This is a genomic window from Shewanella colwelliana ATCC 39565 (assembly GCF_000518705.1).
GTDB classification, from domain to species: Bacteria; Pseudomonadota; Gammaproteobacteria; order Enterobacterales; family Shewanellaceae; genus Shewanella; species Shewanella colwelliana.
On the sequence record NZ_JAEC01000006.1, the window covers coordinates 57672 to 115342 of the forward strand.

The following is a 57671-nucleotide window of genomic DNA, read 5'->3' on the forward strand; positions in this document are numbered from 1 at the left end:
GTAAAATGGCACTTTGCAGTCACTTTAGTGTTAGTAGGCTTTGCTGATGGAGCGGCAACAGCAAGCAGACAGCGAACTCATGCAGGTTTATGGCAAGATTATTGCTATAGTTTTAATGTTACTTATTTTGGCGATTTTAGGGTTTAAGTTTTTTGCTAGCGTAGAAAAAGTTTCCGCCAATGGGCTTAAAGTTGAGCATTCTCGGTTACTCAATGTGTTGGCTATGGTGCGTTCACAGTGGCTGACACAAGGTCGTCCGCCGCAACTGAGGTTGGATTGGTCTACGTCGTTACTCAGTGATAATGATCATCAGGGGGTCATTACAATGAGCCAAGAGGGTTGGCCAATTGTTGTTGGCGCTGATATTGTGGGCTGTAAAGAACTTTGGTGGCAGTTGTTAGGTTCAAGAGTCGAAGCCGCACAAATTACCACAGAAATAAGCCGTGAGCGAAACGTTTGTAGCTACATTGCTAAAAATGGTGATCGATTAAGTTATCAGCTCACATCGGGCCGTGTAATTTTTTTGACGAAAGAGTAAATTTAGTAATATCAAAGGTTTCTAAAAATATCGAAACTGATAGAATTGTGACAATTGTTGAAGGGAGTTAGGTATGCAGAGCAAGTATTTAAATGGGAAGCAACAGGGCTTCTCCCTGATTGAACTCGTGATTGTCATTGTGATTTTGGGGATTTTGGCCGCCACCGCGATTCCGCGATTTTTGAATGTGACCGATGATGCCGAGGACGCCAGCGTTGATGGTGTATCTGGTGGTTTAGCTACTGCGGTTAGCTTTGTGCGCTCTCAGTGGGAAGTGGATGGTCGTAATAACACGAGTGTTGTCCTCGACGGCACCGCAATTTCTCTAGACACCCGCTTTGGTTTTCCTACAGGCCTAAGCGTAATTAGTGCCACAGAGATGACTGATGCATCTTGCCAAGAGGTGTTCCAGAATATTTTGCAAAGCGCGCCGCGTAATGTGTTGTTCAACCAAGACGCGCGTAATCAACGTTTTACTGCTCGAGTATTGGATGGTTCCGGCGGCACCGCCACCACGATTAATGGTGTTGTGGTGAATAACTTAGATTTGTGTGTGTATCACCAAGTTTCGTCATTAGCGTTAAATCAAGGAACGGGTATCCCTGATCCAGCGCCAGATTTAAGAACAACGGGTGCAAAAGGGATCACTTACAATCCAGGTACAGGCCAAGTATTGAGTTTTACTAATTAAATACCATCGCTTTTTAACTAAAAAGCGTGATTGAATTTTCTATTGAGGATGTTAACGATGAATAAGCAAAAAGGTTTTACGCTTATTGAGCTAGTGGTAGTGATCATTATTTTAGGTATTTTGGCGGTCACCGCAGCACCTAAGTTTATTAATTTACAGTCAGATGCGCGCTTGTCTGCACTTTCAGGAATGAAAGCTTCTGTTCAGGGGGCGAACTCTTTAATTTATTCCAAGGCTGCAATAGCGGGTAAAGAGAAAGGTGGTACAGGTGGGACTGAAACGTTAGACATTGGCCTAGGTACTGGGAATGAAATAAATATCGTATACGGTTATATGAAAGCGACTGAAGACGACTTCGAGAAAGGGCTTGATGTGAAGTTTGCTGCAGGGGCCGATGGTAAACCTACTGATTCTACCGATACAGAAGAGTGGATTATTCAAGAAGGCACATCAAAGGTGACTATTTGGCAAAAAGGTGCGCCAGCAGCTTGTAAACTTGAGTATACCCAGGCGACAGGAACCTCTTCAGGGCCGACTTTCGCTGCAATGCCATTATCAACAGCTTGTTAGAAATAAGAGATTTTTAGTATGAATAAGCAAAAAGGTTTTACCCTGATCGAGTTAGTGGTTGTGATTATTATTTTAGGTATTTTGGCTGTTACCGCTGCACCTAAGTTTATTAACTTGCAGTCAGATGCGCGTGCTTCCACAATCTCAGGATTGGAAGCGGCCATAAAGGGTGCAGATAGTTTAGTGCATTCAAAATCACTCATCGCAGGTAATGAGAAACTTGCGGCAGCCGCTACTGGCGGGCCAAGCGTCACAGTTGCTACTGGAAAAACCGTTAGTTTGAATTATGGGCACGCAACGGCGGTGTGGGCTGACAATTTAGCTAATATTTTGGACATCAGTGCAGCAACGACAGGAACAACTGCAGAGTGGCTGTATAAGGAAGATAGTACGACGAAAAGTATCTATTTTTATCCACAAGGGCAAAAAGATCCTACTGCTGCTACGGACGCAGGTACTTGCTATGTTCAGTATGTAAATGCGCTTACCGCATATGGTCCTATTAGCGTCAATAAAAAGGTTGATGGTTGCTAATATCTGCTAACTTGAAAAGGCCTGCAATGCAGGCCTTTTTTGTCAGTACAGTTCACACTTTATATGTGATTACTGCTGGTAAGCGTTTATGTTGTTGTTTTAACTGTATTTTTCTTGGCTCCGTCAGATGGCTATAAATCGGGTAATTGTTATTTGTCCAAGCTAACTGCTTTAGAAAACGATGATAGACTGCTTGTTAATAAGTTGGCGGACATAATTAAGGTTATAAGGGGGCTTATTTGCAGTGGCACAATCTAACATTTGCAGAGTTAACCACAGCGCAGCTATATGAGCTACTGCGTGTCAGGGTTGATGTGTTTGTCGTGGAGCAAAATTGCCCCTATCCTGAGCTAGATGGCAAAGACACATTGGCAGAGACACGGCACCTGTTCGCCACAGATACCCAAGCTAACATCGTGGCCTATGCAAGGATATTGGCTCCCGGTGTGAGTTACAGTGAGTCGAGTATAGGCAGGGTGCTTGTGGCTGAAAGCGCCCGGGGTAGTGGCGTTGCCCAGCAGTTAGTGCAGCAAGCCGTGGAAACGGCTAAACATTACTGGCCTAGGGTGAACATTCAGATAGGCGCGCAAGCGCATCTTTTGAACTTTTACCAGCGTCAAGGATTTGAGCCAGTATCTGAGACCTACTTAGAAGATGGTATTCCCCATCGCGATATGCTTTTGAAACATAGTTAAAAAGTTTATAAAAAAAGAGCACATTGAGTGCTCTTTTATGTTTGGGAAAGTAGACTGTGCAATAATCTTAAGCGTGCTAGATTATTGATCCCGTAAGCGGATCCTTGGATTATGGTTAACGTTACCATGGCTATCTATGGTTGATAGCTGGTTTTGCTGGGCAATAATCGCTAACGGACCCGAAGGCAAATGGCGAACAAACAACAGCCGATAGCCAAACCGGTGCAGGTTGTAGAGGGCCATTTTTTGCTCTGCGCTCATAGAGTTCCAATGCTCATCATGATGCAGGCTAGTCCCTCGCCTGTCTTGCAGTTGTTGTGCTACTTGCATGTTATTATCTTTGCGTATGTAGGCCTATGCAGCCAGTTTTCTATTATCACAAGCCAAATTGACTTATGAGAGCATTAACTTAATTAGTTAAGCTGCACTATTGTATCGGCAATTATCTGAACAATAATTGCACGAGATCAAATTCTATCGGCGAATCGTTAACGGCTATTAAGATTTATGAAAGCGCTCACATTTTGATAAGTATTAGGAAACTTTACATTGATTAATTATATCGAACCTGTTTTCCGTCCTCCCTCAGAGTGGAAGTCTCTCATCCTTCAAGTGACCAATGGTTGCAGCTGGAACCGCTGCAGTTTTTGCGATATGTATACCGCGCCACAAAAGCAATTTCGTGCACAAAAATTGGATAATGTTGCCGCTGATATCCTCAAGGTTAAGCAAAGTGGCGTGCCAATTTATCGAGTATTTCTTGCCGACGGTGACGCCATGAGCTTGCCGTTTAAACGGCTTGAAGCTATCTGCTTGCTGATACGGGAGCACTTGCCTCAGGTGACGCGCATTAGCAGCTATTGCCTACCCCGTAACTTAACCAATAAGACACCCGAGCAGCTGTCTCGACTACGTGAGCTGGGCCTATCTTTACTCTATGTTGGCTGCGAGAGTGGCGACGATGAAGTGCTAAGCTGCATCGATAAGGGCGAGACTTATGCTTCCTCTTTGGCGGCATTAGAGAAAATCCGTGCCGCAGGCATGAAATCTTCAGTCATGATACTTAATGGCTTAGGGGGCGAGCGCTTCTCTGAACAACACGCCGTCAACTCGGCAAAGCTCATGAATGCAGCGCAGCCCGACTATCTGTCTACCTTAGTGGTGACACTGCCGCTAGGGACCGAGCGAATGGACACAGCGTTTGGCGGTAAATTCATATTGCCAAATCAAGGTGGGCTGCTTAATGAGATGCAGATGCTACTTAGTCATCTTGAGCTGAATAAAACCATATTTCGCTCTGACCATGCTTCAAACTATTTAGTGTTAAAGGGGGTACTGGGCAAGGATAAACCCAGCTTGTTGGCTCAGGTTGAGCAAGCCATTGCAGGACTAGTTCCGCTGCGTCAAGAGTGGCAGCGAGGATTGTGAGCCAAGATTTGCTCTTGGCTCCTGGAAAGTCTCATTACGGCTACTTTTCGATATGAATCTCACGTACAGGGCAGGGGATGGTGATTCCGGCCTGCTGCAGCGCATTCATTAAATCGAGATTGATCTGATATTTGTTTTGATAAAAGGTTGGCGTAGGTACCCAATATCGTAAACCAATCTCTAGCCCAATACTGTTGAAGCCATTAATGCCCACCTGAGGAGGACGTTGCTGGTTGACCTGTTGGTTGCCACTGAGCACTTGGTTGACGATGGCTAACACCTGATTGACGTCACTGCTATAGCTAACATTGAAATGGGTACTAACCAATTTGTGCTCAAATGAGTTGTGGAGGATCTCGCCGACAATGTGTTTGTTCGGTATGCTTATTACCTCTCCCTCCTCGTTGGTGAGCAGCGTCAGGCCAAGATGAATGCTTTTAACAACACCACTGACCCCTTTAATTTCTATGGTATTACCGACAACAAATGGGCGAGTGACAATAATGGTCACACCGGCGGCATAATTAGCTAGCATGCCTTGTAAAGCGAGGCCAGCACCTAGCGAGGCTGCACCAATGGCGGCAACCATAGGGGTAATACTTATACCAAGTTTTCCTAATGCGATGATCCCAACCATCACCACAATCAATATTCTGACAAGATTAGAGACGAAGTTGCTTAAGGTGATATCGATATCGTGTTTTTCAAATTGCTTGGCGACCAAGTTGGACACTTTGTTGGCGACCCAAAGCCCCAACAGGAAAATGAGTGCTGCGCCCACTAACTGAAAACTATACTTCACGAGAAATTCAGTGAGTAAGTTATAGACGTTCTGTAGTTGCGCTAGCTCCTGCTCTAAGCCATTTTCGTTCATCACACTGTCCCTACTTAGTCTGGGTGGAAACCACTGTTCGTTGGCGTTATGTTACTTAATTTTCAATACCTTGATAACAAGAATCTGCATGATTTTGTTTATGAGCATTATAGCGTGAGGTGGCTCAAGCTATTGTCATCCGTTTGCAGGTGGGCTTACTGACTTAAGTTATAGTTTACTTCTACTCATTTCGTTCAACAGGCTTATTAAGGAGCTTTATGAAAGCGCTAGTATTTGTATTGAGTTTATTGGTTTTTTCCAGCGCGCAGGCGACCACAATTACTGTGGGAGATAGTCTTCAAGTGGTTGATTTTAAAGATCAGCATGAGCAGTCGATAGGTGTGTCAGCAGATACCAAGGTGCTGTTGTTTAGTCGAGGAATGAAGGGGGGAGATATAATTAAAGAAGCACTTGAGACCCTACCTCAAACGGAGCAGCCTGCACATTTGGTCTATATTGCCGACATCAGCGGTATGCCATCATTGATTGCAAAATTTGTCGCTGTACCCCAAATGAAAGATCTGCCTTTTAGCATTGGCCTCGACCGTGAAGGTGAGCAGACTCAGTTATGGCCTGGTGATAAAGAGACTGCAACAGTGATCAAACTAGAGCAGCTAAAGGTGATGTCTGTGACTCAAGCAGCAACAGCGAGCGAGTTAGTGGACGTTATCAAGTAATTTCTATTTGGTGGCTGAGCTCTGCGGTTTAGTCACCATATCCGCACTAATTTGCTGATTTGTCATCTGATTAACTTTCAATGTTTAGCCCTAAACTCACCTAGCATAAAAATTTAACTTTTTAGCATAAAAACTCATTGCAAAATCGTTAGAAACGTTGTCTACTGCGCGTGATTTTTTATCACGCTTAACTTAGGAGACAAGGGCCCGATGAGCCAATTTCAAGCGATTGATGTAGCAGAATATTACGATTCAAATACCTTTGAACGTATCAAATCGTTTGCGCAAGATAGACCCACCCCGTTTGTCGTCATTGATACCCAGATCATTGCCAAGCAATATGATGAGATGGTTACCCAATTTCCCTACGCGAGTGTCTATTATGCGGTTAAAGCTAACCCCGCAGAGGAGGTGTTGTCCTTGTTACGTGATAAAGGGGCTAATTTCGATATAGCCTCTATCTATGAACTCGATATGGTCACTGATATCGGCGTGACGAGTGATAGAGTCAGTTACGGCAATACCATAAAAAAACGCATAGATGTGCGGGCATTTTATCAACGTGGCGTACGAATGTTCGCCTCGGATTCTGAAGCCGATATACGTATGCTGGCGGAAGAAGCGCCCGGTGCAAAAGTTTATGTCAGAATTTTAACTGAAGCGACCGATACTGCCGACTGGCCATTATCTCGTAAGTTTGGCTGCCACAACGAGATGGCATATGAGTTGTTAGTACTGGCTAAGTCGTTAGGTTTAAAACCGCATGGCATTTCATTTCATGTGGGTTCACAGCAGCGAGATATCAGTGCTTGGGATAGTGCCATAGGCAAGGTCAAGGGCATTTTTGAGCGTCTTAAAAACGAGCATAACATTCAGCTTAAGATGATCAATTTAGGTGGAGGCTTTCCGGCAAACTATATTGATAAGACCAATGCCCTCGCCACGTATGCGCAACAGATCAGCGGTTTTTTAACGGCACACTTTAATGATGTACTACCGGAAATTATTCTGGAGCCTGGACGCTCACTGTTATCCAATGCAGGAATTTTAGTGTCAGAGGTGGTGCTGATTAGCAAGAAGTCTTATACGGCTACTGAACGCTGGGTGTTCACCGATGTCGGTAAGTTCTCAGGCTTAATTGAAACCATGGACGAGGCGATTAAGTTTCCCATTTATACCGAGCGCCAAGGAGCGTTAGATAAGTGCGTAATAGCGGGGCCAACATGTGACAGCGCCGATATCATGTATGAGCATTATCGCTATGGGTTACCCGTTGACTTAGCTATTGGTGACCGTATGTATTGGTTGACAGCAGGAGCTTACACGACCACTTATTCAGCGGTATGTTTTAATGGTTTTCCGCCGCTGAAAGACTATTACCTTTAGGGCGCTATTAAGTAAGGGACTGCTTTGGAAATGAAAAGGCGTACTTAGGTACGCCTTTTTTGCTGCTACTTTAGATGGGTCTGAAGGATCTGGTGTAACTCCTCCTTGATGTGCAGTTTTTGCTGTTTAAGCACTTTCACTTCAGGCATAAAATCACTGGCAGCGTGTTGTTCTAACTCCTTGATCTCGTCATCTAATTCATTATGTTTATTAAACATTTTCAAGAAATGAGCATCTTTAGTTTTGAGTTCGCTGATGAGGTCTCTATGTTCTGGAAACATGACGGCAATCCTTTTTTATAATGGTAAATATTGAGGGTATTCAGTGACCAAATTTTTGTTTTTTTGTTTGGTACAAATCCAGCCTAGCGCGATTTATGTGGTTGATTTGTGATCTATTTCATCTTGTGGCAGATTTTTGATACCTATCAATGTAGTGGTATTTACCTCCTTGTTATTTCTATGTTTTTTGTCGCAATTTTATCGCTGATAATTGTAGATTATTTGATCTTGATCACTCTGAGGGATAAATCATGCTGCATAGGTGGCAGACTAGGCACTAGTTGCTATATTTCTTGTTCATACAGATGAAATGATTTAGTAAATTCATTACAACAAAATATCTAACTAGTGGCGAGAAAAGTGTGATCAGGTTAACCTTAATGGCTTCCATACTAGGTTAAAGTTCAATTTATAAGAATTTTATTATCAAAATTGAAAGGGGTTTTCACAATGTCAGATGTATTTCATTTAGGCCTGACGAAAGAGATGTTAGATGGTGCAACGTTGGCGATCGTGCCAGGTGACCCAGAGCGAGTTAAACGTATTGCCGAATTAATGGACAATCCTACGTTTCTAGCGAGTCACCGTGAGTACACAAGCTACCTTGCTTACATTGATGGCAAGCCATTAGTGGTTTGTTCTACGGGGATCGGTGGCCCATCAACATCTATTGCAGTAGAAGAGTTAGCGCAACTAGGCGTTGATACTTTCTTGCGTGTTGGTACAACTGGTGCGATTCAGCCACAGGTGAACGTGGGTGATGTGATTGTAACGCAAGCATCAGTGCGTCTTGATGGTGCAAGTTTACATTTTGCGCCAATGGAGTTTCCTGCAGTCGCTAACTTTGAGTGCACAACCGCAATGGTTGAAGCGAGTCGCGAAGCAGGTTTAGAGCCTCACATTGGTATTACTGCATCATCAGATACCTTCTATCCAGGACAAGAACGTTACGATACCGTATCAGGTCGTGTGACTCGTCGTTATGCCGGTTCAATGAAAGAGTGGCAAGAGATGGGCGTACTTAACTATGAGATGGAATCTTCTACGCTATTTACCATGTGTGCGACACAAGGTTGGCGTGCTGCATGTGTTGCTGGTGTCATTGTTAACCGCACACAGCAAGAGATCCCTGACGAAGTGACCATGAAGAAAACTGAAACCAGTGCAGTATCAATTGTTGTCGCTGCTGCGAAGAAGATGATGGCATAACGCTCACTCAATGATACAAAAGCTTCCCTGCAAAGAGCTTTGGTATATAGAGAAAACAAAAAAAGGCGCTTTAAGCGCCTTTTTTCTAAGCGAAATTCAGACCTTAGAAATGATACTTAGCAATGACTGAGTAGGTATTTTGATTTATGCCGTCAACACCATACTTATTTTGCCAATAATCATATTCGACACCCACAAAGAGTTGGTTTTTCTTGTGCTCACCGAAAATGCTTGCACCGAAATCGTATTTAAGTTGTGGGTTGAAGTGAAAGTTCTCCTCATATCCTTGGTTGTCAGCAGAGAACACCCAATCGAAAAAGCCATCAAAAACAATAGTAGAGTTGCCCACGGGGAAGTCCATTCTAAAGACGGGGGTTAGCTGCCAGCCATCACTGTTATTGCCGCTACTGAGCGCATCGCGACGATAGGCATTAACGTTAAAGTAGCTGAAATAGGGAAGTGCAAAATCTACTCCTATACCGTAGAGAAAACTCGTTACAGGGCCTTCGCCCTCCTCAAGAGTAAACGCCAGTGATACGTCGGTTATCGCGCCCATTTCAAGCGACTTACCGGATATCTTCCCTAGGCTGAATCGTGGTGATATTTCACCATAGGTGGTGTTATCTTCGCTAACATTGGAACCGTTAAAGTTGATAAAATCTTGAAACGCAAACCAGTCACCATATTTCCACGCACCCGCAGTTTCAAGGGTAATCGTGGTTTGTCTGTGTGACGGAGCTAGGTCGTAATCTGTCCCGTGAAGCGCTGTGGCGCTAACATCCCACCATTGAATCATCTCTTCAGCCATCGCGGGCTGGGTGGCTAGTAGGGCCAATGCTAGCCATTTGCAGTTTTTCATCGTCTACCTCTATTTTATTGGCTTATTTCTAAAACAGTGATGGTACATGTGAGTACATTATTTAACTGTTAGTTATGCCAAGTGATTATTTATGATGAAGTATAATGGGTTTGTTGATTGTGCCCAAATTATAAACAGTGAGTAGGTTCAAAATGATGCCAATCGCTTTACATCGATATAGAATGCGTTATTGACATAATATGTCGCTTTGTCAAAAAAGAGCTGATATAGTCGTTTAATGGACACTCACATTTCAGGGGGAAATATGGAGTTTTCAAATCCTATCATTATCTGGGCTGGTATCGGGATTGTGCTGATGCTGGCAGAGATTATCTTACCTGGCGGTATAGTCGTTTTGCTTGGCGCGGCCTGTCTTGTGGTGGCCAGTGCCTTAGCTGTTGGATTAGTCGAAGGGGTTGTGCAAGCCTTAACGCTTTGGTTTATTGCATCTATGGTGCTGTTGCTGGCGTTTAGACAACTTACCCAAAAACTTGTTGGTGGAGACTCTCATGTCGACAATACCGACGAAGACTTCGACCTGTATAACAAGACAGCATTAGTGAAAACGGTAATTGGACCAGCGCAGCAACAAGGCCGCGTAGAGTTTCAGGGAACCGAATGGCCCGCGCTAGGCGATGGCAGTGAAATTCCTGTTGGTAGCCAAGTTCGAGTGATCTGCCGTGACAATATCGCCCTCGTGGTTGAACCTTTGACAGAATAAGCCTAAAGCGCTGTTCTCTTACATCAAGGAAGGAATCTATGTTTGTATTTACCTTAGTTGTACTATTTGTCTTTTTTATTCTCTATAAGTTACTGCTGATTGTGCCCATGCGTGAAGTTAATGTGATTGAGCGTTTGGGGAAATTCAGGGTTGTGTTGCAACCCGGCTTTCATTTTCTTATTCCATTTTTTGATCGTGTTGCCTATCGACATGATACGCGTGAACAGGTGCTAGATGTGCCACCGCAAAGCTGTATCTCTAAAGATAATACTCAGCTTGAAGTCGATGGTTTAGTCTATTTAAAGGTGATGGATGGCAAGCTAGCAAGTTATGGCATTGAGGATTATCGTCGTGCTGCGGTTAACCTTGCGCAAACCACAATGCGGTCAGAGATCGGTAAGTTAAGTTTGAGCCAAACCTTCTCTGAGCGCGATAGTCTCAATGAGTCGATTGTACGTGAAATTGATAAAGCGTCTGATCCGTGGGGCATAAAGGTGCTGCGTTACGAGATTAAAAATATAACGCCCTCTTATAAGGTTATCCATACGCTAGAAAAACAGATGGAAGCGGAGCGCAGTAAGCGTGCCGAGATCACCTTAGCGAATGCAGAAAAAGCGGCGATGATTAATCTGTCTGAAGGTGAACGTCAAGAAGCGATTAATATCTCTGAGGGACAAAAGCAGAAGCGTATTAATGAAGCCAAAGGTACTGCGCAGGAGATTGCTATTGTCGCCAAAGCAAAAGCTGAGGCAATGACTTTAGTGTCGCAGGCCTTAGCACTCGACGGCGGTAATGAAGCGATGAATATGCAGCTTAAGGAACAGTTTATCGTTCAGGTGGGCAAGATATTAAGTGAGGCTGAGATTTCAGTTGTACCAGCAGAGCTGGCTAAACTGGAAGGCTTCTTCGAAGGAATGGAACAGGTGACTCATAATGTGGGTCAGGTAAAAGGAGGTCGCTCATGATTGCAGGTATCAATACAGACATTATCGTCTTAGGCATTTGGGGGCTCATCTTTGCCATTTTCCTCATTAAACTGTTTCAATCTATAAGGTTGGTACCAACAAAATCGGCATGTGTGGTTGAGCGATTGGGTAAGTATCACGCGACATTAGATGCGGGTTTTCACGCCTTAGTTCCTTTTGTCGATAAAGTGGCTTATATCCATGACCTTAAAGAGGAGACTATCGACGTACCGCCTCAAGAGTGCTTCTCTAGTGATGAGGTGAATGTTGAGGTCGATGGTGTTATCTATATCTCAGTCATCGATCCGGTCAAGGCCAGTTATGGGGTAACTGATTATCGTTATGCGGCAATCCAATTGGCGCAAACGACGACTCGCTCTGTGATTGGTACCCTAGATTTAGATCGCACCTTTGAAGAGCGTGATGTGATTAGTGCTAAAGTGGTCGAAGTGCTTGATCAAGCTGGAGCTATGTGGGGCATTCGCGTTCACCGCTATGAAATCAAAAACATCACTCCGCCGGAAACGGTTAAGAATGCCATGGAGATGCAGGTCAACGCCGAACGCGAACGCCGTGCCCTGTTGGCAAAAAGTGAAGGCGATAAACAGAGTAAGATTAATCGCTCAGAAGGGGTTAAAACAGAAACTATTAACCACTCAGAAGGTGAGATGCAGCGCCGAATTAATGAGGCTGAAGGTCAGGCGGAAGAGATCTTAACCATTGCTAAGGCTACGGCAGAGTCGATTGAGCGTATGGCCGCAGTGATCGCTGCGCCGGGTGGTAAAAACGTAGTGCGCATGCAACTGGGTGCACAATACCTAAAGCAATTTGATGGCTTAAGTGAAAACGCTAGTAAGATTGTGCTACCAGGCAATATGATGGATTTTGAACATTGGATGAACAGCATTGGCCTAGAAGAGAGCAAATAGCCTGCTGTCGATAATGCCTGACTATCTCACTAGGCAATGACACTGCTTAGTGAGATTTTTATATCCTTAATGCCAAATATATTGAGGGTAATGATTCTAACCTTGTTGATTTTGGGTGATGATAGTTCACTAAGCTATTGGCTGATTAAAAGGATTTATTATGATTAAGCGTATGTTAGTGATTGTTGCGGTGCTTCTGTTATCCGCTTGTGGTGCCATGATGAGTAATAACGGCGCGAATAAAACCGTCTCAAGTAGCTTAGTCGATTTTCTTTATCCAAATCCAGAAAGCCGAAGTGAGCACAAGCCTGAAGTGCCGACTTTGAGATTACCCGTGAATGTTGGCATCGCTTTCATTCCCTCAAATAGCTTATCTCGCGATGGCATTAGCCATAATTCGCAAATGGCATTGCTTGAAAAGGTAAAAGCTTCTTTCATCAAATACGATTACATCGACAGAATTGAATTGATCCCCAGTACTTATCTAAAGGGGGGGCAAGGATTTGATACCTTAGCCCAAGTCGCTCGGCTGCATGACGTCGACGTTATGGCTCTTATCTCTTATGACCAAGTATCACAGACGTTAGATAATAATGCGGCACTGTTATATTGGACGATTGTAGGCATGTATGTGATTCCCGGAAATGAAAACTCCGTACAGACTTTTGTTGATACCGCCGTCTTTGATGTGAAAAGCAAAAAAATGCTGTTCAGAGCCCCGGGTCTTAGTAAGCTAGAAGAGCGCTCTACGGCGATAGGGATCGATGCTACCCTTGATGAAAATGGCTACCTTGGCTTTGACCTTGCTGTTGATGACATGGTCACTAACCTTGATGATGAACTTGGCCGCTTTAAGGTGAGAGTGAAAGAGGAAAAAGTGGCAAAGATAGAACATAAAGAGGGTTACAGTGGGGGGGCGCTTGGTGGCTGGTTACTCACACTCTTGTTGGCGGTAGGTTTAGGTAAACGAAAGCTAAAGGAACCTCAACTAACTAGTCTAAGCTAATGCGACTTCGTATCAGGCAGGCTATCGGTTTCAGCCGTTAGGTTTATGTGTCCATGACTCTGCGATTCTATCGGCAGATAATCTGCTATCGGTATGATCTCAACCTTGGCTCCTGTTATACTGCTTGCCTGATTTTTTGGAGGCAAGAATGGACCTATCTTCTTTACTTGACGGCTTAAACGATAAACAGCGCGAAGCCGTTAGCGCACCACAATCTAGCATGTTGGTGTTAGCGGGCGCGGGCAGTGGTAAAACCCGAGTGCTAACCCACAGAATTGCATGGTTGATGCAAGAGGAGCAGCAGAGTCCCTATTCTATTTTGGCGGTGACCTTTACCAATAAGGCCGCAGCCGAGATGCGTGAACGGGTCGAGAAAGTCAGTGGCAGCAATATGGGGCGGATGTGGATTGGTACTTTCCACGGTCTAGCTCATCGTTTGCTACGCACCCACTACCAAGACGCTAACTTGCCCCAAAGTTTCCAAATTCTCGATTCTGATGATCAGTTGCGTTTAATTAAGCGTATTTTGAAAAGCCTGAATCTTGATGAGAAACAGTATCCTCCGCGTCAAGCTCAGGGTTATATCAACGGTAAAAAAGATCAAGGGTTACGTCCAAAGCATATCGATACCACGGGTTTCCCCATCGAGCAAAATCTGCTGAAGATTTATCAAGTTTATCAAGAGTCTTGTGACCGTGCAGGCTTGGTGGATTTTGCTGAGATTCTGCTACGAGCCCATGAGTTATGGCTCAATAAGCCCCATATTTTAGAGCACTACCAAGACAGATTTAAAAACATCTTGGTCGACGAGTTTCAAGACACCAACGCAATTCAATATGCGTGGATCCGCGTGCTCGCAGGCAACAGTGCTAATGTGATGATCGTCGGTGATGATGATCAGTCTATCTATGGTTGGCGTGGTGCTCAGGTTGAAAACCTACACAAGTTTCTTGACGATTTCCCCCATGCACAGACTATTCGCCTAGAGCAAAACTACCGCTCCAGCGCAAACATACTTAATGCATCCAATGAGCTGATTGCCAACAACCCTGATCGTTTAGGTAAAAAGCTGTGGACGGAAGATAAGGCGGGCGAGCAGATCGGGCTCTATTGTGCATTTAACGAGATGGATGAAGCGCGCTTTATCGTCGGTCGGATTATGGATTGGCAAGATATGGGTGGCAATTTAGGTGATTGCGCCATTTTGTATCGCTCCAATGCCCAGTCGCGTGTGTTGGAAGAGGCATTACTGCACAAAGGTATGGCATATCGTATCTATGGCGGTCTGCGCTTCTTCGAGCGCCAAGAGATTAAAGATGCCATGGGGTATCTACGTCTTATCAGTAATAAAAATGATGATGCCGCTTTTGAACGGATCATCAATACACCAGCCCGTGGTATTGGTGGCCGTACCTTAGATATTCTTCGCTCTACCGCTCGCCAGCAAGAGCTTACCTTATGGCAAACCTGTTTACGTTTGCTGGATGAGAAAGTGCTCAGTGGTCGTGCTGCTAATGCGGTACGCAGTTTTATGGATCTGATTGTTACCTTACAACAAGATACAGAAGAACATTCTCTGCACCGCATGACGGATCATGTGATACAAACCTCTGGCCTAAAAACCATGTATGAAGCGGAAAAAGGTGAAAAGGCCCGAGCGCGAGTAGAGAACTTAGAGGAGTTAGTCACGGCTGCACGTACGTTTGTGATGCCTGAAGATCTCGAGGATATGGGCGAGTTGAATGCGTTTTTATCCCATGCCGCATTAGAGGCCGGTGAGGGGTAAGCCGATGCTTTTACCGATGCGGTGCAGCTCATGACATTGCATTCAGCCAAAGGGCTTGAGTTCCCAATGGTGTTTATGGCGGGTGTCGAAGAGGGGATTTTCCCGAGTCAAATGGCGATGGATGAGGGCGATAGGCTCGATGAGGAGCGCCGTCTCTGTTATGTGGGTATGACCCGTGCCATGAAGCAGCTGTATATCACCTATGCTGAGTCTCGACGCATCTATGGCCGTGAAAACTTTGCTCGGCCGTCGCGCTTTATTAAAGAGATCCCTAGTGAGTATGTGCAAGAGATCCGCTTAAAGGCGCAAGTAACAGCCCCCACGAATCGCTTTAGTAATCGCATTAACAGTGCGATCAGCGATAGCCGAAATCGACCTGTGAGAGCAGTAGCCGGACATGAATCAGGTTTTAGTATTGGGCAAAGGGTTATGCATTTTAAGTTCGGTGAAGGTAAGGTGATCGATCTAGAAGGTAATGGTGAGCAGGCTGTCATTGAAGTGAACTTTGACGATGTCGGCCGTAAACGTCTGAAAATCGCTTTTGCTCGCCTAGAAAAGGTATAGTTCCCAATCGCATAAATGGTTTGAAAGTGGCAGTGTGTCAGTCATAATGCCATTGAATAATTTTATGCTGAGATGAAAAAAGGCCAGAGTAGTATTAGGAGAGCCTAACAAGATGAACTTAAAGGATAAGGCTGATGCATATTTGCGTCTAGCACGTATGGACAGGCCCATAGGGACCTTGCTGCTACTGTGGCCATGCCTGATGGCACTACTACTAGCTGCTGGTGGCATGCCTGATATTAAGGTACTTTTTATCTTTATCATTGGTGTGGTGGTCATGCGTGCTTGTGGGTGCATCATCAATGATTACGCCGACCGAGATCTTGACTCACACGTAGAGCGAACCAAATCTCGTCCGCTTGCAAGTGGTGAGGTATCGGTTAAAGAAGCGCTGATACTGTTTGCAGTGTTGGGGTTATTTGCTTTTGGATTAGTGCTGCTGCTTAACCCTTTGGTGGTTAAACTCTCAGTGGTAGGTATCATTCTAACCATCATCTACCCATTTACTAAACGCTTCACCAATATGCCGCAGATGTTCCTTGGGGTAGTGTGGAGCTGGTCGATCCCTATGGCCTATGCCGCACAAACGGGTGAAGTCCCCGCAGAAGCTTGGTGGTTGTTTGCCGCCAATTGGTGCTGGACAGTCGCCTACGACACCATGTATGCCATGGTCGATAGAGATGATGATCTCAAGGTTGGCATTAAATCTACAGCCATCTTATTTGGACGATTCGATAGGCAGATTATTGCCCTATTTCAGCTTGTGGCATTAGGGTGTTTTATTATGGCGGGCTTAAGTGCTGAGCGCGGACTACTCTATGGCTTAGGTATCATCACTTTCGTTGGTTTTAGCTTGTATCAACAAAAGTTGATCCATGGGCGCGAACGAGCTCCTTGCTTCAAGGCATTCTTAAATAACAACTGGGCTGGGCTTAGTCTGTTTGTGGCGCTAGGCGCCGATTATCTTATCTAGTACGGTTGCCCTTATCGCCATCATCGTTTGTGTCTGGGTGGCGATGCTGGTGCCATCTTTATACTGATTGGTATTACCATCATCGCCTCTTTTTATAATGATGCATTCAAGTTGTGCTTGCATGTAGCCGATAACCTGTAGAAGAAGCGATTGGGGTGATTGGACATAGGAAGGCTTGCAATGAACATCGATGGTATTAATAAACAAAATATCGCGACGCGTAGCGGTCTAAGCGGTCTAAGTGAGCTAAAGGTCACCGCCAAACAAACTAATGGACTCGCGACTCCTGTGGTTACAACCCAAAGTCAGCAGCAAGAGGGAACTGAGTTAGCGGCTAGCGTGTCGATTTCAGCAGCTGGTCGCAAAGCACTGGCCAGTGAGTTGGGCAGTACACTGCATGACAAATCGGCTCTAGAAAAAGCTAAAGCACAGGCTGAAGCGGAAAAGACACCGAAAAAACCGATAGATGAACTGCTAGAAACATTAAAAGAGCAGGTTGAAAAACTCAAACAAGCGTTAAAGGCACTGGAAGGCGACAAGAGTGAAGCGGCTCAGAAAAAACGCGAGCAGATACAGACACAAATCACCGTCCTAATGGGGCAAATTAGTACCTTGACGATAGAGAAGCTCAAACAAGATGAGCAGGCTGCAAGGGCTAACCGCTAGATGATCCTTGTTGTTTAACCGCTTATCATTCTTATTTCATTGAATTCCATCACCTATGCCCCAATGTTAATACTAAGTTAATCACACAGGGAGCCTTGTATGAGGCGAAGTGTCAAGTACCGAGTCCTATTTCTAGTTAGTGCCATATTGGCCTATACCATTGGCTTTCAGATATTACCTGAACAATTGAGCGGCGATCGCAGCTATCTGATTGTTACTGGTGTATCAGTGGTCTACTTTTTGTTGCTACCGCTCTTGTATTGGTATGCGATTATCAAGGTGGGTGAGCAAAAGCTGTGGAAGCTGCTTATTATTTTCAGTCTCAGTAGTTTAATGGCTCGGCTTGGCTTCCCCGCTGAGATAGCTAATTACTTTGAGTTTATCGCTTGGCTACGCTTTCCTATTATTGCCGTGCTACTGGCCATTGAGTTGTATTTGATTGTGAGTATTACTCGAGGGTTGTGGCAGGCAAGGAAGGCCAAAGGCGATCCGCGGCTGACGGTGATCAATCAATATGGCGTCGATCATGAGCAAACCTCGCCTGCAGCTGATAAGCCGCCACTCCAAGATGATAAGAAACTTACCTTGGGGTATATGTTAGCGACTGAACCAGCTAGCTGGTATTACGCTATCAGTTATTTTTCTCGGCATCATGCTAGCGCTATTGCGCATATCTCCTCATTTTCCGCGAGTCGCTGGCATCTACTTTTACTGCTTAGCGCCTTAATGACTGCTGCGACGGGAAGTTACCTCGCGTTAGTCAATTGGAGTGAGTTAACTGCTCTCTTTGTGGCAGGGTTTATCGCCTATGGTGTGGTGCTACTTTGTGCGAGTCATCGGATTGCCCGGCATTATAGTTGTTATCTCATAGATGAAAAATTGGTGCTAAATCGAGGTATTTGGGGGATGCTCGTCGTTAAGCTAACGAGTATAACTGTGGTCGATTTACTTGATGATAATGCGACACGCGATAAGCAAGCACTTAGCCTCGGGCGAGGGCAGAGCAATACACGATTGATGTTTAACGCGCCACAACTCTATCATGGATCAATGGGGCAGTTGACTGAGTGGGTGAGCCAGGTTGACGTGGTGCTGGATAATCCGGCCCAATTTAAGACAATCATTGAGGCTGCGCTAGCCGAGGAAGAGACTGGACTGCAACAGGCGAGTTAGTTATTAGCCGATGATTTACAACAAAAAAGCCAGTGACAATATCACTGGCTTCTCTTTTTACTCAACAAGCAGACTAGTTGTTGTCGTTCTCTTTTAGCCACTGAGCTGCGCGTTTAGCAAAGTAAGTTAAGATACCGTCGGCACCAGCACGCTTAAAGCAAAGTAGTGACTCCATCACAATGGCTTTCTCAGCCAACCAACCGTTTTCAATGGCAGCCATATGCATAGCGTATTCACCACTTACTTGATAAGCGAAGGTTGGCACGGCTAACTCACGTTTAACGCGAGTGACGATATCCAGATACGGCATACCTGGCTTAACCATGACCATATCCGCGCCTTCTTGGATGTCGAGAGCGACTTCATGTAAGGCTTCATCACTGTTTGCTGGATCCATTTGATAGCTATGCTTGTTGCCACCTTTTAGGTTACCCGCAGAGCCAACGGCGTCGCGGAACGGACCGTAGTAGTTTGATGAGTATTTAGCGGAGTAGGCCATGATTTGTGTGTTGACGTGGCCAGCTTCTTCCAATGCTTGACGGATAGCACCAATACGGCCATCCATCATATCTGATGGGGCAACAATATCAGCGCCGGCTTCAGCATGCGAAAGCGCTTGCTTCACTAAGATTTCGGTGGTGATGTCATTGAGAATGTAACCATCTTCATCGATGATGCCATCCTGTCCATGGGTAGTGAATGGGTCGAGTGCAACATCAGTCATCACTCCTAGCCCAGGAAATGCTTCTTTTAGTGCACGTACTGCACGTTGCGCCAGCGCATCGGCATTGTAGGCTTCTTCCGCCATTAATGACTTTTTCTCTGCTGGTGTGACAGGAAATAGTGCAATTAGTGGGATGCCTAATTTGACTAACTCTTCAGCTTCTTTGAGCAATAGATCGATAGAGTAGCGCTCAACACCAGGCATTGAGGCAACTTGTTCGGTGCGATTATTCCCTTCGAGTACGAACATTGGGTAGATTAAGTCATTGACCGATAGCTGGTTTTCAGCCATTAAACGGCGACTAAAATCATGTTTACGCATGCGGCGCATTCTGCGCTGTGGAAAAGCACTGGTAATGATGTTCACATTCGACTCCTAATTTAGGGTTACTGGCTTTAGAAAAAAATGCCGAGTTGCATGACCTTTCGGCCATATAAAAGGCATGATTTGCAAGCGAATTTATCTATTCTTCGAGTTCAGACGTATAAACGCAGACGCGATTTCGTCCATCATTTTTAGCACGATAAAGTGCTTTATCTGCCCGCTCAACCAAGGAGTGAATGTGCTCGTCGTCATTGATGATGTCCGCACAGATCCCTACGCTAATGGTTAGCGGTATTGCATTTTTTTCCCAACTCAGAGGGAGTTGGAACACGGTTTCACGCATAAGTTCAGCTACTTGGTACGCGCCTTCTTCTGCGGTGTTAGGCAATATCATAGCAAACTCTTCACCGCCAAAACGTGACACTAGATCACTTGGACGTCTTAATTTTTCCTTTAAGGCTTGTGCAATGAGTCTTAGAGCCTGATCTCCTGCGAGGTGACCGAAGGTATCGTTAATACCTTTAAAGCGGTCGATATCGATCATTAAGATGGCTAACGGCGTTTGTTGGCGACGACTTAAACGACCTTCAGCGAGCAATCTTTTATCGAAAGCAGCGCGATTCTTCACACCGGTTAAGCTATCGACCGTGTTTTGTTCTGTCAGTTTTTGGTTGGCTTCATTGAGCTCTCTTAACGCTATTTCTAGTTCTAACGTGCGCTCTTGTACCATCTGTTCAAGTTTTTCATTGCTATCGGCTTCAATTTTTAGCGCCTCTTCACGGGTTTCGCGTATGCGCTGGGCTTGTAGTAAAGCTTCCTGCTGAATTTGGAGCTTAGCCTTGCGTTCATCGTTGTAGCGAATCGCTAAAACGGCCGCCATAAAGACGATCTCAAAACTCAGCCCAAGCATAATGGGTGTTTGATGCAGAATCGGTAGGTAAAGCACACCGAGATACATCATGGCGGTAACAAACGAGCCAATTAACATACCTGACCAGGCTAAAGTGTAGAGTTTAGCTAATTTGTGGCCGCGTATACTAAGAGTAATTGCAATCACCATCAGCATGGATGTGGTGATGAGTACGGCGATAATATTCAGCTTAAGCGCCACCGAGTAACTTAGGAATGGGGTGACTAATATTAAGAAAAAGGCGGTTGCTGCACAGTAGCGGCACAGTCTTAACATGGCTAAATTATGATATTTGAGTTGCAGTACTTTCTCGGAAAACATCAGCACAAATGTTAACGCAATTGGAATCAACAATGGGAGCACAATTTGGTGGACAATAGGCCAGTAAGGCCATAAATACCTAAAAGATAAACCATGTAAGGTGGCAACCAATAGGCTGACAGAGAGCACATAGCCAGAATAGTAGCTGTAACTATAGGAGCGGGAGGTAATCGCGATAAAAAGGCTAAATAGACCAATAGCCATTAATGCCCCAAGCTGAAAGCCTTGGGTGAGCGATTGGCGTTCAGTGACTTCTACAATGTGATCTGGCGATAACAGTGATAATGGAATGTTTGCGCTACCTGATGTTTCAATTCTGAGATAGAAGGTATGTACCTGCTCGGGTTGTAAGTCGAAACGATATAAAAAACTATTGTGGGGAATAGGGCGTTGAGAAAAGGGGTAGCTATCGCCCATCTCTATGTGAACCTGAGTGTTATCTCGCTGAAGGTGATACAAACTGATTTTATCGATATGCGGATTAGCCAGAGATAAAAATCGCCGGATCTTGCTATCTGTGGCGTTATACAGGCTGAATTTTATCCAAAAAGGTGCCACATTGAGGTGATCATTAAATTGTGGCGTTAAGTGTTGCCATTGGCTAGAACTGAGACTCGATACTTGAGCTAGCGTATCTATGTGTGGGTCTTGAACGTAATAGAGCCATGAGGACAAATCGATAGATTGGTCTTTATTTACGGCCAGCAAGGATTCAGCATAGCTATGGCTACTGCACAGGAGCAAGATCAATATGCAAAATGCGTTAAATCGCTTCATAAGCCCACGCTAACTTAAAAAACTCCGCACTGTTAGTGTAAGCCTGTTTAGCAAATTCGTTGGGGCATTGGCCTCTTAGGTTAGCCACATATTCACTAATATAGGGGAGGTATTGTGGCTCATTCTTACTTGATTTAGGTTTGGGGCGCATACTTCGCGGCAGTAGATAGGGACTGTCGGTTTCTATCATGATGCGGTTGTCTGGGATAAGTGGTACTAATTCTGCGAGCTCAATTCCGCGCCGTTCATCACACACCCATCCAGTGATCCCTAAATGCAGGTCAAGGTCGATATAGCGCGCTAAACTGTTTCGGTTACCAGTAAAGCAATGCAGTAGAGCGCCGTTTAGCTCGCTACGGTACTCTTGTAAAATCGCCGCAAAATCCTCATGGGCGTCACGTTCATGCATTAACACTGGCAGTTGTAATTCAACTGCAATAGCCAGTTGCTCGGCAAACGCTTTACGCTGCATCGGGCGCGGTGAAAAGTCGCGATTATAATCTAAGCCGCATTCACCTACTGCCACCACATGAGGCTGTTGCGCCAGATGAATCAGTTGGTCAGCACTGCTGCTGTGCCACTCTTTGGCGTGATGAGGGTGAACCCCTGCGGTGCAAAACAGTAATTGTGGATGCTGATGACAGCAGTCAATGGCTTGTTGGCTTTCAGTCAAATCACTGCCAATAACAATGAGCGGTGATACCCCTTGGGCAACCGCTCGTTGAATCACATTATCGAGATCTTTTTCTAAGGCGCTGCCAACTAAGTTAACAGCGATGTCTATGTGACTTGGCATTAGTCGAGGCGTTTAACTCGAATTGTGCTGTTGCTGTCATCACGGCCCAATAGGAAAGAACCCAATGCACCGGTTTCGATATAAACGGTCTCGCCAGCCTTAATTTTGAAACGACGGCTGTCGTTTTGCTTCCAAACTTGACCATTTTCAAAACTAATCTTTAATGTCCCGCGAGGATCTTTACTGACAGACTTTACCGTTAAGTAAAGTTTATCAATCTCTTCTTTCTCTTCTTTATAGACTTTACCAAAGTTATCTTCTGCAGACTGAGGCGCTGCAGCAACGACAGGTGTGGCAACTACGGCTGCAGTTGGCGCTTGTGATGAGACCGGGGCAGGTTTTGAGACTGGCGCTGCAACTTGAGCGACAGGGCTCACTTGCTTGACGCTTTGTGCCAAATTGTCATAGCAAACAAGCCGGTCTAATTTATCTGATTTACCTGCGCAGGCCGCGAGCTGTTGCTCAATATTAGCGGAAGCTTGAAAAGTGCATAAAACGGTGGCGAGAGAGACCCAACCCATTGGGGGAAAACGTAAGCGCATAAAGAGTTCCTTTTATTATTTTGAGCGCCAAATGTGTGACCCGCTATGACGACTACCCTAATGAGGTAGCCATCAGTTTTGCGTTGTCAGCGTTACTGGCCAGGTTCATCCTGTTCTATCTGCTCGTCTTCTTCAGAGTCCTTTTTACTGTAGAAACGCGCAGCAATCAATCCCCCTTCAAATAATATCAGCATAGGAATCGCCAACATGGTTTGAGAGATGATGTCTGGAGGTGTAAGTAGCATGCCGATAACAAACGCGCCAACAACAATATAGGGGCGCTTTGTTTTGAGTTCTTCAGGAGTCGTTACACCTGCCCAGCACAGTAAAATCACCGCAATCGGGATCTCAAATGCTAAGCCAAAGGCAAAAAACAGTTTAAGCACAAAGCTTAAATAGCTACTAATATCCGTCGCAACCTCTACGCCTTCGGGGGCCACGCTGGTGAAGAAGCCAAATACCACTGGGAATACGATGTAATAAGTAAATGCTATTCCAAGGTAAAACAGTAGTGTACTGCTGGTAAGGAGTGGCAGCATTAAGCGCTTCTCATGCTTATACAAGCCCGGCGCAATAAAGGACCAGATTTGGTAAAGCACGTAAGGAATGGCAATGAAAAATGCTAACACTAAGGTCAGTTTGAACGGTGCAAAAAACGGAGCCGCCACATCCGTAGCAATCATGCTACTGGTTTCTGGCAGCGCATCCATCAGCGGCGTGGCCATATAATGGTAAATATCGTTTGCCCAATAAACTAAGCAAATAAAAACAAAAAGCACACTACCAATGGCTTTAAGCAACTTGTTTCGCAGTTCGAGCAAGTGGCTTATTAATGGCTGCTGTTGCGACATGGACTACCCGTCAGATTTTTCTGTAGAATTGCTGGCCTTGTCTGTTTTGGTCTCTGCTGGCGTCGAGTCGCTCTTGGTACTGTCAGTACCCGTAGCAATCTCTTCGACCTTATAGGGACGATTAACAGATTGGGCTGCTTCTTTTAGTTGGTCGATTGAATCCTGTAACTCAGGAGAAAGGTTTTTAAGTCCTTGGCTTTCAGCCTTTTTAAGGTCTGAATGCAGTTGCTCAATTTTAAGCTCCTGCTCAAGTTCATCTTTTACTGAGTTAGCCATGCGTTTCATGGCTCGGATCCAGCCTGTAATTGAACGTACTGCAACCGGGAGTCTTTCAGGGCCAAGAACGACTAGCCCTAAAACGCCGATCAACAGTAACTCCATAAAGCCGATACCGTCGAACATAAGGAATTACGCCTGTTCTTTATCCTTGGACTCAGTCTTTTTTACGTCAGTCTGAGCGGTTTTTTCTGCTGCATTGTCTTCAAGTGCTTTCTTCTCTTCTTCAGAAGACATGGCGTTCTTGAAGCCTTTTACTGCGCCACCTAAGTCACCGCCAAGTGAGCGTAACTTCTTTGTTCCGAAAAGCAAAACGACAATTAAAGCAATGATAAGAAGTTGCCAAATACTAATGCCACCCATGAAACTTTCCTCTCTATTTAACTCTTTAGTTAATATTGGTTCTATTATGAACCTTTGGTTATTTAGTGCTAGCTAAAATTTGCGATTCTTTGGCCTAGATCGCCATCCGAGTATCCACAGAATGCCCCCTATGCCGACAGACCCATAAGAGGCCCATAGTGTAGCGTTTTGTGCGAACAAAATAGTGCCACAGATCACTAAAACTGCTGATGTGATTAAAAGGTAGTTACTTTTATGGGCTTTTTGTTGCTGTTTTAGATAGCGGTCGAGCAACTGGTTTTGGCTATTGACGAAGTTTTTACCCATTTTTAGGTTGTCATAAACTAGTTCTGGCAATTCTGGTAGCTTATCCGCCCAGTAGGGAAACTGCTTCTTCATCTTTTTTGCCATCCCTATTGGCCCCATCTGCTCAGCCATCCAATCCTCTAAGAAAGGCTTAGCGGTTTTCCACAGATCAAGCTGAGGATAGAGCTGTCGACCTAGTCCTTCAATATAGAGTAAGGTTTTTTCAAGCAGCACCAGTTGTGGCTGCACCACCATATCGAAGCGTCTTGCCGTTCTAAACAACTCAAGCAGCACATGGCCAAAGGAGATCTCGTCTAACGGCTTATTAAACATGGGCTCGCAAACCACCTTTATGGCTTGCTCGAAAGCAGGAACGTCAGTATCGGCCGACACCCAACCGGACTCGATGTAAAGCTGGGCGATACAGTGATAATCTCGGTTGAAGAATGCGAGGAAGTTTTCTGCTAAGTAACGCTTATCTTGCTCTGTGAGCGTGCCCATAATGCCGCAGTCTAGGCCGATATAGAAGGGATCTTCAGGGTGTTCGGTACTGACAAATATGTTGCCAGGGTGCATGTCGGCATGGAAGAAATTGTCTCGGAATACTTGGGTGAAAAACAGTTCTACACCACGCTCCGCCAATAATTTTAGGTTAGTGCCTTGGGCTTCAAGCGCGGCTTTATCGGACACAGGAATACCATAAATACGTTCCATCACGATTAGACGAGTAAAACAAAACTCCTCATACATGAAGGGAATATAAAGTGCCCCAGAGTCAATAAAGTTATTGCGTAACTTGATGGCATTGAGTGCTTCAAGTTTTAAATTCAGTTCACCTTCTATGGTGGTGCGGTAATCTTCCACCACCTCGGCAGGGCGCAGACGGTTACCGTGACCAAGCAGAGTCTCTAAAAACTGTGCGCTCTGGCTCATCAGTTGCAGGTCGGCATGCACCTTTTCTTCTACGTTAGGGCGCAGGACCTTAAGTACCACATTTGCACCATTGGACTTGAGGGTGGCGGTATGGACTTGGGAAATTGAAGCTGATGCCAGTGGCGTGTCATCAAAGTTGTCGAAATAGGTTTCAATAGGGGCGCCCAGTTCCGCTTCAATCTGTTGGCGCGCGATCGCTGAGTCAAAAGGTGGCACACGGTCTTGTAGCATGGCTAGCTCTTCGGCCCACTCATCGCTGAGCAGATCGCGCCGAGTTGATAGCATCTGCCCAAACTTAATATAGACGGGACCTAACTCCTGCATCGCCAGCTTTAAACGTTCGCCGCCAACCTTATCTTTGTGTTGGTTGGTTAACCAAAAAAAACTCCAACGTAGCAGACGGAAATACCAAGGTTTGAGCTTTGATGGAATTAGCTCATCGAGTCCGTAATGGAGTGCGGTTTTGATTACTTGATATGCGCGCCGAATGCTTTTAACTGTCATTTGCTAAAGTTTGCCCTAGAGGTAAGTCGTTCAATCCGTTGGCTCAAGGCATCGGTATCTGCCGCAAGCTGCTCGATTCTATCACCAAAATGGATAAATTCGATTTTATGTGGTGCAAGGCGATATTCTTCGGTGGTTAACTGCCCAAGATGATCTCGGCTTTTAAATATCACTTGCAGCAGATCTTGCTTTAGCTGTTTAGCGCCTTGGCTCAAAATGTGAGTCGGAGCATCGCCAATATAGCGTGATAGCGGCTCGGCAAAATCGAACTCCAGCTGCTGCATGAAATGGCTAAAGGTTTGCAGTAGATTAAGGTCGCCTTCGAGTTTTAGCTGATCTTGCTTAATTAACTCGGTGAGGTTGGCCCCTTCAGTCAGCTTGTATAGTGTGGTGAGATCGGCGGTGACCTGGGTGGTAACATCACCTTCATAGTGGCTAAAGACTTGAATCTCTTTAGCAAAGAGCAGATACAGTGGCCATCTGAGCTGCGTCAGTTGGATACACAAGACTTTACCATGCAGGCTATGGAGTTTGCTGTAAGTGTCTGGAGACTGGTTGGTTGCTTGTTTTAGTGCGGTTTCAAGCCCCGCACTGATCAGCAATGCAATTTCACGTTTCATGCTTTACCTAGTAGTGTGAGGCGAGACAGTTAAGGGCTAGAACTTGTAGCCCTTATGCAGCGCAACGATACCATCTGTCATGTTGGTATATTCGACCTGCTCAAAACCCGCATCAACCATCATGCCTTTCAAGGTTTCTTGGTCTGGGTGCATGCGTATTGACTCTGCTAAGTACTCATAGCTGCCAGCATCCTTTGTGATGATGTCGCCCATTTTTGGCAGAATTTTGAAGCTATAAAGATCATATATTTTGCGCATAATATCATGCTGCGGCTTTGAAAATTCAAGCACTAGCAACTTACCGCCAGGCTTGAGTACACGCAACATAGATCGGATAGCCGAATCTTTGTCGGTGACATTACGTAAACCAAAAGCGATAGTAATAATATCAAAGTGATTGTCTGGGAACGGCAGTGCTTCAGCATTGGCTTGCACGTAATTGACGTTGCCGACAACACCGCGGTTACGCAACTTTTCACGACCCACTTTAAGCATTGAGTCATTAATATCGGCAAGGGTTACTTGGCCTTTGCTACCCACAATATGCGAGAACTTAGCCGTTAAATCACCAGTACCGCCAGCGAGGTCGAGTACCTTCATGCCTGGACGAGCGCCTGCACTTTCAATGGTAAAACGTTTCCACATGCGGTGAATACCAAAGGACATGACATCATTCATAATGTCGTACTTGGCTGCGACAGAGTGAAAAACATCGGCGACTAGATCCGCTTTTTTCTCTGCTTCTACCGTCTTATAACCGAAATGGGTACTGTTTGGTGTGCCCTCAGACATTGCTGTGTTCCTGTACTTTGCTGCTGTTACTGGCGAGTGTAAGTGATTGACTCAATTTGCTGAATCATTCATCGGTCACTCTGTGATCGATGTAAATAATCTGTTTGGTCATTTTCTAAAAATGCGCCCTAGCGCAGAGTTTCGAGAAAATTGACGCAGCATTACATCACAATATTAGCAATAAGCCAAATTCCCTGAGCCCAATTAGCCCAAGGGATGCTGAGTAATACGTCCTTGGATATAGGAATAGATCAATTCACTGATACTTTGCCCTGTTTCACGTCGTCCAGCCTCGACGCCAGCAGTATGGCAGCTCGGTGCGCCCTCAGCTAAATGCAAGTAGCAGGCGTGGGTTTGACGAGCGACTTGATTGACATAATAGAGGGCATCAATCAATGGGACTCCGGCGCTTGTCGAGGCGCTGCTAGGCATATTGATGATAGCGTCGAGATCCAGTTCAATGGCCACGGGGAGCCCGCTGGCATTAAGGTCGACGACAATATCGCTAACTGCTTGTTTTAGTTCCAGCTCTTGGCGTACCCAAATTGATTGAAACGTATGCCACTTTCCGCCAAAGGCCATTAATTGATCTAAGGTCTGTTGGCTGTTTTTCAGCTCGTGCATGCCGAGTACGTGGTAATAACCCAGCGCTCCACTTGCTGCTGCATAGCTAAAACCGTTACCACTGTGGCGACCTTCTCGCGGTCTAAAGTCTGAATGGGGATCAAGGTTCACCGCGGCAATCGGGCGCTTCAATGTCGTTTTAGCCGCCATCAACAGACCATAGGCATTATTGTGGCCGCCACCGATAACAATAGGTTCCAGTCCCGCGCTAATGATGTCACTGGCGATGGCGATAACCCGTTCGTCAAGTTGCTCTACATTGGCTCGTAATTGGGTCGCAGATGCTGTACCAGGTAGTTGTAGATCGTCAGTAATCACTTGCCCAAGAACGAGGCAGCAGTTGCCGTCGAGAAACTGGTTAGATTGAAAATTACAAAATTGCGCCATCGCTGCGTCAAAGGCATCGATTGCGCCACCTCGGCCAAGGTTAGCGCGGGGGCCGATATCTTCGCCTATGCCGATAATGGCAAATTTTACCCCTTTATCTTTGGCTTGGCTAAGCGCTTGCGTTAGTGGTGTTTGGCCATCGTAGCAATGTAAGGTTTGGCCAATTTTGGTCTCACCTTCTCGTTTGGCGACAAAGGCACTACAGATCTCGGCAGTAAAAGGGATAAGTGTTTGCATGGCGTCGGTTCTTTTAGTTGTTAGTGATGCAAGGTAGCTGCCGACAATAGTAATTGATCAATTTAAATAAAGTGTGTTTTTTTTGTGGGCTGCACTAATTTCAGGTCTGATTTGGGGACGAGGTGGAAGCTCTTGGCTGAATGGGTATTGGTTTGGCATATTTGAAGGCGTACCTTAATGGCAATCTATCACCTGCGATGAGTGAATGTGCAAGACTCTTCTGGGGAGGGGAGTCACCAATGATAGTTTTTATTGGTTCCACTGAGCAGTATGATCATTTTATTTGGGTTATTACGGGAGTTACTGTTTTTAGTGGGCTATAATTCCGATCATTTAATGTTCATGGGGGGCGCTCCAACATTTCTACTATTTACGCACGGTTTTAAAAATGGTTTATATTAAGAGAATTTGGCGTTAATGGTGGCATTTTTACTTTTGACGCTGTGCGCAAGCATAGCCAACTAGAATGTTCCCCTGAACAGGGGCTAGTAGCCAAACGGAGGTGGCATGGAAAGTTTAGACAATGTGAAAGTTCTCACTCGCGGAGAATCAGCGGTTCTAGCTGGAGTTTGTTCAGGTATTGCTGAGTATTATCATTTGCGAAAAAACGGTATTAGGTTGGCATTTTTGTTAACCAGCTTGTTTTTTGCGATTCCAGTATTTGTCTATGTTGTTTTGTGGTTGGTTTTACCTGAATATCCGACGACAGAAGCGATGGCTCGCCACTTACGGCGCAAGAAGTTGCAAAGATAATATGGCCGCCAACAAGATACTTTGGCGCCGCCCTAAAAATATCATCTCTTGCCATTTAGGGACTCATCAATATTAATCTCTCTATTACCTATGGTTTCATTATCTCGCTACCGACCTAGAAACCTTTTAGATAGACAGGTTTTGTCCAAGTTTTTAGCTTTTGATTGTCCTACGGATAACAAATGTAGCTAAATCGAAGCTATAGAATAGCTCAGTGTAGATATGGCAGCGGACATTGATGGCATGGTTGAGAATGTTCCCGACATTTTTCGACATTCCCTACTTGCGTGTGGGTCAGATGTTTTCGTTAAGCGGCCAAGGATGACGTATCGTGCCCAAAGCATCGACACATTCCCCGCCAGACAGACGGCTGATAACTGTGAAGATACCAGCATGAATCGACTGCATCTGATGCCGATAGCCACAACGATAGCGATTATTACTGCGACTCAAGAGTAGGCGAGGCAATCGAAATGCCACAAAAAAAGACGACCTGAGTCGTCCTTTTGCTGTCATGCTCGGGCTAAATGCCCAAGTTTAAATCACTTAGCCCATTTCGGGTTCGAATTAATCGATATCCAGTGGCTCTGGCGACAAGATAATACCAGTATTGTCAGCGTAAACATGATCGGCTGGGAGGAAGGTGACTCCACCGAAGTTAACTGGGATCTCTAATTCACCAACACCATGTCCGTCGGCACCTACAGGAATTGATGCCATGGCTTGAATGCCGATATCGAGGTCTTCAAGTGAATCAACATCGCGCACTGAACCGTACACGATAATGCCTTCCCACTTGTTATCAACACCCAACTGAGCAATTGATGCGTCAATTAATGCACGACGTAATGAGCCGCCACCGTCAACAAGTAGGACTTTACCTTCACCATCTTGTTGCAGCGCTTCGATGATTAGACCGTTGTCTTCAAAGCATTTGATAGTGCTAATTGAACCACCAAATGAGCTACAACCACCGTAATTACTGAACATAGGTTCAACAACATCGACGACATCAATGTAAGTGTCACAAAGTTCTGAGGTGTTGTATTCCATAAGTCATACTCCTGTAGAAAGGCATTTTGCTAGGATAAATCAGCAAATTATTGATAGCAGCCAGTATATAAGGGATTCTTAAAAAGAAAAGCGTTATCAATCACGCAATTGCTGATAAAAGAGGCTATTACCTCGTTTGTTGTAATATTTCTCTCATTGCTGCTCTATTGGGCATAAAACATGATTCAGGTCATTAAATAACGTATTTTAATTACATGTCGATGGCAAATTTGTTAGCATATAGGCAGTCATTGATTAACTTAACTTTAACTTGCTTTAGGGGCACGGATCCCCCAGTTAGCTTATGGACGGCAGAGGGCCTCAAGAAGGTGCCTTATGGAAGCTTCAAACACGATTGAACTTATTGGATATTCTGCATCAATCATGGTTGCAATATCGTTAATGATGAAAGACATTGTTTGGCTAAGATGTCTGAATTTTACAGGTTGTACACTGTTTGTGATTTACGGGGTTTATATCTCGGCTTGGCCTGTTGCTGGCATGAATGCGTTCGTTGCTTGCATCAATATTTACCACTTGGTGAAAATATTCCGCGCTAAAGTGAAGGCGAATACACCAGCAGAGGCTTAATCTCTGTCATAAATATTTAGGCTAGGTGTCACTGAGGCGTCATAGCTATTTTTTAGGCTCCTGATCAATCACTGTTGATCCGGAGCCTTTTATGTTTGAGTCAATCGCTAAACTTGATCGCCAAATTTTTACTCTGATCAATGATTTTGGGTGCAAGTATCGACTCAGAGTTGCCGCTAGACTTGTTTCCAAGTCCGGCGATGGTCCCATATATCTCTACCTAAGTGTTTGCTTACTGTTAGTTCACCCCTCTGGTCAGTTACTGTTTAATAGTGCGTTGGCTGCTTTTATTGTTGAGTTGCCGCTTTACCTCATTTTAAAAAATATCATTCGCCGTACCCGCCCCTGTTACCAAGCTGTGCTGAATGCAGGTAGTAAGCCTGTTCACTTTGAACCCTCTGACAAATTTAGTTTGCCTTCGGGGCACACTGCTGCCGCATTTGTCATGGCCAGTGCGCTGGCATCGGTTTATCCCGCAATAGCAGCGATGGTTTTTTTATGGGCTGGGCTAATTGGATTCTCCCGGATCATCCTAGGAGTACATTATCCGTTGGATATCGCTGCGGGGGCAATTTTAGGGGTCATGAGTTTCAAGCTTTGTATGCCATTTGTGGCGTAATAACGCATCTAAGGAGAGGCAATGCGGATTCTTTACGGTGTTCAAGGGACGGGGAATGGTCATTTGAGCCGCGCACGGGTGATGGCAAAAGCGCTAGCAAAGCAAAGTATCAAGGTGGACTTTTTCTTCTCAGGACGAGAAGCTCACCACTATTTTGATATGCAGTGTTTTGGTAACTATCGTGCAGAAACGGGGTTAACGTTTGCCACCCACAATGGCGGCGTGAGCATGACGAAGACGGCTTGGCAGAACTCCCTTAGCGCGCTGGTTAAGGATGTGCGTAATATTGACCTGAGTGGCTATGATCTAGTGTTGAATGACTTTGAACCTGTATCCGCCTGGGCGGCGAAGCAGCAAGGCGTACCTTCGGTGGGGATCAGTCATCAAGCAGCGCTGCGTTATGATGTGCCTAAGGTGGGCGACAATTGGTTTAATCAGATGCTGCTCAACTATTTTGCCCCCGTTGACAATGCCCTTGGATGCCACTGGCATCATTTTGGTTTTCCTATATTACCCCCCTTTGTCGAGGTTTCGGGTGAGGTGAGTTATGCGTCCCATGAGATCTTAGTTTACCTACCGTTTGAATCTCCTGAGGCGATTGTCGAGTTATTGCGCCCTTTTGACGGCTATCTATTTCAGGTGTTTCATGGCTCAGTACCATCTTCCAATGATCTAGCCCATGTGCGTTGGTCAGGCTTTAGTCGAGACGGATTCAAGCAAGTGTTAGGTCGTTGTGGTGGGGTGATTGCTAGTGCCGGGTTTGAGTTGGCAAGTGAGGCGCTGACTTTAGGTAAGAAACTGCTGGTTAAACCGTTGCGTGGTCAGTTTGAGCAGTTATCAAATGTTGTCGCATTGGAGCTTCTAGGCGCAGCCGATTGCATGATGACCTTAGACTCGCACATTGTTCGGCGCTGGTTAAAAGCGCCTAGGCCTTTACCGATTGCCTATCCGCAGGTGGGGGATGCACTCGTGACTTGGTTGCAGCAGGGGGAGTGGCAGTCAGGCGAGGCTTTGTGCCAAGCGTTATGGCAGCAGGTTGAGCTACCAGAGACTTGGCGTAAAAAAAGCCCTTAGCGCCTGTTGCTGCATCTTAGTTATTGAGATTAAATGTGCTATCAACTGCTATTTTAGTTATTGATTTTGCTATTTTTATAATTCTGTTTTAAATTGACTTGTAACCGACTTGTTATACTATTTAGTGGCGATCACATTACAGTCATAAAGGAATAGCTGATGGGTGCAGGGAAAAAAGGAAAATACAAACGGTTAACGATACGTTTTACCGTTGTGAGCATTTTTATTTTAGCGACCCTGCTTACGGCCTGTATTGCGATTGGTCTGCAGTTTTATTTTAGCCAGCGTTTAGCCACCGATGCAGCACTTAAACTGTACGATCACAGTGCCCGCAGTACTGGGTCATATCTCTCCCATGTTGACAGTCAAGCGATTAATACGACAAGGCTTTTGGCGCATTACAATGGCCTCTACAATGATGATGGTCTGACGCGTGAGTCGCTCAGTATGTTCGCAGAGGTGATGCAGTCGACGCCATTTATCTATGCTATCTACATAGGGTTGGACAATGGCGATCTGTTTGAGTTGGTTAATCTTAATGCGCACCCCATTGTCCGAAAGCAGCTTGGTGCTTCTCATTTAGATCGCTGGGTGATTATTGAAATCCAAGAGGATGGCGGCAAGAGAGTTCGCCATAAACACTATTACGACAGCCAGTTTAGAAAACGGGTGACGCATAGTGAACCCACTGAGTACGATGCCAGTCTTCGCCCTTGGTATGCCACAGCCGTTGTTGATCAGGTAAATAAAACAGAGCCTTACCTATTTCAAAACTTGCAATCACCTGGGGTGACTTATGCCACTCGGATGGTTCACGGTAATGCGGTTTTGGCCGTTGATATCGCTTTGTCGAGTTTATCCGATTATTTGCACGGCTTGGGAACCAACCTCGCGGGCGATACCACCAGAGAGGTTTTTGTTTTCGAAGCCAGCGGTGATCTCATTGCATCGAATAGCAAGCAAACCCATGATGTCGTTATTCCTCCGTCCAAACCACTTCAGCTTACGCCTGCGCAACAAGCACTTATTGATAATACTTTGCCACTCATCGCATCAAATGAGACCGACTGGCCGCCGATTGATTTTGCTATAGCGGGTAGCCCACAAGGTTATAGTATTGATTTACTAAATATTATTGCAGAAATGACAGGCTTAACCATCAATTACAATAATGGATTTACGTGGGCTGAATTTATCAACAAATTTAAGATGGGTGAAATCGATATTCTGCATTCGTTAATGAATAGTGAGGACAATGCCAGTTTAGGTGCGTTTAGTCAGCCCTATTTGAGCTTGCCTTTCTCTGTAGTGACACTGAGCGGCAATGCTCCGATCACCGCTATTACGCAACTTGAAAATAGGCGGGTTGCCATTCCTATGGGGTGGTCGATAGTGGCGATTATCGAGCAGTATTTTCCCGCTATTCAGGTGATAGAGTACCAATCATCCTTAGAGATTTTACAGGCGGTAGCGCGGGGAGGTGTTTGCTGCAATCGATAACAGTATTGTATTGCATTATACCGCCCAGCAGTATTTTCTCGACAATCTACAGTTTCATGAAACTATCGATTATTCCCCTGTTAGAGTGGATGCAGGCTTAAGTATCGTAATGCAGCCAAAGCATGCCGAGCTGGTTGAGATCGTCAATTTGGCGCTGAATAATATTAGCGCTGAGCAGATAAAGGCGCTACGTGACAAATGGTTTTCTGAGGGGCAGAAAGCGGCACCTAAGGTTGTTGAGGGCACAGTTCCCTATAAAGAGCTTATCGAAATTGCTGCTAACCCAAGCTTACAACGTATGTTAAGCGTACAGATGATTAATGGCGTTGAAAAATTTGTCTATGTGACGCCCCTTGGCCATGCAGCGAGTGAAGTGGAGTACTTTGCTATTGTGGTCCCAACGAATGTGTTGCTGGCCTCAAGTCATGACAAAGTGAAAAAATCGATCATGGTTACTGCCATTTGTTTGCTATTGGTATTGCCGCTATCTTGGCTGTTTTCATCACCTATCGTCAAGCCTATTAACTTGTTAGCGCTTGAAAATAAAAAGATAAAAAATCGGCAATATGATGATGTGGTAAAGATTGAATCCTTTATTAAGGAGATTGATGATCTTGCCTACTCTTTGGTCGACATGTCCGATTCCATCAAAGTGCATGAACATAATCAAAAGGCACTGATGGAAGCCTTTATTAAGCTGATTGCGCAAGCGATTGATGATAAATCCCCCTATACTGCAGGCCACTGTAATCGTGTGCCAGAACTTGGATTGATGTTAGCTCAGTCGGCCTCAGAGTCCGGATTACCTGCATTTAAAGCGTTTGGCTTTAAGAATGAAGATGAGCATCGCGAGTTTAGAATTGCAGCTTGGCTACATGATTGCGGCAAAATCACCACACCGGAGCATATTGTCGATAAAGGCAGTAAATTGGAGGTTATCTATAATCGGATTCATGAGGTAAGAATGCGTTTTGAAGTGCTCTGGCGTGATGCACAGATTAGCTATTATACCCAATGTATCGCCAGCCCTGATAAGCAAGAGACCTTAAAGACTGAGCTGGATGCAACCTTTATTCAGCTGACGGAGGATTTTGAGTTTATTGCCAACGCCAACGTGGGCGGTGAGTTCATGGACCAAGACCATGTGGATCGGCTTCACCAACTGGCTAAAACGCCTTGGGTGAGACATTTTAATGACAAGTTAGGTCTCTCGCCAATCGAAGAGCTTAATTATCCTGAGGAAGAGCAAACGCTTCCGGTGACCGAGACGCTATTGAGTAATAAACCTCAGCACATCATCAAACGTGATTTTCCTGTGCATTTTGATGAGAAGTTTGGTATCAAGATGGAGATCCCTGAGCATCTTTACAACCAAGGTGAATTACATAACCTTGCTATCGCTCGCGGCACCTTAACTGCCGAAGATAGATTTAAAATTAATGAGCATATCACCAGCACCATCAAGATGTTAGAGAACTTACCTTTTCCTCCTGAGCTTGCCCGAGTGCCGCGTTATGCTTCAACGCACCATGAAACGCTTAAAGGCACTGGCTATCCGCGTAAATTGACTGCAGAGCAGCTCTCAATCCCTGAGCGGATCTTGGTGCTGGCGGATATTTTTGAGGCGTTAACTGCAGCGGATAGACCCTATAAAAAGGCCAAACCGATCAGTGTTGCCATTGATATTTTGCATAAGATGGCGCTGGATCAACACGTAGACATAGAGGTGTTTAGGTTGTTTTTAAGCAGCGGAGTTTATCTTGAATACGCGAACAGATTCTTAGATCCAAGCCAAATAGATGCGATCGATATCCATAAGTATTTCGACGAAGCGTTGGATAAGCAGCAGAGTTGATGAAGAGGGTATGTTGTCATAGAGCTAGGGGCTTGCTGAGATGTCTATGTTAACCAGTGCTCTAAATAGTGGATAGATTGCTCACCCTGGAGAAAACCGTCATCGTGCAGTAGCTGCTGCAGCAAAGGAATATTGGTTTTTATGCCCGTTATTTGCAGTTCAGCTAAGGCGGCTTGCATACGGGCGATGGCCATTTCTCTATCTTCTCCCCAAGTGATCAGCTTGCCTATCATGGCATCGTAATAGGGGGGAACAGCATATCCTTGATAAAGATGAGAATCCCAACGAACCCCGAGTCCGCCAGGTGCTCGAAACTCGCTGATTGTGCCCGGACTGGGTACAAAGCTGTTTGGGTCTTCGGCATTGATGCGGCACTCAATCGCATGGCCATGAGTTGAGACTTGAGCGGTCGCCAAGGGGTTGCCCGCGGCAATCATTATCTGATACGCCACAATATCTAGCCCAGTAACCATTTCTGTGATGGTGTGTTCGACCTGAATGCGGGTGTTCATTTCCATAAAGAAAAACTGCCCATCCTGATAGAGAAACTCAAATGTTCCCGCGCCTTCATAGCCAATGGCTTTGCATGCTGCTTGGCATTGCTGGCTAAGATGATGACGCTGCTCAGCCTTGATATCAGGGGCAGGGGTTTCCTCAATCACTTTTTGTTGGCTACGCTGCATCGAGCAGTCTCGTTCGCCAAGGCAGAGGGTGTTGCCTTGGCTATCACTCATCACTTGTACCTCGATATGGCGAGGATTTTCGAGGTATTTTTCTAAATAAACACCACCATTGCCAAATGCGGCGTTGGCTTCACTTTTGGTGAGTGCTATCGCGGCTATCAGTTGTTCGCTTTGGTGGACTATCCGCATCCCTTTGCCGCCACCGCCTGCGGTGGCTTTTATTATCACAGGGTAACCAATCTGCTGTGCTTGGACCAAATTACTTTGATCATCATCATTTAATAGCCCTTGAGAACCTGGGACGGTTGGCACGCCAGCTAACTTCATGGCGTTGATTGCGCTCACCTTGTCACCCATTAAGCGGATAACATCGCTGCTGGGGCCGACAAATACAAAGCCGCTGGCAACGACTTGTTCGGCAAAGTCGGCGTTTTCAGATAAAAAACCATAGCCGGGATGAATGGCATCGGCATGGGTCAGAACGCCAGCTGCTAAAATCGCTTGGACATTAAGGTAGCTCTCACTGGCCTGCGCTGGGCCAATACAGATGCTTTCGTCGGCCATCGACACATGGAGTGAGTCTCTGTCGACGCTGGAGTGTACACTAACCGTTGCAATGCCAAGTTGGCGACACGCACGAATGACCCTAATAGCAATCTCGCCGCGGTTGGCAATAAGCACTTTGCTAATGGGTCGATTGCTTGTCATAACTGTGCTACTCAATGACCATCAGTGGTTGGTCAAACTCAACGGCGTCACCGCTGTGACATAAGATGGCTTTGATGGTGCCTGAGTGTTTGGCTTGAATTTGATTCATCATCTTCATCGCCTCAATGATGCACACAGTGTCACCGATTTCTACTCGTTGGCCGACTTTGACCAAAGGAGTCGATTCTGGTGATGGTGCCAGGTAAAAGGTGCCGACCATAGGTGAAATGAGCAGATCATCTTCGTCATAATCGGCCTGTTGAGTGGCCACCGCCGTCTCTGTTTGATTGGTCACAGGGGGAACAACAGAAGTTTTGTTACTGGTGTCGATATTGAGATTGCGGCAAATGCGAATCGACTCTTCCCCATCCTTAATCTCTAGCTCCGAGATATCAGAAGCCTGTACCAGTTCAATCAGCTTTTTAACTTTACGAATATCCATAATATGACAGGCCCTATGCTGATTTCATCGCGTTAATGCGTGAGATTGCCGAGGTTAGTGCATATTGATAACCCTGCTCCCCTAAGCCACAAATCACGCCAACCGCTTTGTCTGAGAAATAGGAGTGGTGTCTAAAGGCTTCTCGGGCATGCACATTGGATAAGTGGACTTCAATAAAAGGGATCGCAACCCCAAGCAGGGCATCTCTCAGTGCCACACTGGTATGGGTGAAGGCGGCCGGATTGATAATAATAAAATCGGCATCGGTTTCGTGAATGGCGTTAATCAGCTCATGTTCGGCATTAGATTGAATGTGTTCCAGCGCGACGTTTTCCGATTGAGCCGTTTGGGTTAAATTCGCCACAATTTGGGTCAAGGTATGGTGTCCATAATGGCCCGGCTCGCGGCGGCCTAATAGATTAAGGTTGGGGCCATTGACTAATAATATTTTTGCCTGATTGCTCATTCAACATACCTTTTCATTGTGAGGTGCCAATCGATAGCGCACCCTAAAATTTGATAGATAGCTGCAAGTTAGCATAAATTAGCGTCATTTTGTCGGCACAACTGAAATTTTAAAGTCATTAATGAGCAATTTGATGTGTGTTGTTAGTGGTGAGAGACGTATGGCTAGTAGCTAGATTTATCTTGCCTAAGGGCTTTGGTGGCGCCACGCTGTTTCTTGGCGTCAATACGACGTCTTTGGCTGCCTTTCGTTGGTTTGGTGGCTACCCGTTTTTTAGCAGTATGGCCGACACTGGCGACTAATAGGATAAATTGTTCTAGCGCAGTTTGGCGGTTAGCGTCTTGACTGCGACTCGCTTGGCATTTGATGATGATTTTACCGCTTTTGGTAATGCGGTGATCGGCTTTGGCAATTAAGCGCTCTTTATAGATATCGGGCAATGAAGATGCGTTAATGTCGAAGATCAGTTGTGCGGCAGTAGAGACCTTGTTGAGATGCTGGCCGCCGGCGCCACTGGAACGGATAAATTGCCATTCCAGTTCGTTGTCTTGTAAGGTTATGCGATTACTGATTTTTATCATCTTGCCTCTTTAATAGCGTTTATTTGATATAGACCTGTATCTTTGCGCAGATAAAATGATGCAAAATGTCTAGCTAACAATTGTATTGCTGCGGAGTCTGGTTATGTTATGCCAAATCGCTGATATCACCAATGGGGTGATCAGTTTATTTGCCAGTGGTCGTCTATCGACAAAAGATTACTGTCAGCAGATCGCGCCCATCATTGAAGAGTATCAAAATCAATCGGGTAAAACCTGTATCTATATTGAGGCCGATGTGCTGCTGGAGGGCTGGGAGAGCCAGTCGCTCTCTGGGGTCGGAGAGATTCAGTTACCCAGCTTCGACGCCTTGGTGCTGGTTGGCGGACCTGATTGGTTTGGTAATGCTGTCCGCCTGATGGGCCCCTTTATGCAAGGGGAGGTCGCATGGTATGCTTTGGAGGATAAGCCTCAGGCCATAGAGTGGATCACCGCAAAGCTGAGTTGTCCATTAACTCGATAGTTCTCGTTACCTACAGCAACTAGTGGGTAACTTATCCATACATTTAAGGGAAAAATATGTCATCGGTTACCTCATCAGTAGTAAAATTTAGTGCTATTACATTGGCGCTAACATTGGTTACCTCGCTATCTGGTTGTGCGCCAGAAGTCGGCAGTGAAAAATGGTGTAAGCAGATGGAAGATAAGCCAAAAGGTGATTGGAGTGCTAACGAAGCGGCTGATTACACTAAGCACTGCGTATTCAAATAACCCCGCTAGTCGCGATTATTTGTGACCCTGACAATACTTTGCACATATTTCAATGAGTAAGTGTTGCCAGGGTTGAACTAATCACTACACTGCCAGTCTGATTGCTAGCATCTTCTTTTTATTAAAGGTTACTTTGAGTCTACTCCTTCGTCAGTTTATCCAAAAGATCGCATTGATGATGATCGCCGTTGTGGCACTGCAGTTTGCAGGGGCCAACCTTGGCGCGCATCAGTTGCACTTGGGTAGTCATGAAAAGGAGAGTGAGAGTCATCCCCACCTGCAATTTACCGCTGAGGTGGTCAGTTTTGCTCAATGTGTTGATTGCCAGTGTGAATTTGACAAACCAGATGCTGAGCATGAAAAGCAGCACGCTCATCAAGTCAGCAAAACCGAAACCAAGACCTTCGACCTGTGTCTAGATTGTCAATGCCATGGTGGCCATGTGACCTTGGTGTCACTGGTAACCCTAATGCCTTCAATCCCTGTAGGTGATGAGCCCTCTAATCTAGGCCGTCATTACTACCCACCAGAGCAACAACCAAGTTATCGCCCCCCGATCGCTTAATCTAGTTTAAAAATATCATACCCATAGTAAACACTTTGAACCGACGCCAACGGGTGTCTGTTGCTGTGGGTCATTACTATTTTTATCAGCGCTACGCTACGACAACACAAGGCTATCTAACCAGATTAGATGTGATGTGTTAGTCGGGTGTGGAGCTGATGCTAGAGATTAGGAAAAGCGATGAAAAGATCTATTATCGCCACACTGATGCTGGGCTATTTTTGTAGCGCTAGCGTTTATGCTCAATCGATTTCAATACCAAGCACCATAGATAACGCAATGGCCTATTCGTCGTTAGCGCAGCAAAGCGCTAACAGCGAAGCGTTTGCGCTATGGTTACAGCCATTGATGCGCCAATTTAACCAGCTTCCAGAAGTTAAAGCCCTGCAAGCTAAGGCAGGCCAGGCTCAGTTGCTGATCCAAGCCGCAGATAAAGCGATTTATAACCCCGAATTGGGGATCAACTACCAAAATGCCACGGAAGACACCTACAGCTTGGATATAAGTCAAACCATAGATTGGGGTGATAAGCGCGGCGTGGCAATGCGAAAGGCACAGCTCGAGGCTGAGGTGTTACTGTCGCAGACGACCTTGATGCGAAGTCAGATGTTGGCCGATGTTGTGATGGCATTGGTCGAGCAAGCGCAGCAAAATAAAATACTAGAGTTTCAACAACAACAGCTCGATGTGGCCAAACAACAATTTGAGATAGCTAAACAGCAGTTGGCATCGGGGGCGATTTCGCAAGCGGAGCTGCAACTCATTCAACTTGATCTTGCCAGTCGCGCCGCCGAATATGCATTAGTCGAGCAAGCTGCCATCAACGCCGATGCTAAAGTATTGATGTTATTTGGCACCACTACGCTGCCGTTTAATGATTTTATTGAAGTGCTAAATGTCGAGGTGGCGGCCGAGGTTTCGCCCGAGTTGCCAGCTTTAAAGAGCGCTTATCAGCAGGTGATGATGGCCAAATTGGCTGCAAAGCAGGTAAAAGCAGATACCTCAGCCAACCCCACCATTAGCCTGAGTGCGGAGCGTGAAGGCGAAGAGAATAAGTTGGGTGTTGGTTTATCTATCCCTATTCAGATCCGCAACAATTATAGTGAAACGTTGGCAATGGCCAGTAATGACATCGCCATTGCTGAGCAGCGCTACCTTGCTAGCGAACGCGTTATCACTGAGCAACAAAAACTGTTTTACCTAAGCCTACCCAGACTACAGCAACGTTACCAAGAGTGGCGTGAGTTGGTGCTAACTTCAGGTGCTGGCGTGGCTGATGCGTTGGGCCAGCAATGGCAAGCTGGCGATATCAGCACTAGTAACTATTTGCAAAGCAAGCGTCAACTGGCAAGCAGTTACCTAGCTGGCATGTCATTAGAGTCAGCGTTATATCAAAGCTGGCTCGATTGGATGGGGCAAAGTGGTCAGCTAGAAAACTACTTTCTGCAGCAATTAGCGCAACAGGCTAATGACCAAAGTGTCCGTGCCAATGTGACCAGTACCAATGGCAATAGTATCAATGCAGCTAGCATCAATCAGATTAGGTGAATAACACAATGAAAAATCAAACATCGAACCGTATATTTTTTACGCTCAATCCATTGGTGCGAGCCATGGGTTTTGGCTTACTGATTTCGATAACGGCAGCCATTGGCGTATCGGGAGTGACCTTAGCAGCAGAAGGCCATGAGCATGGATCTACTGAGGCAGCGCAGCCCCACGCCACAGGTGAAGTGGGTCATGAGCATGCCAATGAGACTGAGGAGCATCTTGAGGCACCAGATGCTCATGGTCATGAAGAGACGCAAGCCGAGCACAGTGATGGGTTAACCTTGAGCGCAGCCCAGCGTGATCTCGCTGGTATTGAGGTGGTTAAGTTGGCAGAGCAGAGCTTTAGTCTCGAGGCCGTGGCAACGGCGACGCTGGTGGTCGACAGAGATAGAACAGTCACCTTGGCTCCGCAGTTAGAGGTACGTGTCCTTAAGCGTCATGTGGTGCCGGGACAAGAGGTCGCTCAAGGGCAAGCCATATTGACTTTAGGCGGCGCGGCTGTCGCACAAGCGCAGGCAGATTACATCAATGCCGCTGCCGAGTGGAGTCGAGTGAAACGTATGAGTACCAGTGCAGTCAGTGCCAGTCGCCGTTTGCAGGCGCAAGTGGATGCAGAGTTAAAACGCGCCACACTAGAGGCGATGAAAATGACTCCAGCGCAGATTAACGCGCTTGCATCGACGCCTGAAACCATAGGTAGCTATCAACTGTTAGCGCCTATCGCGGGTCGAGTTCAGCAAGATGTTGCCATGCTAGGTCAGGTTTTTGCCGGCGGTACCGCCTTGATGCAACTCACCGATGAGTCACACCTTTGGGTTGAGGCGCAGGTGACACCGACTCAGGCCGAGAAGGTCAATGTGGGCAGCAAAGCCCTAGTGAGAGTGGGGCAGCACAGTATTGAAGCCAAAATCATTGGCCGCTCCCATGAGCTCAATAGCGTAACCCGCACCGAGCAGATCTTAGTGGCGTTTGAAAACCCAGGGCATGTATTGCATGCAGGGCAATTTGCTGAGATTTACCTCTCAGACAATGCCAAGGGCGGGGCAGTGTTACCCGATGCCGCGCTGACCCGTGGCGGCGATGGTGATTGGCAGGTATTTGTCGAAGATGCCGAAGGTTTCGAAGCGGTAGAGGTTGAAGTGGTTGAACGCCAGCGAGGTATGAATTTGGTCAGGGGCTTAGCGCCAAATGCCAAGGTAGTGATCTCTGGGGCGTTTTTCTTAGCCTCTGAGCAAGCTAAAGCGGGTTTCGACATTCACAATCACTAAGAGGTTGCTCCTATGCTACAGAAATTAATAGATGCTGCGATCCGCAACCGTCTCTTGGTGGTCTTGGCGCTACTGTGTGCCGTTGTCGCCAGCGTGGTTATGCTGCCAAAGCTTAATCTAGACGCCTTTCCTGATGTAACCAATGTGCAAGTAACGGTCAATACTGCCGCTGAAGGCTTAGCCGCCGAAGAGGTGGAGAAACTGATTAGTTATCCCGTCGAGTCGGCCATGTATGCACTGCCTGCTGTGACTGAAGTGCGCTCGCTGTCGCGTACTGGTTTGTCGATAGTCACTGTGGTGTTTGCCGAAGGCACCGATATCTACTTTGCGCGTCAGCAGGTGTTTGAACAGTTGCAAGCGGCCAGAGAGATGATCCCTGATGGCGTCGGGGTGCCAGAAATTGGCCCCAATACGTCAGGATTAGGACAGATCTATCAGTACATTTTACGTGCAACCCCAGAGTCAGGTGTCGATGCATCAGAGCTAAGAAGTCTAAATGATTACTTGGTCAAACTGATCATGATGCCCGTTGGCGGCGTGACTGATGTGCTCTCTTTTGGCGGTGAAGTGCGTCAGTACCAAGTGCAGATAGAGCCTAACAAGCTGCGCAGTTACGGACTGTCTATGGCGCAGGTGACAGATGCGTTAGAGAGTAATAACCGCAACGCGGGTGGTTGGTTTATGGACCAAGGCCAAGAGCAGTTGGTGGTGCGGGGTTATGGTTTATTGCCTGCAGGCGATGCCGGCCTTAAAGCGATTGGGCTAATTCCGCTAACCGAAGTGGCAGGTACACCCGTGCGCGTGAGCGATATTGCCAAAGTAAATTATGGCAGTGAAGTCCGCGTAGGTGCTGTGACCATGACGCGTCGAGGTGAAGCGGGTAGGGTCGACAATTTGGGTGAAGTCGTTGCAGGGGTGGTGCTTAAACGTATGGGGGCCAACACGAAAGCCACCATTGATGATATTGCCCAGAGAACCACGCTGATTGAGCAAGCACTGCCAGAGGGAGTGTCGTTTGAGGTGTTTTACGATCAAGCCGACTTGGTCAATCAAGCGGTGAAAACGGTGCGAGATGCACTGCTAATGGCCTTTGTGTTTATTGTGGTGATCCTCGCGCTGTTTCTGGTCAATATCCGCGCCACCATGCTGGTGTTGCTATCAATTCCCGTGTCGATAGGTCTTGCCTTGATGGTGATGGCCTATTTCGGCATGTCGGCTAACTTAATGTCATTGGGCGGTTTGGCCGTGGCCATTGGGATGCTGGTCGATGGCTCGGTGGTGATGGTGGAGAATATCTTTAAGCATCTTACCCAGCCAGATAGACGTCATCTTGTTGAGGCTCAGGCTCGTTCTGCTGGCGAGCGCGATCCGCACCATGCTGACTTAGACGGCCTTGGCCAAGGTGGACGTGGTGGCATTGCGATGCGGGTGATGCTGGCGGCTAAAGAGGTATGCAGTCCTATCTTTTTTGCCACCGCCATTATCATTGTGGTCTTTGCGCCGCTGTTTGCCCTAGAAGGGGTTGAGGGCAAGCTGTTTCAGCCGATGGCCGTTAGTATCATCTTAGCGATGCTCTCAGCTTTGCTGGTGGCATTAATTGCCGTGCCTGCATTGGCCGTGTATGCATTTAAACGTGGTGTAACGCTTAGGCAAAGTGCCTTACTCAAACCTATCGAGTCGGGTTATCGCAAGCTGCTCGCCATCACTATGGCGCATCCAAAGGTTGTGGTGATAACGGCGCTGCTGATGTTTGCCATGAGCATGGTGTTATTGCCACGGCTGGGCACTGAGTTTGTGCCTGAGCTAGAGGAGGGCACCATTAATCTGCGCGTCACATTGGCACCCACTGCCAGCTTGGGTACCTCACTTGCTATTGCCCCTAAGTTGGAGCAGATGCTGCTCGAATTCCCTGAGGTGGAATATGCCTTGAGCCGCATAGGGGCACCAGAGCTAGGTGGCGACCCGGAACCTGTGAGCAACATTGAGATCTATATTGGCCTAAAACCCATTGAAGAGTGGCAATCGGCTAGCAATCGTTTTGAGCTGCAACGTCTGATGGAGCAAAAATTAAGTGTGTTCCCCGGACTATTGCTGACCTTCTCACAGCCCATTGCTACGCGGGTGGATGAGCTGCTCTCTGGGGTGAAGGCCCAACTTGCTATTAAGATATTTGGCCCCGATCTGGAGGTGTTATCTGAAAAGGGGCAAGTGCTGACCGACCTTGTTAGTCAAGTCCCTGGTGCCGTTGATGTGTCGCTGGAACAGGTGTCGGGTGAAGCGCAATTAGTCGTGCGGCCTAAGCGGGAACTGTTGGCGCGTTATGGTATCAGTGTCGATGAGGTGATGAGTCTCGTGAGTCAGGGCGTTGGTGGTGTCAGCGCCGGACAAGTGATCGATGGCAACGCCAGATACGATATCAATGTGCGTTTAGCACCTGAATATCGCAGTGCACCCGATGCGTTAGGGGATTTGCTGCTTAATGGCGTTAACGGTGCGACGGTACGTTTGGCAGAAGTGGCCGATGTGGTGATTGAGATGGCCCCGCCGAATATTCGTCGTGACGATGTACAGCGTCGTGTCGTGGTACAGGCCAACGTCGCAGGCCGGGATATGGGCTCAGTTGTTAATGATATCTATGCCATCGTACCGCAAGCAGAGCTTCCACCCGGTTATACAGTGGTGGTGGGGGGCCAGTATGAGAACCAGCAGCGTGCGCAGCAAAAGCTGATGCTTGTTGTGCCCATTTCAATAGCGCTGATCGCCTTGCTGCTCTACTTCTCATTTGGCTCCATTAAGCAAGTGGGGCTTATCATGGCCAATGTGCCATTGGCGCTAATCGGCGGTATTGTTGCGCTCTATCTCAGCGGCACATACCTGTCGGTGCCCAGCTCGATAGGCTTTATCACCCTGTTTGGTGTGGCAGTGCTCAATGGTGTGGTATTGGTGGATTCTATCAATCAGCGCCGCGCCGCGGGTGAGCCACTTTATACCTGTGTGTATGAAGGCACCGTTGGGCGTCTGCGACCAGTATTGATGACGGCGCTGACTTCCGCTTTAGGCCTGATCCCTATTCTGCTATCTAGTGGTGTGGGCAGTGAGATTCAAAAGCCGCTCGCTGTGGTGATCATCGGTGGCCTATTTAGCTCAACAGCATTGACACTACTAGTACTGCCGACTCTGTATCGTTGGCTGTATCAAAGCAGCACGCTAAAGGGCGATAAGGAGCTAGAAGCCTTGGATTAAGCCAAGTGGCGGTTAAGTTAACCGATCCGTTTAATGTGGACTGTTTTATGTCGGCCATGGATGGTCAGAGGATGCCAGACTTTCAGTTTGTTCTGGCTAGGCTATCTATGTTAATCAATAGCTACACCTCTTTGGTTACGCTCCATAGACACAATATTGGCTTGATCTATTTCACCTAAACGCTAACCTGTCGGGTGAGACGGCTAGGCTAGAGTCTATGATTTAGTACGCGCGGCAAGACGCCGCGCTTTTTTGCAAGAACAAGAGTCAGCCCCTAGTTAATTTTACTTCATTGTTATCCTTGCTAAACTCAATTTACACCCTGCTTCTGGCTAGATGTTTATGCCCTCATTATTACCCCTATTTAATGCCCGTTGGTTTCATTCCCTATTGCTTGGCTCGTTGTTTGCCATGGCTAACCTGAGTGCGGCTGAGATAAAGTGGAGTCAGTTTGATAGCCCCTCTGGGGGGCAGGTGGCAGCAATAGGTTCATACGCCAATGGTTGTTTATCTGGCGCGCAAGCTTTGCCATTAAAAGGTGAGGGTTTTCAGGTTATCCGTACTACTCGTAATCGCTTTTATGGACACCCACAATTGGTGAGTTTTATTGAGTCCTTGGCAAAACAGACGCACTTGATGGGTATGAATGACCTATTGATTGGTGATATCTCGATGGCGCGTGGGGGTAACTTTGAGTTCGGTCATTCGAGCCATCAAATTGGTCTGGATGCTGATATCTGGTTTCGCCAAGCTGAGCAACAGCTTAGTGAGCAAGCAAGAGAAAACCCACAAGCGTTAGATCTGGTCGATAAGCAAAGCTTTAGCGTCAACCAGCACTGGAAAACTCAACATGCCGAGATGATCCGTTTAGCGGCGCTTTCACCTGAAGTGGCACGTATCTTTGTTAACCCGGCGATTAAACAGCAGTTGTGTACTATGACCTGGCCTGACCCCAGTTGGCTCAATAAAGTTCGTCCTTGGTGGGGGCATTCATTACATATGCACGTGCGCTTAACGTGTCCTACCGATGATCCCTTATGTCAAAATCAACAGGCCCCGCCTTTAGGGACTGGTTGCGATGAGCTGGGCTGGTGGGCGCTGCAGATGACGGCGGCCAACAATGCTAAGCAGAGATCTGCCCAGGTAAAACCAAGGCCTAAACCTAAAGTGATGAAGGCGAAGCCCGAGCAGTGTATGCGCTTATTGAGTCAAACCGAGTGATGGCTTTTATGGCTTATTGTATTGACAGCTAGTGGGTTACTGAATAGATTAACTGCTCTATAAGTCAGCATAACTTAGGTAAGCCATACTGCTTACCCAAGTGCTGTTACTGTTAAAGAAATCAGAAAAATAGCCCTAATGTGGAACATGAGCTGAACAATGCTCATGCTTCAAATCTCAGGGAAATATACTAAATTAAGGATGATTGATGTACGCCACTATATGTCGACGACTGCTTTGTTTTGTCTGCTTTATCGCCTCTTTTAATACGTTTGCTGTCACCAACTGGGTTGATTTTGAAGTCATTAATGGCCATATCAATCTGCCCGTGACCATTAATGGTATCGAGGGACGCGCTATTTTAGATAGTGGCGCACAGATGAACGCGATTAACTTAAGCTTTATCAACCGTCATGGGTTTGAGTTTGATAAGGGCGGCAAGGTCAATGTAACTGGGGTTTACGGTACAGAGACGCGCCAGCTTTTTAATAATGTATCGGCCAACCTTTTTGGTGCCGAGATTGAATTAGATCAGCTAGCTGGACTGCGTATTGGTCATCACGAGGTACAGTTGCTACTCGGCGCTGGCCTGTTGGAAAAATTTATCTTTCAGATCGATTACCCAAATAGCCGTATGAGACTATTTGAAAAAGGCAGCGTAGATTTAGCTAAGCTTGAAAATATTCCGATGCAGATGGATAGAGGCTCTGGACAACCTATTGTACAAGTTGGGTTGAATGGCGAGAAAAATGCTTGGTTAGTGTTGGACACTGGCAACAGTGGCGGGCTGTTTTTAAAGCGTCTTTTAGCGACAGATAAAAACTGGCTTGAGCTTTATGGGTCAAAGTCGGGAGTAAGCGCCGGCGTGAATAATAATGCGACGGTGGAGAACTTTCGTTTACCTGAGGTGAAATTTGGTCCTTTTACCCTTGAAAATGTTCAAGTGACAGTTCCTGGAGAGGGACAGAACGAATCGATCTCAGGGCAGAATCGCAACGGACTCTCACGTATTAAAGGGAAAAATATTAAAGGGCTTGTGGGCTATGACGTACTGAAGCATTTTGTGCTAACCATAGACTATAAGGCGGGTCATATGCATATTGGATTGCCTGAAGAGTCATAGCTTAAATTTGCTGAATTTGAGCCAAGCGAGCGGGAGCTATCCCGTTAGTCCGGTGGAAAATGAGGGTGCAGGATTGATGACAATCCGCGCCCTTTTTTTGAAACGACAGATTAACGACTCAATGCATAGCCACCCTTAAGGTGAGCGATGTTACTAAAACCTAGGCGGTGCATGGCTTGAGCCGCCACCATAGAGCGACTGCCGCTGCGACAAACTAATACCCACTCATCTTGCTTGTCATGCTGGTGCTGTTGAATAAACTGCACCAGTCGTGTCATTGGGATATTAATGCTGTGTTCGCTCAATTCACCGAGTTCATGTTGCAAGGCGTATTCGTGGGGCTCACGAATATCCAGTAGTTTGATGGTCTGCGTTTGCTGAAACTGTTGCTTAAGACTAATGGCATCGTACTCTTTGATCACGGCTTTATCGCAACTGCCAGTGTAGGCACCGCAGATGATCTCTGTGCCCATCTCATCATTGAGATGGGTATCGAGTTGTGCTTTTTGCTGTTCAAATAGGCCGATTGGCATTACGCCATTGATGGTCTCATTAAGCAGTGCATTACGAGTAAACTCAGCGCCAAAACTGGTGGTAAGTTCATTATTGTAGTCGTGGCTTGGGCACAATAAGGTGTGATCGCCAATCAAGCCGTGCAGTAGTTTTAGGCTGTGAAACATCTGTTTGGCACAGCTGGAATCAAAGTTGGTTCCGCCTAGGCTGCCCATTAATATCATGTCACCGCAAAAGGCATACAATACTGTGCCTTGTGGGTTAACCAGTAATAGGCTGATACTGTCTTTGGTGTGGCCTGGTGTGGCTACCTTTATCAGCGTCAGCTCGCCCACCTTAACCGCTTGCACAGGGCGACTGCCAATATCGGTTAATGCATGCACCGCTGGCCAACCCAGGTAATCGGTTACCTGCTGCGGTAAATAGCGCTCGGCTAATGCAACGCGGCCCGACACATGATCGGCGTGACCATGAGTGTCGATAAAGGCGATAGGTGTTAATTGCTGACACTGCAACAGGGTATCAATGCGCTGCTCGAGTTCTGGCAGAGGGTCGATGATCAGCGCTTGCTGGCTCTTATGATCGGCATAAATCCAAGTGCAACTTGAGCCTGACTTGAGCTGTACTAAACCATTCAGTGGAGTTTTATTTTGTGCACCAGCATCGACGTTTAATGACAAACAACTATTGCCAAGGGCATTGGCGGCCGATTGAATTCGCTCGCAGGCTTGATCGACTTCTGCTTGCGTCATGGCGGGGCCAAATGAGAGGCGAATGGCGGATTCGCTTTGCCACGTGGGCAATCCCATGGCATCGAGAACAAAGCTACCTGTGACCTTTGAGCTACAGGCTGAGCCTGAGCTGACACGAATATTAGCCGCATCGAATAGATCCATGATCTCTTTGCTACTAAAACCCGGCACGGCGAAGTTGAGTGTGGTGGGAACGCTATTGCTAAAGCTGTGGTTAAATACAATGGTTGGAAATGCGCGCTGCAGCGCCTGCGCGAGCTGCACTCGGTAGTCACGCAAGGTTGATACAGGGAAGAAAGCACTATCATCTTGGTTGAGTAGCATCTCAAACACCACGTTTAACGCCGCCATACCTGGCAGGTTTTCGGTACCAGAACGTAGCCCCCCCTCCTGACCACCGCCTGCAATGAATGGGGTAAAAGGCGCGCTTTCGCGGATGTACATAAAGCCTATACCTTTGGGTGCGTAGAGCTTATGGCCACTAAACGGTGCGTAATCTATGCTGGTTTCTGCTAGGTTTAAGGCTCGCTTCCCGAGTGCTTGGACGCAATCTACCATCCAAAACAGATCTGGATTATGCTGACGAATGAGGCGGTCTAATGCCGCTAAATCTTGGTAAACGCCAGTTTCGTTATTCACTGCCATGGTGCAAATCATTAAGGCATTCGCCGCTTCTTGAGCGATAAAGTCATGATTTAAGTTACCGCTGCCGTCCACAGGAATCGCTTTAAGCTCGGCATTGATACCCAATAGCTGGTTCCAGTGCGCTAAAGAGTTCGGCACGGCTTTATGTTCTGTCGCACCATACAGAAGCGTGTAGGTTTTGTTGGGGTTTAGTGAGGCTTTGGCGTTAACTAGCGCCGATAAAATAGACGTTTGTATCCCTTCTGTCGCGCCACTAGTAAAGATGATTTTTCCTTGATTGGCGCCGAGTAACTGCTTGGCATTATTCCTGGTTTGTTCCATGAGATTTTTAGCTTTTAGGCCAGTGATATGACTACTCGACGGGTTACCAAATAGCTCTTCCATTGCGCTCATGGCAGCTTTTGCGGCTTGTGGCAGAACAGGGGTAGTGGCGTTGGCGTCGAGATAAATTTGGCTAAGACTGGTAGTTTGGCTCATGGGATACTCGCAAAATATATTTTTATTATTAGAAAAACATCCATATAACAAAATGGCATATCTAATTCGATGTGGCTATATTAGCAGGTTGTGCGTATTGATCAAGATCACGTTTCTATCTTTGGTGCTGGTGGGAGCCGTTGGGAGTATGAGTATTATTGTGGGAGTGTTAAGCGAAGATAATATTGCTAAATATGGAGGTGATTTGCTGGTTTTTATATTAAAAAGCCTCCCATCTACGGAGGCTTTAACTAATAGGTCATTGGGTTAGAAAAGGTGTTTTTAGGTGTTAAATTTTTACTTTAATTACCACTTTTCTGACCGCTTTAGGTGTGGCTGAAGTGCCCGGCATATGCATATCTTGAGGGAAAAACAGCGCAAACATCCCTGCTTTTAAAGGAATAAATGCCGCTTCGGCTTTATTCGACTCATAGTCATATTCTGCATAGTCATGTTTGTCAAAATAGGGTTTTGATGGCGTCTGATCTGCCAGAGGCAGATAACCAAACTCCTCTTCGCCACGGACCACATATTGCACGTCGATATAGCGGCGGTGCACCTCAAAAGGTTCAACTTCTCTTGGCTTGGTGTCATAGTCATTGACGATAACAAACAAATCTTTCCCTTCGAGTTCGTAACTGCCTACGTCGAGTTGGCTAAAGTCGGTATCGACTAAGTGTTTAAGCGCTTTGGCGATGCGTGGACCAAGGTGGCTGTACTGCCCTATGTTATTGAGAGTATCTATGATCATGGCAAGATGAGGTAAAAGTGAGTGATATACTAGTTTATCATTTCTGCGTGCGTGGGCACTATTTTGTTGGGCGTTGAGGCTGCGGTATGTTGCAGCGGGTTCTGAAGGCTTTCCACCATTTTACATGGCGTTTCATCTGCCGCTTGAGGTGTGTGGGCAAGGCATCGTCGTTATCAGCAAAGTGAGCATTAACGTAGTCTTGATAAATAGTATCCTCAAAAAGTTGCTGCATTGGCTCACTTAAACGGTAATGCAGTTGATTTAATTGGGATAGATAAGCCTGGGTCTGCGCCAGATAGTATTTGTGAAACACATTCTGCAAAATAGCTTGTTGCTGATTGACGTGGCCCGGACGGCAAAGGACTCGTGCTTGATGTTGAAATAGATAATCATTGAGCTCCCTCAGCTCAAACACACTCAGTGACAGTGAGCGCAGATATTGATTGAGCAGAGGCTGATGATGAAAAATCGCTAAAGTCTGCTCTAAGTCTTGTATCGCTATTTGCTGCCAATCTTGGCTGATGATCTGCTGCTTTATGCCATTGAGCCGACTCAACGCACTCTCAAATTCAAGCCTGCCATGCTGCATATTATCTAGCGTGAGTGAGTCATAACCGATAAATAGCCGCTTATTGATGCTTTTATCGCGCGTGATCATCTGTGTAAATACGTCTAGTGCCTGCTGTTGTTTTTGAGCTAGCCCAATTGTTAGGGCGTTGATGAGCGCGCTATCGTCGAGTGCCTCTATGCATTCGGGCGCTAGTTGGATAAAGCGTATATGATAAATAAGTCGCTGGCTCGGCGGCGCAACCTTGCCAAGAGAGCTATTGTGGTCGGCGATTAGTGCACCAAGCTTACAATGGTTGAGCTTAAAGCTTTGCAGGATTGAGATGTTTAAACGTGTGGGCGTTTGATGAGCGGCTTTGGGCAAGGTTAATGGGATAAAGTCGGCCGGCTCGAACGGAATCTCTAATACTGACTCAAGCCGTTTGGTGTAATCATGCCAAACAAAGTCAGCATCTTTATTCGGCTGGCAGCCACTAACTAATAATGCCGCAATAAGTAGGAGACTTGTTGTGTTAATTGCAATCACTCCGTTGCATAAACCTCTCCTACAATATAGCGGCTAACCGCAAAGGTTTAAATCATTGTTGTTGCACTAAGGTTTATGCATGACGAGGCTAGAGTTTATTTCAAAGGGAATGCCATGAGCTTCAAAGGCCGATTTGAGTGCAATGGCAGTTTTGGATTGAGGTTTTAGTGGGAAGCTGACTTTTCCACTCGTACCATAGATAAACAGATGATCACCGAGTAGACGCACAGTGTTGATTTCATCAAAACTTAACTGCAGGTCGCCAGGCAGAGCAAAGTCACTCTCAACAGACATCTTGATAAAGTTAACTGACGTCGCCGAGAAAACGATTTTTTGAGTATTAATCGCCACAGCCCAGTAAATCATAGCAAGGCAATATCCTGCAAACAGCAGGTATTCAGCGAGGCTTTCTCGCTGGTCAATAAATAAGTTAGCGCCGACTAACACTATTGTTAGGGCAATAATAAAACGCCCTAAGCTTTTATAAGGCTTTATGCAGATGTTCTGGTGTAACGTGTCCAATGTTGTTCTCCCTGTGACGTCCTGCCACAGGGATATTTTAGAACATTCATCAATGACAACCCAAGTAAAATTCCTTTAATATGCTATTTTTGTTACAACATAGGGGAGGAGTCTTGGGTGTCTAATTTGAAGCCAAGAGTTCGTTTTCTTGCGGGTCCAACTGCCTTTAAACAGATCCGCGAGCAAGGCCTGCATCCTGCACAGTTTTCTCAATTGTTGGCGGCATCGGGTGGCCCAAAGTGGATAGGCATTTAACAACCTCACCAATAACGATTAAAGCTGTTTTTTTATTTAAGCTTTAATCGAAATTGGCATTGTCATTAACACTATGTAAAATCCCTACAATGCTGTTACAAAACTGTCGACTGATGAATAGATAGCTTCTGCTAGATTAGTATCCTTTACTACATCTTTCCAGTGCAGTTTTCCTTCACATATCAACTTAGGTTTCATTATTAACTTTGCTCGATACAGATTAATATCTTGAATGCCAGAATTTGAAATGCTGTTACAGTCAACAACTGGTATAGAGCTCAATTCGACAGCGAGGTTATCATGTTGTCCAGTTCTAGATAGGAGTTCCAATTTGAGAAGATATTGTTCAAACTGGCTAGAGTCGGTGGACGAATTAAACTCAGTGAGGAGTCGTTCTGCCGTATCAAAATCCTGTAACTCCAGGAATGCTCTTACGAGATTTATATAATATTTCTCTTCTGTAGCTGGGTAAGATATGTGTTCTTTTAACAATATAGCTTCCTTTACTAAGCTTTTCATGCCATTAAAGTCACCAGAATTTGTTAAGTGGCGTAGCTTAGAAAGCAATGACATAATGTAAAAGTTACTACTGGGACCTTGATACTTTTTATAAAACGCCATTGCTTTATCACAAGCATCAACGCCGATTTTGAGTTCTGATGAATACCTTTCGTCAATATTAGCCGAATTACTACATAACGCATAGGTAAAGTAAGCTGCATGGCCTAAATTATTCTTTTGTCGATAGTGTTCAATGAGTGTTGAAAGATGATTTAAGTATAGATCTTGGCGGTTAAATCTGTTGGCAAACACCGTAAACTGTAGATAGTAATTTAAAGCATTTTCACCATAGTTTGATAGTTCATCATAAACAGTGGTCATTATGTCGTATGATCTTCTCAATTCATTGTTTTTTATCGACTCAGTGAGTTCGATAATAAAGTAGTTTGTCTGGTATGATGGGGGCATAGCATTAGCATCTATATTTTTATAAATATCGCTAATGCTTGCGGGAAGCGGAAAACCATTAATTACTGACGTCTGCTTTGCCAATATAGCCAATACATACACTGATGGATGATCACTATCGAGTAGAGATTGGAGTAATTGAGCATTTTTGACCAATCGATCACTGATATTATTAGCCGATTGCTTCCCCTGTATATTAGACATTAGATACCAGTCATGCAAAAGACTAACCCACCTTTTAGAAGATATATCAGAAATATTGCTCTCCACCAACTCCAGCAACTTCTCAACTCCGCTTAACTGCTCCGCTTTGCTGATATTAGACATAGCTATTAATCTAATATGTTCCAACAAAACCTCTTGATTTCTATTGACTGGCTCGAGGTTTGAGGTAAGTAAATCAAACAACTTTTGCAACTCTACATTTGAAATTGTAGTCGTGCCAACTTCCCAATCGATAAGAGAAAAAAGTCGGTTGTCAGATAAGTCAGTAAGCTTCAATACATCTTCATTTAAAACTATGAGTTCATGTTGCATATCTTTGTTATTATTATTCAATACATTTAATTCAATTTGAATCTTTCGTGCTATTAAGTTTTCAACTTTAAATTGTGCATTACCATTAGTTAGCTTTGATAATTTTGATGTATATAACTGACATTGCTTATAGTCACCGATAGTTTTATATGCATTAGCCAGAGACAATGTAAACCTGACAGCTTGCTCTAAAGGGAGTAAGCTAATATCGATACTCCTAGCGGAGTTAACTAAAGACCTCTGCCTTTCAATCTCTGTTACTACTCTAACATCAACCTGCTTTAGCATGTTCTCAGCAAGTTTTAAGTTACTATCCGCTAATAGCGTTTGCTGTTGAGCATAGATGTAGGAATCATAATACTTGAATCCAGATATCACACTAACTATCGCAATGACCAGTACTAAAGAAAAGCGGATATAGTTTCGTTTGAACCATAATCCTGAGTTATACCATGGATTATTGAAAGCGGCTATCGGCCTGTTGTAAAGAAAGCTTTCAATATCCGCTTTAAGCTCAGTAGTCGTTTGATATCGTTGTTGCGTATCATCTTGAGTCGATTTTAAAGCGATACTTTGCAAGACAGGGGTGTCATCGATTAAGTCATATAAAACTTTTCCAAGACTGTAGATATCCGATGCAATTGTAATATGCTCGCCTGATTTGTGCTCAGGAGAGGCGTAAGCAAATGAAAGTGCTTTTAAATATGGTTCAATGTATTCTGTTTTTGGGGAGTGAATAAATTTTGAAATACCAAAATCAATTATGTGAACTTGACCTTGAGCATCAACCAAAATATTTTCTGGTTTAATATCCCTATGGAGTATTTGGTTTGCATGAGCATGGGTAATTCCATCGATGACTTGCATAAACAATTCAAGTTTCTGCTGTTCGGATAGCAAATTACGCTCTACATATTTGCTCAAGGTTTGTCCGCTAACATATTGCATCACGATATAAGCGAAACCTCGCTCATCTCGACCCGCATCTAAAGCTGAGACAATGTTAGTGTGATTTAATGAAGCAAGTGCCTGAGCTTCATAGTTAAAAATCTGTTCTGATTCATCATTCAATAGAGCAAGCGGTACAACCTTAATCGCCACATCTTGAGCATACTCGCCATCTTGTCTTTTGCCTAAATAGACACTGCCCATTCCCCCTTTACCAAGTAGTTCTATTATTTTGTATTTCGATACACTATCACCCGTCTGAAGGTTGCCAGTTATCTGTTCTCCAGCAAGCTCAATACTTTCATTAAAAATTTGTGTGATATCAATATTTACATCCATAAGCATCTTTTTTAACGCTATATAGGTAGCTTCATCATGCTTAAGGCTTTCTATGTAATCGGATTTTTCTTTTTCGTTAAGTGTAGATAAATGGCAATAGTGCTCGTAAAGGTTTTGCATCACTAGAACGTCCCTGCAGTGAAATTGGTTAATTGTGGTAATAATTTGAAAGCCGTAGCTTGATAAAAGAAAGGTCTTTATCGACTGTCGATTCTGAAACAGAAAACAACTCAGCTATCTCTTTTGATGGGATAAGGCAAACATATTTATAGATAAAAACGGATACCTGCCTGGAGTAATCGATAGATAATTTTTTTAGTAAAATTTCAATATCTAAAATACGCTGTATTTTGTCTAACATAGCTGTACTTTCGGTATCTGTACTGTATTTTTGACGTTTTATTGCTTTAGATTTTCGTATATTGTCTACCAAGATTGAATAGATCACAGTTGAAAATGTTATGTAAAGCTCTCTCGTCGTTTCGGGGGCAACATTTCTACTTTGATGAATTTTTATAAAAGCGTCATGAACTAGAGATGTGGTATTGCTGGATATGCTTAGTAGCGTACTTGCTGGTCGTTCACCGATAGAGTTCGATTTGACTTGGCTAGCAAGTTCACGAAACTTTTGATAAGCAAATTGATAGAGTTGTTGCTCTGCAACCTTGTCTCCAGTATTAAATTTAACTAATATACTGGTTAGATGTTCAAGATCTTGATCTGTACTCGGCATAAACTCCACTTTTCCTGCTTGCGTGCGATCCCTATCAAGGGAGCAGCCAATTGGTGATGCAGAGGGAATCAGTATTTAAGTAATTTCTAACACCCCATATGAGCTGCTATAGGTACATATGACCCCGCTACTTTATAATAAGATCCTTAATTATTCTACATTTAAACAACAAATGTATGAGTCGTTGATTTAGGATGATGATCAGAAGTTGTCATGTATATCATCAATAGCTGAATCAATTGAAAGCTATGATATGAGGGCGGTTCGTCACATTTAATATACTCAGCCTGTGCTTTGCTGGTCAGATCATCATGACAAGCA

The 57671-nt window shown here is 45.5% G+C and carries 58 protein-coding genes and 2 pseudogenes (1 of these 60 only partly in view); 34 read left to right on the forward strand and 26 right to left on the reverse strand.

Translation table 11 applies throughout. The features are described from left to right. From L876_RS0103525 to L876_RS0103550, 6 genes are all read left to right on the forward strand, one after another. On the forward strand, positions 1-4 hold the 3' portion of the coding sequence (locus tag L876_RS0103525; protein ID WP_028762532.1) for a type II secretion system F family protein. 1217 nt of this gene lie to the left of the window's left edge; 4 of the gene's 1221 nt are visible here — the last part of the coding sequence; the start codon falls outside the window, past its left edge; its stop codon occupies positions 2-4. A 42-nt stretch (positions 5-46) separates the two neighbouring features. Continuing rightward, complete coding sequence (locus tag L876_RS0103530; protein WP_028762533.1) at positions 47-538, forward strand: hypothetical protein; 492 nt, start codon at positions 47-49, stop codon at positions 536-538. A 73-nt stretch (positions 539-611) separates the two neighbouring features. After that, a complete protein-coding gene (locus tag L876_RS0103535) occupies positions 612-1229 on the forward strand; it encodes a prepilin-type N-terminal cleavage/methylation domain-containing protein (RefSeq protein ID WP_028762534.1) in 618 nt (205 codons plus the stop codon). A gap of 57 nt (positions 1230-1286) precedes the next feature. Continuing rightward, positions 1287-1799 carry a type II secretion system protein gene (locus tag L876_RS0103540; RefSeq protein WP_028762535.1) on the forward strand — a complete coding sequence of 171 codons (513 nt, stop codon included), beginning with the start codon at positions 1287-1289 and terminating at the stop codon, positions 1797-1799. A gap of 18 nt (positions 1800-1817) precedes the next feature. Next, entirely contained in the window at positions 1818-2333 is a 516-nt protein-coding gene (locus tag L876_RS0103545; RefSeq protein ID WP_028762536.1) for a prepilin-type N-terminal cleavage/methylation domain-containing protein, read from the forward strand. Between the two features lie 239 nt (positions 2334-2572). Beyond that, the gene (locus tag L876_RS0103550) at positions 2573-3028 is read left to right on the forward strand and encodes a GNAT family N-acetyltransferase (RefSeq protein ID WP_028762537.1); all 456 of its coding nucleotides are present in this window, start codon (positions 2573-2575) and stop codon (positions 3026-3028) included. Positions 3029-3109: 81 nt separating this feature from the next. On the opposite strand, the gene L876_RS0103555 is transcribed toward L876_RS0103550, so the two are convergent. Further along, a complete protein-coding gene (locus L876_RS0103555) occupies positions 3110-3358 on the reverse strand; it encodes a hypothetical protein (protein WP_028762538.1) in 249 nt (82 codons plus the stop codon). A 219-nt stretch (positions 3359-3577) separates the two neighbouring features. Here L876_RS0103555 and L876_RS0103560 point away from each other — a divergent pair, with 219 nt between their 5' ends. Beyond that, positions 3578-4456 (forward strand): radical SAM protein, encoded by an 879-nt coding sequence (locus tag L876_RS0103560; protein ID WP_028762539.1) that lies wholly within the window; start codon positions 3578-3580, stop codon positions 4454-4456. A 40-nt stretch (positions 4457-4496) separates the two neighbouring features. Here the strand turns inward: L876_RS0103560 and L876_RS0103565 are convergent, their stop codons facing one another. Further along, positions 4497-5330, reverse strand: a complete 834-nt coding sequence (locus tag L876_RS0103565) for a mechanosensitive ion channel family protein (protein WP_028762540.1) — start codon at positions 5328-5330, stop codon at positions 4497-4499. A 218-nt stretch (positions 5331-5548) separates the two neighbouring features. Here L876_RS0103565 and L876_RS20995 point away from each other — a divergent pair, with 218 nt between their 5' ends. Continuing rightward, positions 5549-6007, forward strand: coding sequence for a hypothetical protein (locus L876_RS20995; RefSeq protein ID WP_037427927.1), 459 nt, complete (start codon positions 5549-5551; stop codon positions 6005-6007). 210 nt (positions 6008-6217) lie between these two features. After that, positions 6218-7393 carry a type III PLP-dependent enzyme gene (locus tag L876_RS0103575; RefSeq protein WP_028762541.1) on the forward strand — a complete coding sequence of 392 codons (1176 nt, stop codon included), beginning with the start codon at positions 6218-6220 and terminating at the stop codon, positions 7391-7393. A gap of 65 nt (positions 7394-7458) precedes the next feature. Here L876_RS0103575 and L876_RS0103580 read toward each other — a convergent pair whose 3' ends face one another. Continuing rightward, the gene (locus tag L876_RS0103580) at positions 7459-7674 is read right to left on the reverse strand and encodes an HP1242/YdcH family protein (protein ID WP_028762542.1); all 216 of its coding nucleotides are present in this window, start codon (positions 7672-7674) and stop codon (positions 7459-7461) included. A 450-nt stretch (positions 7675-8124) separates the two neighbouring features. On the opposite strand from L876_RS0103580, the gene udp reads away from it, so the two are divergent. Next, positions 8125-8883: a uridine phosphorylase gene (gene udp, locus L876_RS0103585; RefSeq protein WP_028762543.1), complete on the forward strand. Its 759-nt coding sequence runs from the start codon at positions 8125-8127 to the stop codon at positions 8881-8883. Between the two features lie 103 nt (positions 8884-8986). Here udp and L876_RS0103590 read toward each other — a convergent pair whose 3' ends face one another. Next, on the reverse strand, positions 8987-9742 hold the full coding sequence (locus L876_RS0103590) for an outer membrane protein OmpK (RefSeq protein ID WP_028762544.1): 756 nt from the start codon (positions 9740-9742) through the stop codon (positions 8987-8989). Between the two features lie 265 nt (positions 9743-10007). Here L876_RS0103590 and L876_RS0103595 point away from each other — a divergent pair, with 265 nt between their 5' ends. From L876_RS0103595 to L876_RS21005, 8 genes and pseudogenes are all read left to right on the forward strand, one after another. Beyond that, positions 10008-10463 carry an NfeD family protein gene (locus tag L876_RS0103595; protein ID WP_028762545.1) on the forward strand — a complete coding sequence of 152 codons (456 nt, stop codon included), beginning with the start codon at positions 10008-10010 and terminating at the stop codon, positions 10461-10463. 38 nt (positions 10464-10501) lie between these two features. After that, positions 10502-11428, forward strand: coding sequence for an SPFH domain-containing protein (locus L876_RS0103600; RefSeq protein ID WP_028762546.1), 927 nt, complete (start codon positions 10502-10504; stop codon positions 11426-11428). Then, on the forward strand, positions 11425-12357 hold the full coding sequence (locus tag L876_RS0103605; RefSeq protein ID WP_028762547.1) for an SPFH domain-containing protein: 933 nt from the start codon (positions 11425-11427) through the stop codon (positions 12355-12357). Before L876_RS0103600 ends, L876_RS0103605 begins: the two co-directional genes overlap by 4 nt. A gap of 160 nt (positions 12358-12517) precedes the next feature. After that, positions 12518-13363, forward strand: coding sequence for a rhombotarget lipoprotein (rhlP, locus tag L876_RS0103610; protein WP_028762548.1), 846 nt, complete (start codon positions 12518-12520; stop codon positions 13361-13363). 148 nt (positions 13364-13511) lie between these two features. Then, positions 13512-15713, forward strand: a pseudogene (gene uvrD, locus L876_RS21000) (DNA helicase II). A gap of 112 nt (positions 15714-15825) precedes the next feature. Beyond that, positions 15826-16686: a 4-hydroxybenzoate octaprenyltransferase gene (gene ubiA / locus L876_RS0103620; protein WP_028762549.1), complete on the forward strand. Its 861-nt coding sequence runs from the start codon at positions 15826-15828 to the stop codon at positions 16684-16686. Between the two features lie 180 nt (positions 16687-16866). Beyond that, positions 16867-17352, forward strand: coding sequence for a hypothetical protein (locus L876_RS0103630; protein WP_028762550.1), 486 nt, complete (start codon positions 16867-16869; stop codon positions 17350-17352). Between the two features lie 99 nt (positions 17353-17451). After that, a complete protein-coding gene (locus L876_RS21005) occupies positions 17452-18525 on the forward strand; it encodes a hypothetical protein (RefSeq protein ID WP_051412900.1) in 1074 nt (357 codons plus the stop codon). A 73-nt stretch (positions 18526-18598) separates the two neighbouring features. Here the strand turns inward: L876_RS21005 and hemB are convergent, their stop codons facing one another. From hemB to L876_RS0103690, 11 genes are all read right to left on the reverse strand, one after another. Next, positions 18599-19615: a porphobilinogen synthase gene (hemB, locus tag L876_RS0103640; protein ID WP_028762551.1), complete on the reverse strand. Its 1017-nt coding sequence runs from the start codon at positions 19613-19615 to the stop codon at positions 18599-18601. Positions 19616-19712: 97 nt separating this feature from the next. After that, complete coding sequence (locus L876_RS0103645) at positions 19713-21581, reverse strand: sensor domain-containing diguanylate cyclase (RefSeq protein ID WP_028762552.1); 1869 nt, start codon at positions 21579-21581, stop codon at positions 19713-19715. Next, a complete protein-coding gene (locus tag L876_RS0103650) occupies positions 21568-22377 on the reverse strand; it encodes a TatD family hydrolase (RefSeq protein WP_028762553.1) in 810 nt (269 codons plus the stop codon). Before L876_RS0103650 ends, L876_RS0103645 begins: the two co-directional genes overlap by 14 nt. Next, the gene (locus L876_RS0103655) at positions 22377-22919 is read right to left on the reverse strand and encodes a hypothetical protein (RefSeq protein WP_028762554.1); all 543 of its coding nucleotides are present in this window, start codon (positions 22917-22919) and stop codon (positions 22377-22379) included. Before L876_RS0103655 ends, L876_RS0103650 begins: the two co-directional genes overlap by 1 nt. A 92-nt stretch (positions 22920-23011) precedes the next feature. Then, on the reverse strand, positions 23012-23770 hold the full coding sequence (gene tatC, locus L876_RS0103660; protein WP_028762555.1) for a twin-arginine translocase subunit TatC: 759 nt from the start codon (positions 23768-23770) through the stop codon (positions 23012-23014). 3 nt (positions 23771-23773) lie between these two features. Further along, on the reverse strand, positions 23774-24172 hold the full coding sequence (tatB, locus tag L876_RS0103665) for a Sec-independent protein translocase protein TatB (RefSeq protein WP_028762556.1): 399 nt from the start codon (positions 24170-24172) through the stop codon (positions 23774-23776). Positions 24173-24178: 6 nt separating this feature from the next. Next, positions 24179-24409 (reverse strand): Sec-independent protein translocase subunit TatA, encoded by a 231-nt coding sequence (gene tatA, locus L876_RS0103670; RefSeq protein WP_028762557.1) that lies wholly within the window; start codon positions 24407-24409, stop codon positions 24179-24181. 72 nt (positions 24410-24481) lie between these two features. Continuing rightward, positions 24482-26131 (reverse strand): ubiquinone biosynthesis regulatory protein kinase UbiB, encoded by a 1650-nt coding sequence (gene ubiB / locus L876_RS0103675; RefSeq protein WP_028762558.1) that lies wholly within the window; start codon positions 26129-26131, stop codon positions 24482-24484. After that, positions 26128-26751 (reverse strand): ubiquinone biosynthesis accessory factor UbiJ, encoded by a 624-nt coding sequence (locus L876_RS0103680; protein ID WP_028762559.1) that lies wholly within the window; start codon positions 26749-26751, stop codon positions 26128-26130. The genes ubiB and L876_RS0103680 overlap by 4 nt, the downstream gene beginning before the upstream one ends. 36 nt (positions 26752-26787) lie before the next feature. Then, the gene (gene ubiE / locus L876_RS0103685; RefSeq protein WP_028762560.1) at positions 26788-27543 is read right to left on the reverse strand and encodes a bifunctional demethylmenaquinone methyltransferase/2-methoxy-6-polyprenyl-1,4-benzoquinol methylase UbiE; all 756 of its coding nucleotides are present in this window, start codon (positions 27541-27543) and stop codon (positions 26788-26790) included. A 204-nt stretch (positions 27544-27747) separates the two neighbouring features. Next, a complete protein-coding gene (locus tag L876_RS0103690; protein ID WP_028762561.1) occupies positions 27748-28791 on the reverse strand; it encodes a formimidoylglutamase in 1044 nt (347 codons plus the stop codon). A 507-nt stretch (positions 28792-29298) separates the two neighbouring features. Between L876_RS0103690 and L876_RS0103695 the strand changes: the two genes are divergently transcribed. Both L876_RS0103695 and L876_RS22670 read left to right on the forward strand, forming a co-directional pair. Next, on the forward strand, positions 29299-29544 hold the full coding sequence (locus L876_RS0103695) for a PspC domain-containing protein (RefSeq protein WP_028762562.1): 246 nt from the start codon (positions 29299-29301) through the stop codon (positions 29542-29544). 321 nt (positions 29545-29865) lie between these two features. After that, positions 29866-30003, forward strand: a complete 138-nt coding sequence (locus L876_RS22670; RefSeq protein ID WP_156029369.1) for a hypothetical protein — start codon at positions 29866-29868, stop codon at positions 30001-30003. Positions 30004-30111: 108 nt separating this feature from the next. On the opposite strand, the gene rraA is transcribed toward L876_RS22670, so the two are convergent. Then, positions 30112-30597: a ribonuclease E activity regulator RraA gene (gene rraA / locus L876_RS0103705; protein WP_028762564.1), complete on the reverse strand. Its 486-nt coding sequence runs from the start codon at positions 30595-30597 to the stop codon at positions 30112-30114. Between the two features lie 336 nt (positions 30598-30933). Between rraA and L876_RS0103710 the strand changes: the two genes are divergently transcribed. The 5 genes from L876_RS0103710 (at position 30934) to L876_RS23240 (ending at position 36236) form a co-directional block, all read left to right on the forward strand. Next, positions 30934-31188, forward strand: a complete 255-nt coding sequence (locus tag L876_RS0103710; RefSeq protein ID WP_028762565.1) for a YgjV family protein — start codon at positions 30934-30936, stop codon at positions 31186-31188. 91 nt (positions 31189-31279) lie between these two features. Next, positions 31280-31807, forward strand: coding sequence for a phosphatase PAP2 family protein (locus tag L876_RS0103715; RefSeq protein WP_028762566.1), 528 nt, complete (start codon positions 31280-31282; stop codon positions 31805-31807). 21 nt (positions 31808-31828) lie between these two features. Then, complete coding sequence (locus tag L876_RS0103720) at positions 31829-32881, forward strand: MJ1255/VC2487 family glycosyltransferase (protein WP_028762567.1); 1053 nt, start codon at positions 31829-31831, stop codon at positions 32879-32881. Positions 32882-33040: 159 nt separating this feature from the next. Further along, positions 33041-34381: a transporter substrate-binding domain-containing protein gene (locus L876_RS23235; protein ID WP_345939960.1), complete on the forward strand. Its 1341-nt coding sequence runs from the start codon at positions 33041-33043 to the stop codon at positions 34379-34381. Further along, positions 34362-36236 (forward strand): HD domain-containing phosphohydrolase, encoded by a 1875-nt coding sequence (locus L876_RS23240; protein WP_345939961.1) that lies wholly within the window; start codon positions 34362-34364, stop codon positions 36234-36236. The genes L876_RS23235 and L876_RS23240 overlap by 20 nt, the downstream gene beginning before the upstream one ends. Positions 36237-36280: 44 nt before the next feature. Here the strand turns inward: L876_RS23240 and accC are convergent, their stop codons facing one another. The 4 genes from accC to arfB form a co-directional block, all read right to left on the reverse strand. Next, on the reverse strand, positions 36281-37627 hold the full coding sequence (gene accC / locus L876_RS0103730; RefSeq protein ID WP_028762568.1) for an acetyl-CoA carboxylase biotin carboxylase subunit: 1347 nt from the start codon (positions 37625-37627) through the stop codon (positions 36281-36283). Positions 37628-37634: 7 nt separating this feature from the next. Then, positions 37635-38069 carry an acetyl-CoA carboxylase biotin carboxyl carrier protein gene (accB, locus tag L876_RS0103735; protein ID WP_028762569.1) on the reverse strand — a complete coding sequence of 145 codons (435 nt, stop codon included), beginning with the start codon at positions 38067-38069 and terminating at the stop codon, positions 37635-37637. Positions 38070-38082: 13 nt separating this feature from the next. Then, the gene (aroQ, locus tag L876_RS0103740) at positions 38083-38535 is read right to left on the reverse strand and encodes a type II 3-dehydroquinate dehydratase (RefSeq protein WP_028762570.1); all 453 of its coding nucleotides are present in this window, start codon (positions 38533-38535) and stop codon (positions 38083-38085) included. Between the two features lie 164 nt (positions 38536-38699). Next, entirely contained in the window at positions 38700-39116 is a 417-nt protein-coding gene (gene arfB / locus L876_RS0103745) for an alternative ribosome rescue aminoacyl-tRNA hydrolase ArfB (RefSeq protein WP_028762571.1), read from the reverse strand. Positions 39117-39219: 103 nt separating this feature from the next. Here arfB and L876_RS0103750 point away from each other — a divergent pair, with 103 nt between their 5' ends. From L876_RS0103750 to L876_RS0103785, 8 genes are all read left to right on the forward strand, one after another. Continuing rightward, positions 39220-39597 (forward strand): SpoIIAA family protein, encoded by a 378-nt coding sequence (locus tag L876_RS0103750; RefSeq protein WP_028762572.1) that lies wholly within the window; start codon positions 39220-39222, stop codon positions 39595-39597. A gap of 56 nt (positions 39598-39653) precedes the next feature. Further along, positions 39654-39845 carry a DUF3012 domain-containing protein gene (locus L876_RS0103755; protein ID WP_028762573.1) on the forward strand — a complete coding sequence of 64 codons (192 nt, stop codon included), beginning with the start codon at positions 39654-39656 and terminating at the stop codon, positions 39843-39845. Between the two features lie 133 nt (positions 39846-39978). Next, positions 39979-40410: a hypothetical protein gene (locus tag L876_RS0103760; RefSeq protein WP_028762574.1), complete on the forward strand. Its 432-nt coding sequence runs from the start codon at positions 39979-39981 to the stop codon at positions 40408-40410. A 180-nt stretch (positions 40411-40590) separates the two neighbouring features. Then, complete coding sequence (locus tag L876_RS0103765) at positions 40591-41958, forward strand: TolC family protein (protein ID WP_028762575.1); 1368 nt, start codon at positions 40591-40593, stop codon at positions 41956-41958. Positions 41959-41966: 8 nt separating this feature from the next. Then, the gene (locus L876_RS0103770; RefSeq protein WP_028762576.1) at positions 41967-43229 is read left to right on the forward strand and encodes an efflux RND transporter periplasmic adaptor subunit; all 1263 of its coding nucleotides are present in this window, start codon (positions 41967-41969) and stop codon (positions 43227-43229) included. 12 nt (positions 43230-43241) lie between these two features. Continuing rightward, the gene (locus L876_RS0103775) at positions 43242-46472 is read left to right on the forward strand and encodes an efflux RND transporter permease subunit (RefSeq protein WP_028762577.1); all 3231 of its coding nucleotides are present in this window, start codon (positions 43242-43244) and stop codon (positions 46470-46472) included. Between the two features lie 342 nt (positions 46473-46814). After that, positions 46815-47693, forward strand: a complete 879-nt coding sequence (mepA, locus tag L876_RS21015) for a penicillin-insensitive murein endopeptidase (protein WP_051412904.1) — start codon at positions 46815-46817, stop codon at positions 47691-47693. Between the two features lie 208 nt (positions 47694-47901). Next, entirely contained in the window at positions 47902-48816 is a 915-nt protein-coding gene (locus L876_RS0103785) for an aspartyl protease family protein (protein WP_051412906.1), read from the forward strand. Positions 48817-48926: 110 nt separating this feature from the next. On the opposite strand, the gene L876_RS0103790 is transcribed toward L876_RS0103785, so the two are convergent. The 4 genes from L876_RS0103790 to L876_RS0103805 all read right to left on the reverse strand — a co-directional run bounded on the left by L876_RS0103790 (position 48927) and on the right by L876_RS0103805 (position 53569). Further along, the gene (locus tag L876_RS0103790) at positions 48927-51203 is read right to left on the reverse strand and encodes an aminotransferase class V-fold PLP-dependent enzyme (protein ID WP_028762579.1); all 2277 of its coding nucleotides are present in this window, start codon (positions 51201-51203) and stop codon (positions 48927-48929) included. A gap of 289 nt (positions 51204-51492) precedes the next feature. Continuing rightward, complete coding sequence (locus L876_RS0103795) at positions 51493-51954, reverse strand: NanQ anomerase/TabA/YiaL family protein (RefSeq protein WP_028762580.1); 462 nt, start codon at positions 51952-51954, stop codon at positions 51493-51495. A 58-nt stretch (positions 51955-52012) separates the two neighbouring features. Beyond that, complete coding sequence (locus tag L876_RS0103800) at positions 52013-53047, reverse strand: DUF3080 family protein (protein ID WP_028762581.1); 1035 nt, start codon at positions 53045-53047, stop codon at positions 52013-52015. Between the two features lie 66 nt (positions 53048-53113). Further along, entirely contained in the window at positions 53114-53569 is a 456-nt protein-coding gene (locus tag L876_RS0103805; protein WP_028762582.1) for a hypothetical protein, read from the reverse strand. Positions 53570-53695: 126 nt separating this feature from the next. Between L876_RS0103805 and L876_RS22675 the strand changes: the two are divergent. Continuing rightward, positions 53696-53821, forward strand: a pseudogene (locus L876_RS22675) (alpha/beta hydrolase); the annotation flags it as partial. Between the two features lie 87 nt (positions 53822-53908). Here L876_RS22675 and L876_RS21025 read toward each other — a convergent pair. Continuing rightward, positions 53909-56737, reverse strand: coding sequence for a serine/threonine-protein kinase (locus L876_RS21025; RefSeq protein ID WP_051412908.1), 2829 nt, complete (start codon positions 56735-56737; stop codon positions 53909-53911). Between the two features lie 28 nt (positions 56738-56765). Next, entirely contained in the window at positions 56766-57350 is a 585-nt protein-coding gene (locus tag L876_RS0103820; RefSeq protein ID WP_051412910.1) for an ECF-type sigma factor, read from the reverse strand. Positions 57351-57671 lie beyond the last annotated feature (321 nt).

Bases quoted from the DNA above. Each gene is read 5' to 3' on its own strand.
- L876_RS0103645 (WP_028762552.1), bottom strand. From the start codon at position 21,581: ATGAAGCGATTTAACGCATTTTGCATATTGATCTTGCTCCTGTGCAGT.
- L876_RS0103750 (WP_028762572.1), top strand. From the start codon at position 39,220: ATGTTATGCCAAATCGCTGATATCACCAATGGGGTGATCAGTTTATTT.
- ubiE (WP_028762560.1), bottom strand. From the start codon at position 27,543: ATGTCTGAGGGCACACCAAACAGTACCCATTTCGGTTATAAGACGGTA.
- L876_RS0103605 (WP_028762547.1), top strand. From the start codon at position 11,425: ATGATTGCAGGTATCAATACAGACATTATCGTCTTAGGCATTTGGGGG.
- L876_RS0103575 (WP_028762541.1), top strand. From the start codon at position 6,218: ATGAGCCAATTTCAAGCGATTGATGTAGCAGAATATTACGATTCAAAT.
- L876_RS0103535 (WP_028762534.1), top strand. From the start codon at position 612: ATGCAGAGCAAGTATTTAAATGGGAAGCAACAGGGCTTCTCCCTGATT.
- L876_RS0103630 (WP_028762550.1), top strand. From the start codon at position 16,867: ATGAACATCGATGGTATTAATAAACAAAATATCGCGACGCGTAGCGGT.
- L876_RS0103580 (WP_028762542.1), bottom strand. From the start codon at position 7,674: ATGTTTCCAGAACATAGAGACCTCATCAGCGAACTCAAAACTAAAGAT.
- L876_RS20995 (WP_037427927.1), top strand. From the start codon at position 5,549: ATGAAAGCGCTAGTATTTGTATTGAGTTTATTGGTTTTTTCCAGCGCG.
- rhlP (WP_028762548.1), top strand. From the start codon at position 12,518: ATGATTAAGCGTATGTTAGTGATTGTTGCGGTGCTTCTGTTATCCGCT.
- L876_RS0103680 (WP_028762559.1), bottom strand. From the start codon at position 26,751: ATGAAACGTGAAATTGCATTGCTGATCAGTGCGGGGCTTGAAACCGCA.
- L876_RS0103690 (WP_028762561.1), bottom strand. From the start codon at position 28,791: ATGCAAACACTTATCCCTTTTACTGCCGAGATCTGTAGTGCCTTTGTC.
- L876_RS0103715 (WP_028762566.1), top strand. From the start codon at position 31,280: ATGTTTGAGTCAATCGCTAAACTTGATCGCCAAATTTTTACTCTGATC.
- L876_RS22670 (WP_156029369.1), top strand. From the start codon at position 29,866: ATGACGTATCGTGCCCAAAGCATCGACACATTCCCCGCCAGACAGACG.
- L876_RS0103820 (WP_051412910.1), bottom strand. From the start codon at position 57,350: ATGCCGAGTACAGATCAAGATCTTGAACATCTAACCAGTATATTAGTT.
- L876_RS21005 (WP_051412900.1), top strand. From the start codon at position 17,452: ATGAGGCGAAGTGTCAAGTACCGAGTCCTATTTCTAGTTAGTGCCATA.
- tatB (WP_028762556.1), bottom strand. From the start codon at position 24,172: ATGTTCGACGGTATCGGCTTTATGGAGTTACTGTTGATCGGCGTTTTA.
- L876_RS0103590 (WP_028762544.1), bottom strand. From the start codon at position 9,742: ATGAAAAACTGCAAATGGCTAGCATTGGCCCTACTAGCCACCCAGCCC.
- mepA (WP_051412904.1), top strand. From the start codon at position 46,815: ATGCCCTCATTATTACCCCTATTTAATGCCCGTTGGTTTCATTCCCTA.
- L876_RS0103775 (WP_028762577.1), top strand. From the start codon at position 43,242: ATGCTACAGAAATTAATAGATGCTGCGATCCGCAACCGTCTCTTGGTG.
- L876_RS0103530 (WP_028762533.1), top strand. From the start codon at position 47: ATGGAGCGGCAACAGCAAGCAGACAGCGAACTCATGCAGGTTTATGGC.
- L876_RS0103695 (WP_028762562.1), top strand. From the start codon at position 29,299: ATGGAAAGTTTAGACAATGTGAAAGTTCTCACTCGCGGAGAATCAGCG.
- L876_RS0103710 (WP_028762565.1), top strand. From the start codon at position 30,934: ATGGAAGCTTCAAACACGATTGAACTTATTGGATATTCTGCATCAATC.
- L876_RS0103795 (WP_028762580.1), bottom strand. From the start codon at position 51,954: ATGATCATAGATACTCTCAATAACATAGGGCAGTACAGCCACCTTGGT.
- L876_RS0103600 (WP_028762546.1), top strand. From the start codon at position 10,502: ATGTTTGTATTTACCTTAGTTGTACTATTTGTCTTTTTTATTCTCTAT.
- ubiB (WP_028762558.1), bottom strand. From the start codon at position 26,131: ATGACAGTTAAAAGCATTCGGCGCGCATATCAAGTAATCAAAACCGCA.
- L876_RS0103720 (WP_028762567.1), top strand. From the start codon at position 31,829: ATGCGGATTCTTTACGGTGTTCAAGGGACGGGGAATGGTCATTTGAGC.
- L876_RS0103790 (WP_028762579.1), bottom strand. From the start codon at position 51,203: ATGAGCCAAACTACCAGTCTTAGCCAAATTTATCTCGACGCCAACGCC.
- L876_RS0103565 (WP_028762540.1), bottom strand. From the start codon at position 5,330: ATGAACGAAAATGGCTTAGAGCAGGAGCTAGCGCAACTACAGAACGTC.
- L876_RS0103755 (WP_028762573.1), top strand. From the start codon at position 39,654: ATGTCATCGGTTACCTCATCAGTAGTAAAATTTAGTGCTATTACATTG.
- L876_RS0103655 (WP_028762554.1), bottom strand. From the start codon at position 22,919: ATGCGCTTACGTTTTCCCCCAATGGGTTGGGTCTCTCTCGCCACCGTT.
- ubiA (WP_028762549.1), top strand. From the start codon at position 15,826: ATGAACTTAAAGGATAAGGCTGATGCATATTTGCGTCTAGCACGTATG.
- L876_RS0103595 (WP_028762545.1), top strand. From the start codon at position 10,008: ATGGAGTTTTCAAATCCTATCATTATCTGGGCTGGTATCGGGATTGTG.
- accB (WP_028762569.1), bottom strand. From the start codon at position 38,069: ATGGATATTCGTAAAGTTAAAAAGCTGATTGAACTGGTACAGGCTTCT.
- L876_RS23235 (WP_345939960.1), top strand. From the start codon at position 33,041: ATGGGTGCAGGGAAAAAAGGAAAATACAAACGGTTAACGATACGTTTT.
- aroQ (WP_028762570.1), bottom strand. From the start codon at position 38,535: ATGAGCAATCAGGCAAAAATATTATTAGTCAATGGCCCCAACCTTAAT.
- L876_RS21025 (WP_051412908.1), bottom strand. From the start codon at position 56,737: ATGCAAAACCTTTACGAGCACTATTGCCATTTATCTACACTTAACGAA.
- L876_RS0103770 (WP_028762576.1), top strand. From the start codon at position 41,967: ATGAAAAATCAAACATCGAACCGTATATTTTTTACGCTCAATCCATTG.
- L876_RS0103785 (WP_051412906.1), top strand. From the start codon at position 47,902: ATGTACGCCACTATATGTCGACGACTGCTTTGTTTTGTCTGCTTTATC.
- L876_RS0103650 (WP_028762553.1), bottom strand. From the start codon at position 22,377: ATGCCAAGTCACATAGACATCGCTGTTAACTTAGTTGGCAGCGCCTTA.
- L876_RS0103545 (WP_028762536.1), top strand. From the start codon at position 1,818: ATGAATAAGCAAAAAGGTTTTACCCTGATCGAGTTAGTGGTTGTGATT.
- accC (WP_028762568.1), bottom strand. From the start codon at position 37,627: ATGACAAGCAATCGACCCATTAGCAAAGTGCTTATTGCCAACCGCGGC.
- L876_RS0103555 (WP_028762538.1), bottom strand. From the start codon at position 3,358: ATGCAAGTAGCACAACAACTGCAAGACAGGCGAGGGACTAGCCTGCAT.
- udp (WP_028762543.1), top strand. From the start codon at position 8,125: ATGTCAGATGTATTTCATTTAGGCCTGACGAAAGAGATGTTAGATGGT.
- L876_RS0103765 (WP_028762575.1), top strand. From the start codon at position 40,591: ATGAAAAGATCTATTATCGCCACACTGATGCTGGGCTATTTTTGTAGC.
- L876_RS0103540 (WP_028762535.1), top strand. From the start codon at position 1,287: ATGAATAAGCAAAAAGGTTTTACGCTTATTGAGCTAGTGGTAGTGATC.
- tatC (WP_028762555.1), bottom strand. From the start codon at position 23,770: ATGTCGCAACAGCAGCCATTAATAAGCCACTTGCTCGAACTGCGAAAC.
- tatA (WP_028762557.1), bottom strand. From the start codon at position 24,409: ATGGGTGGCATTAGTATTTGGCAACTTCTTATCATTGCTTTAATTGTC.
- rraA (WP_028762564.1), bottom strand. From the start codon at position 30,597: ATGGAATACAACACCTCAGAACTTTGTGACACTTACATTGATGTCGTC.
- arfB (WP_028762571.1), bottom strand. From the start codon at position 39,116: ATGATAAAAATCAGTAATCGCATAACCTTACAAGACAACGAACTGGAA.